We start from the raw sequence: 57,671 nt of genomic DNA, 5'->3' as shown, positions 1-57,671 counted from the left end.
GCACAACGGACTATCGCCAGCCGGCCATGGAGGTAATTCAGGAAAATGGAAGCCGAATCTCGGATTTTCAGTATCAAAGCCACCGGTTAGAGAAAGGAAAGCCGAAGCTTCCGGGACTTCCGGCCACTTATACGGAATCCGGCCAGGAAGCCGAGACCTTGACTGTCACTTTAAAGGATGAGCTGACAGGAGTGGAGCTGGAGCTGCTCTATACTATATTTACAAAGGGCGGTATTCTGACACGCAGCGCCCGGTTCTGCCATAAGGGGGTTAAGCCAATACGGTTGGGGCGGGCTATGAGCCTCTGTCTGGATCTTCCGGATCGGGATTATGTATGGCAGCAGCTTTCCGGCTGCTGGGCAAGAGAGTGTCACATCCATTGCAGGAATCTGGAGCCGGGAATTCAGGCAATCGGAAGCATGCGGGGCAATTCCTCCCATGAGCACAATCCTTTTCTGGTACTTAGGCGTCCTCATGCGGACGAACGGCAGGGGGAGGTTATCGGACTTTCTCTCATTTACAGCGGTAATTTCCGGATTCAGGCAGAGGTGGATGCCCATGATACCCTGCGCATTCTGGCAGGCATCGATCCGGAAACCTTTGAGTGGAAATTGGAAGCAGGGGAGAGTTTTCAGACCCCGGAAGCTGTTCTGGTTTATACGGATCAGGGAATGAACCACATGAGCCAGACTTTTCACAAGCTGTATCAAAAACGGCTGGCAAGAGGGTACTGGCGTGATAAAGCACGCCCTATTCTCAACAACAACTGGGAAGCTACTTACTTTGATTTTACAGAAGAGCGTCTGATTGAGATCGCATCCAAGGCAAAGGAGTGCGGTGTAGAGCTGTTTGTTCTGGATGACGGATGGTTTGGCGCCAGGAGCAGCGATCATGCCGGGCTGGGAGACTGGAAAGCGAACCGGGAACGCCTGCCGGGTGGGATCACGGGTCTGGCAGAGCGGATAGAGGAGCTTGGCATGAAGTTTGGTCTCTGGTTTGAGCCGGAGATGGTCAACAAGGATTCGGACCTTTACCGGCAGCATCCGGACTGGATTCTGGCAACGCCGGGGCGTAAGGTATCCTATGGAAGATACCAGTATGTATTGGACTTTTCCAGAAAGGAAGTGGTGGATGCCATCTATGAACAGATGGCAAAGATCCTTAAGAATGCAAAGGTCTCCTATATTAAATGGGACATGAACCGGAGTATTACGGAGTGTTTTTCAAAAGCGTGGCCTGCAGATCGGCAGGGGGAGATTTATCATCGGTATATTCTGGGTGTTTATGATTTATATGAACGTCTCACTTGGGAATTTCCTCATGTGCTCTTTGAATCCTGCTCCAGCGGCGGCGGACGGTTTGATCCGGGAATGCTTTACTATGCGCCCCAGGGATGGCTCAGTGATGACAGCGATGCCGTAGAGCGATTGAAGATTCAGTATGGCGCATCCATGTGCTATCCAATCAGCAGCATGGGAGCCCATGTATCCGTCACCCCCAATCATCAGGTCTTTCGGAACACGCCGCTTCACACAAGGGCGAATGTTGCCTGCTTTGGGACTTTTGGCTATGAGTTGGATCTGAATAAGCTCACAGCGAAAGAAACGGAAGAAGTAAAAGAACAGATTGCATTTATGAAGAAATATCGTCAGTTGCTGCAGTTTGGCACCTTTTACCGCCTGGAAAGTCCTTTTGAGGGAAATGAGGCCGCCTGGATGGTGGTTAGTGATGACCAGAAAACAGCATTGGTTGGCTGGTACCGGATCTTGAACAGGGTTAACGGTAACTATACCCGATTGCGCCTGGAGGGGCTGAATCCGGCATATTGCTATCGGAATAACAGAAGTGGTTTAAATAATTATGGTGACGAGCTTATGTATGCGGGATTGATTACAACAGATGAGACGGCGGGACAGGGAGCGGACGGCGAGATTGCCTGCTCAGATTTTGATTCCAGGATATATATTTTGGAGGCAGAGGAAGTTTAAAGGTTTAAAGTTTCATGACAGGAAAATGTGAAAACCCATTGACTTCTTTAAGAGATTGCACTATAATCAAAACCAGTTCAGAAATGATTGGGAAAAGGAGAAAGCCATGAGAAGGATCAGTAACAATATCGCTGCAATGTGTTCTATGGCCATGTACATGTACACCATGTGCATGTTTTGTGATGCTGATTTCCAACATGCTTTCTGTCTGTAAGGAGCGGCCTGATTGGCGGCGGCCGCAGCTCAAGTTTGATTGAGAAGGGAAGCTTTGTTGGAGGCTTCCCTTTTTAATATGTAAAAAATGCAGCAGCTCACAAAACTCTTACTGCTGCAAAAACACCAACCAAAAAAGGAGAACACATTATGAAAAAGCTAGTAAAGACACTTGTAACATCAGCCCTGGTGCTTACCCTTGCAGTATCTCTGACAGCCTGCAAAAAAAGCGGCGGCTTAACAATCGCAGTACCAAACGACACGACCAACGAGGCACGTGCTCTGCTGCTCTTACAGGAACAGGGATATATCACCTTAAAGGATGGAGCAGGAATCACCGCAACCATTCAGGACATTCAGGACAACCCCTATGACATTACGTTCAAAGAGGTAGAAGCAGCCCAGCTTCCCAATGTCCTCCAGGATGTAGACTATGCGGTTATCAATTCCAACTATGCAATTGAGGCCGATTTGAATCCCATGACAGACGCACTGGCTATTGAGGGGTCATCCTCCGCATACAGCAATATTCTGGCAGTAAAAGAGGGAAATGAGTCCTCTGATGCCGTCAAAGCTCTGGTAGCGGCGCTGGAAAGCCAGAAGGTAGCGGATTTCATTACCGAAAAATATGAGGGTGCCGTAGTCAGCACCGTGGATGCGCCCACAGACGGTTTTGACGCTTCCGTAGATTATGCGGCTTTAGCCGGAACCACCATTTCCGTGGCAGCTTCTCCCACACCTCATGCAGAGATTCTGAAGGTGGCTCAGGAAATCCTGGCTGAGAAAGATATTACTCTGGACATTATTGAGTATACCGACTATGTACAGCCCAACAACGTGGTAGAGAGCGGAGAGGTTGACGCAAACTATTTCCAGCATACGCCGTATCTGGATGACTTCAATACTGAGAACGGAACCCATATTGTATCCGCATCTGCCGTTCATGTAGAGCCCATCGGCCTTTACGGAGGAAAGCAGTCCAGCCTGGATGCTATTAAATAACCGGAGGTTTTATGATAGAGATAAAGAATCTTTCCAAAGAATTTGAGACAGCGGATGGAAAAGTGGAAGCTCTGAAAAACGTAAATCTTACCATTGGGGATGGGGATATCTACGGAATCATCGGCATGAGCGGTGCCGGAAAAAGTACGCTGGTTCGCTGCATCAATATGCTGGAACGTCCCACGGAGGGTACAGTACTCATTGACGGCTGTGACATGGGCGGCCTGTCAAAAGCGGAGCTTCGAAAAGTGCGCAGGGAAGTAACCATGATTTTTCAGGGCTTTAATCTGCTCATGCAGCGAACCTGCCTGAAAAATATCTGCTTCCCTCTGGAACTGGCGGGAGCAGATAAGGCAGAGGCGAAAAAACGTGCGCTGGAGCTTTTGGATATGGTAGGCTTACCGGACAAGGCCAATGCTTATCCGGCCCAGCTATCCGGCGGGCAGCAGCAGCGAATCGCCATTGCCCGGGCGCTGGCAACAGAGCCTAAGGTGCTGCTTTGTGATGAGGCAACCAGCGCCCTTGACCCTAAGACTACTCATTCCATTTTGGAGTTAATTCGTGATATTAATGCCCGTCTTGGCATAACGGTGATTATTATTACCCATCAAATGAGCGTTGTGGAGGAGATTTGCAGCCATGTAGCCATTTTGGACGACGGCGAAGTAGTGGAGGAGGGCGTAGTAAGCACCGTATTTTCCAGTCCAAAATCCGCTGCGGCAAAGCGTCTGGTCTTCCCGGACGGTGCGGACGAGATTATGACAGAGACTCCGGGAGAGCGGCGGATCCGTGTGGTATTTAGCGGAGCTCTTGCGGCAAAGACACCGTTGATTGCTCAGATGGCTATGGAAGAGAAGATTGCGGCAAGCATCTTAGGAGCTTCTACCCGGAGTATTGGGGACAAGGCCTATGGAAATATGCTGCTTGGAATCACAGGCGACGATGAGATGGTACATAGGGCTATGGAGTATCTTCGGGGCATAGAGGATGTACTGGTAGAGGAGGTGACGGATCATGTTTGATAAGCTGTTTTCGCCGGAGGTAATCGAAGAAACCCTCTGGATTCTGCAAAATGAAATCCCTCTGGCAGTTTGGGAGACCATCTATGTGACCGTGCTGGCTACGGCCTTTGCCATTATTCTTGGCCTGCCTTTGGGCGTGCTTTTGGTAGTGGGAGAGAAGGACGGCGTGCTGCCGCTTCCCAAAGGCGTTATGCATGTACTGAATATTTTTATCAATTTACTCAGGTCTGTGCCTTTCTTGATATTAATGATTATGGTATTTCCCATTACAAGGCTGATTGTGGGAACTGCAGTAGGAACCACGGCTTCCATCGTTCCGCTGGTAATTGCGGCCTTTCCCTTTGTGGCCCGTCTGGTGGAGAGCAGCCTTCGTGAAGTGAATCCCAATATTATTGAGATGGCTCAGAGTATGGGAGCATCCCCTTTTCAGATAATTGTAAAGGTGCTGATTCCGGAGAGCGTACCCTCTCTTATGTCTAATTTTACCATAGCTGTCACTACAATTCTGGGCTATTCTGCCATGAGCGGCATCATTGGCGGGGGCGGCCTTGGAAAGATAGCCATTAACTATGGCTATTATCGCTATAAATACTTGGTAATGCTGATTGCGGTAATTTTGCTGATTATTCTGGTACAGATTTTCCAGAGTGCAGGCACTCGGATTTCTGTGAAATCAGATAAGCGTTTGAAATAGAAAAGTAAGTACCAGCATATTCACTGGTTTTATTAACTGAGAGGATAAAGTTCATTCCTGTAAACAGTAACGAAAGTTCAAAGCTATTGATGATTTGTCGAACGAAAAGAGTAGACATAAAATGGAAAAGATGTTATATTTTCAAATAACAGCTTTTCCATTTTTGATCTATGCCCTACAGGTATTCGCAAATGCCTGCCGATTCAGCAGATCAAAATCAAATTTTAGCGAAAATCTGCACAAATCTGTGCTAATTATTCCAAAGAACAAGACAAAAAGAAAAGGAGGTACAAAAAATGATCGGCCTGGAGGCCATAAAAAGCTGTCTGATATTTTTTGTTCTGCTTGCGGCAGCATGGACGGATATCAGTAGGATGCGTATTCCAAACTGGCTCATAGGGACAGGATGGATTCTACGCATACCATTCTTTATAGCAGAATGGGGCCTGGGAGGGAAAGGAGCATTAATACAGGGAGGAAGAGAGCTGGCGGGAAGTGTATTTCTGATCCTCGGGCTTGCTCTTTTAGCCGTTCTTAGCCGGCATGGACTTGGCTTTGGGGATGTAAAGCTTTTGGGAACAGTTGCATTGTATGGAGGAATCGAACAAACCCTTGTATGCCTGCTGTATGGACTGTTTCTGTCTGCCGGTATTAGTCTGGCTTTATTAGCATTCAGAAAAATAAATCGCAAGGACAGGCTTCCTCTCGCACCCTTTTTTCTGGCAGGTTATCTGTTCCGGCTTTTTATACATTAAGGGATACCCAAGGGCAAGGACACAGCCCTAACACATACCCCGGAAGCATATTTGCAGAAGCCGTAAGGTATTGGGAGCAAAAAGGAAAAAGCTGTATATATTTCATAGAAAAGGAGATGGTTTGGACTGCTGAAAACAGGCACTTTGATTGATGGCAAATACAAAATTTTGTCCAGAATCGGTCAGGGCGGTATGAGCACAGTCTACCTGGCCATCAATGAAAAGGCTAATAAGACCTGGGCTGTCAAGGAGGTGCGCAGGGAAACGGGACTGGGGATAGAATTGGTCCGGGAGCGTCTGATGGCTGAGGCAGAGCTCTTAAAACATCTTCGTCATCCCAGACTTCCGGCTATTGTGGATGTAATAGACGAAGGAGAAAGACTTCTGATTGTGATGGATTACATTGAAGGCAGAACGCTTCAGGAAGTGTTGGACAATGAGGGAGCTCAATCCCAGAAGCAGGTGCTTGTCTGGGGAAGAGAGCTCTGTGAAGTATTGCTCTACCTTCATCAGCAGAATCCATCTGTCATTTACCGTGATCTTAAGCCTTCCAATATTATGCTTCAGCCGGACGGAAGCCTGAAACTGATTGATTTTGGAACGGCACGGGAAATCGGGGATTCTCATGTCAGGGACGATACCATTTGTCTGGGTACGCCAGGTTATGCAGCGCCGGAGCAGTGGGGCGGCTACGGACAGACAGATGTGCGTACAGACATTTATTGCCTGGGGACTGTTCTGCATCAACTTGTGACCGGGCAGGATCCAAGGAAGGAACCTTACGGGCTTTATCCAATCCGCCGCTTTCGTCCTGAACTGTCTGCCGGCTTGGAGGAAATATTAGAAAAATGTACCAGGAAGGATCCAAAAGAGAGGTTTCAAAGCTGTCAGGAGCTTATTTATGCTCTGGAACATTATGAGGAAATGGATATTCGCTGGCGAAGAAAACAAAAAAGGCGGCTGGGAATTTTTTTCTGTACTGTATTGGCAGCTTTTCTGTGCTTCTGCATTGGGATTTACGGATGGAACATGGAAAAACGTCTCATAACGGACACTTATCAGGCATGGCTGGAACAGGCCCTATCGGCCGCAGGACAGGAAGAAAAAATAGCTGCCTATGAGGAGGCGATTCGTTTGAATCCCTCCAGAGGGGAAGCATATTCGGAACTGTTAAATCGGGTGTTTCTGACGGCGGAAAAGAACGGCACTATCTCCTTTACCAGGCAGGAGGATGAGGAAATCCGGAGGATTTTAAATGAGAGGGCTTCTGACGGGAGAACCTTTGAGATGCATTTAAAAGAAAATCAGGAGGCTTATGAGCATCTGGCCTATGAGCTTGGGATTGCCTATTATTACGACTATGAGGGAGAAGGCAGCAAAGCCTATGCTGTGAAATGGCTGAATATTGCAGCAGAATCAGAGACATTGCCCCGAACTTTTCAGGAGCGGGCTCTGCGTTTGAGCGCTATCGGGACTTATTACAGTCAAATTGGACAGGTAAACCGGGCAGGAGATGTGAAGATTTCCTACGAAGATTACTGGAGGGATTTAACAGAACTGGCTTCCGGAAATCTGGTTCAGCTTGACAATGCTGTTACGGCTCTTCGTATGTATCAGGAATTGGCCTCTCAGATTCACGGAAGAGCTTTGGAATTTCGGCAGGCAGGAATTTTGAAGGAAGAACTGGAGGAACAGCTTTTGGAGATTCAAGAGCATTTGAGAGATGACTTTGCAGACACCAATTGGGATGAGCCTGGATTGGAAGAAATGCAAAGCAGGCTTGTCTATCTGCTGCGGGAGGCCAGACGCCAGATACAGATAGTTTATGAAGAACGGGTTTCCCTGCCGGATTATTAAAAGGCAGCAGGGAGGGGCATCCCTCTATGCACAAAAATATGTGCAGGAAAGGAGAGAAATATGGAGTATGCAGAACGACAGTTAGAGATATATCATAACATGTGGATTTTTTTCGGAATAGCGGCAATGGTATTATTGGCAGTGGCGGCAGTAATGTTTATCTGCTTTCGGATTCCTGCGCTTATTGGAAAAAGGCGTTGGATTCTGATAATGGCCTGTGTGCTTGTATTGCAGGGAGGACAAGTCAGCAGTCTGAATGTTCAGGCAAAGGAAGCGGCAGTACAGGAATGGGAAGAGGTAAAAGAGATAAGGGAATCAGACAGAACAGAGGAACCCGAGACGACGGAAGAACCAAAGGAAACGGAAGAACCAAAGGAACCAGAAGAACCAGAAGATATCACGGCACCGGAAATTCTGATTATATGGAAAGATTGGAATGGAAATGAATTGGAATCAGAGGATTATTACCAAACCGGAGAAGAATTGTTCATGGAATTGATGATACAGGAAGAAAATCTGGATCCGGAGAAAACGAGAATCTATCTGGAAGCGTCTAACGCTTCCGGAGAACCTCTGGATACCCCAGAGATTCAGCAAATCCACGGAAAAACCTGGAGCCAGTTAAAAGAATTGGCAGAACAAAAAGAAGCATGCTGCTGGACATTACAGGAGGAACCTGGCTTATTCAGTCTGAGGCTTCAACTGACAACAGAAGCTAATTACCATGTATCAGCACAAATACAAGACAAATCCGAAAATATTCCGGAGGACAGTGCGGAAGGTTATGTAAGCTTAGGAGACTTTTGCTTAGATCGAACTGCCCCCATGCTTTCCCGGCAGGATGGAATCACCTTAACGGCAGAAGAGCAGACCTTTTTGGAAAAACTAATAAATCAAGTTACCTTTGGATATTTCTGCCAGCCGGATTTGACAGTCAAAATTCAAGCCTCTGATCTCGTCAGTGGTGTGGGAGGAATTACATATGTTTGTGAGGGGATAGGAGGAGAGGAAGAACCGGAAGATTTTATGCTTACCGGAACGGCGGAGTATGCAGGAGAGCTTGCATATGAGGAAAAGGGAATGAAAGCATATACAGTTTTTTCCCTCCCTTCTTCCTTCCGGGGAATCATTCGAGCTAAAGCCTGGGATCGGGCAGGAACCGTACAGAACGACTGGACAGAGACAGAGGGATTGCTGATAGAATCGGAGCAGATGCACAAAAAAACATCTGATGCCAGAGTCTTTCTGGAGGACTCAAAAGGAGGCAGAGGCGGTTTCTACCGGGAGGATGTGAGTTTGCGGTTTGTGATGGAGGATACCTTTTCGGGAATTCGTTCGATACAGCTTCAAGCCGGAAATCAGGAGGCTGTGCTGAAATTTGAAGAAGCAGGCCAGGAGATTCAAAGAACAGCAGAGCACATTTTAACCATTCCGGCTTCTGAAAATAATCAGAACGAAATCTCCGTTTCCGGAAGCCTTACGGATTTTGCAGGCCATATTACGGAACTTGCAGAAATCCCAGTGATTCATATAGATACAAAACCGCCGGAGGTGAAGGTGGAATGGCTGAATCAAAATGTAAGAAATGAAAAGTACTATCAGGCAGATCAGACAGCCCGTATTACAGTAAAGGAGAGAAACTTTAATCCGGATTGGGTACAGCTTGAACTTACAGGAATGGAAGAGGCAGCCTTAACCTGGACACACCAGGCTGGAAAAGGATGCAGCGGTTCATCCGATCCTGAAAGTCTTTGCCACAGTGATAACTGTACTTGGACAGCAGAGCTTCTTTTTGATAAGGATGGAGAGTATTCCTTCAGCTTTTCCTGTCAGGATTCTGCTGGAAATAGAGGAAGCTATGAGAAAACGGATACCTTTATTATTGACAAGACACCGCCGGTTTTACAGGTACATTGGGATGACTCAGAGGCTGTTCATGATCATTATTATTCCAGGGAGCGCAGTGCAGTCCTGGAAGTAAAAGAACGAAATCTTTGCCCTGAGGATTTGAAAATTTCCATGGCCGCATCCCATAAAGGAGAAGCTGTTTCCGGTCCGGAGCCTGGGCTGCTGCGCCAGTGGGAGGAAGAAAGCTGGAGAGCCGGGATTACCTTTTGTGAGGACGGCAGGTTTCAATGGGAGATTCACTGTGCAGATTTGGCCGGAAATGAGGCTGTTCCGTATGTATCTGAGGAATTTGTGATTGATCAGACGCCTCCGGATATTGTCTTCGAAGGAGTGGCGGACTGCTCGGCCAATCGGGAAACGGCTGCTCCAAGGCTTAAGGTGACAGATGCAAATTTTGACCCGGAGCAGACAAGGGTAAGCCTCACAGGAAGCAATGGGACAGGAGAGCTTCCGGCCTGGGCACAGAGCAATGAGGAATACGGTTTTACTCTTCTCTGGGGAGATTTTGAACAGGTTCCGGAAAATGACGATCTGTACCGTATAAAGGCGAAAGCCGGTGATCTGGCAGGAAATGTCACAGAGACGGAGCTTTTCTTCTCTGTAAACCGTTTCGGATCGGTCTATGAACTGGAGGAAGCTACGGCACGTTTGGCCGGCCGGGGAGGAAGCCGCTATGTTTCCCAGGAGCCGGAGCTTGTGATTACTGAATATAATCCGGATTTTCTGGATTGCTATCGGGTGACCAGCAGCCGGGAAGGAGAGACGGCGGAGCTTAAGGAGGGCAGGGATTATCAGGTAGAAAAAGCAGGGAGAAAGGATACCTGGAAAACATATCGCTATCGGATTGGAAAAGAAAATTTTCAGAAAGAGGGTATTTATCTGGTAACATTATATTCTGAGGATCGGGCAAAAAACGCTTCCACCAATCGAATAAAAGGGAAAAGCCTGGAATTTATTGTAGACAAGACTGGTCCCAGTATAGTGGTGACAGGTGTAACAGATCGGGAACGTATTCGGGGAAAACACTTGGAGATACAGGCAGACGTTCGGGATGCTTTTGCTCTTGCAGGAGCACAGGTTTATCTGAATGGACAGTGCGTGGCAGCCTATGACAGAGAGACACTTCAGGAGTTGGATGGAATGCTTACATGTCCCGTTTCCGGTGCAAAGGCATGGCAGACTTTTGCTGTAAAAGCATGGGATGAGGCCGGCAACCTGACAGAGACAGAACCGATTCGCTTTTTGGTGACAGAACAGATTCGCTTCCGGTTTCCCGGGGATGATGAACCAGAGACTGTATACATAATATTTTCTGTGGGATTGCTGCTTTTAACAGTAGTCTGTCTGACAGCAGCCGGAAGGATTCGAAGAAGGCTTCGAATGTGAGGTTTAATGTCTTAAGAAGAAAGCTGCATAGAGCAGCAAAATAGAGTTTTCTTTTAAAATTGAATTATCCAGGTGCTTTTAGACATATTTTCCCCTTCTGTTACATTACAATTAGTAATCGTGAAAAATAGAAGGGGATTTTTATGAAGAAAATTTGTATCTTCCTCCTTGTTTTATGTCTTGGCCTGCATACTCCGGCGCTTTTGGCACAGGCATCCGGGGGAGAAGACATGGAAGAAACAGAGGGACAGGAGAGCATACAGCCAGAGGAAACGCAGGGAGAAAATGATGTGAACAGCTCTCCGGCGGAAACGCAGGAACAGACAAGGGAGAGCACTTCCTTGTCAGAGGAACAGGGACAGGAGAGCGAGACACCGGAGACAGAAACGGAAGCCCAGGTGCAAAGCACGGCTTATGAGTTACCGGAGAAAGCAGCACCGGGAGAAAAGCTGCCGGGAAAGGAAGTGGCGGAATCTATATTGGGAAGGCTGGCCCAGGCGGAACAGGCCGCAGGGGAAGGCGGAGGGGAAAATTCCCCAAATTTAGGGGATGAGACAACACCGACGACAGGGGACAGCATCGGAATCACCGCTCCCTCCGCAGTTCTTATGGAGGCTTCCACAGGAACCGTAGTATTGGAGAAAAATGCCCATGAAAAGCTTCCGCCGGCCAGCGTGACCAAGGTCATGACCCTGCTTTTGATTTTTGATGCCGTTTCCCAGGGGAAAATCAAGCTGGAGGATACGGTGACTACTTCCGCTTATGCGGCTTCCATGGGAGGTTCTCAGGTTTTTCTGGAGGAGGGTGAGACTCAGAGTGTGGATACTATGATCAAGTGCATTTCGGTGGCTTCGGCAAATGATGCATGTGTAGCCATGGCCGAGCACATAGCCGGAACCGAGGAGCTTTTTGTGGAAATGATGAACAATCGGGCGGCAGAGCTTGGAATGAAAGACACCCATTTTGTCAATTGCTGCGGATTAGACGTGGACGGCCATGTGACTACAGCCTACGACATTGCCCTTATGTCCCGGGAATTGATTACAAAATATCCGCAAATACATAACTACTCCACAATCTGGATGGAAAACATCACCCATACCACCAAGCGGGGTACGGAAGAGTTTGGATTGACCAATACCAACAAGCTGATTCGCCAATATCCCTATGCCACCGGCTTAAAGACTGGCTCAACCAGTCTGGCAAAGTACTGTGTATCCGCTACGGCAGAGAAAGACGGCATCGAGATGATTGCCGTAATTATGGCAGCACCGGATCCCACGGGACGGTTTGCGGATGCCACAGCCCTTTTAAATTATGGCTATGCCAAATGCAGTCTGTATCAGGATTTACAGGAGCAGCCGGAAGTGATAATTCCTGTCCGCTTTGGCGTACAAGACGAGGTACAGGGAAAATATGACGGCACTTTTTCCTATCTAAGCACTACAGGAGAGGATTTGACAAACATTGAGAAGAAATGGCTTTGCGTTGAGGAGCTGACCGCCCCTGTGGAGGAAGGGCAGGAAATTGGAAAGCTCACTTACATGTTAGGGGATAAGGAGTTGGGAAGTATTTCGATTCTGGCATCGGAGGCAGTAGAGAAAGCAGGATACAGCGAGTATCTTTTGAAGGCCTTTGATTTTATGCTTTTGTAAAGCAGATAAGCTTAAATACAAAATACCGTTCAGGTACCGGAATCCTGAACGGTATTGCTGTCTTAATAGAGCAACTGTAAATGCATTACATAAAGCAAAAAGGGGCTGAACTTAAAAAAGTAAAAGAGCTTTAATTGATGCAGCGGCTCTTTTTGACATCAGTGCTGCTTCATATTGACTATATTCCACTTATGGAATATAATGAGTACATAAAAAGAAACAGGATACGGAGGGAGCATCTTATGTTAAAGCATGGAATTTTGGGTCTGCTCAATTATGGGGAAATGACCGGATATGAGATCATGGAGGTTTTTCGAGATTCACTCAATTATTTCTGGGATGCAAAGACCAGTCAGATTTACAGAGAGCTGCAAGGTTTGGAACAAAAGGAGTGGGTCAGCAAAAGGGTTGTTCCGCAGAGTGGGAAACCTGACAAAAATATTTATTCCATCACGGAGCTTGGCCAAAGGGAGCTGCTGCGATGGCTGGCAGATGATGATCTGGGGCTTAGAATAAAAACGCCGGTTTTGATGAAGGTCTTTTTTCTTGGGGAGAGAAGTGCTGATGAAAATATCCGATATTTTGAACAAATAAAGGAAAAGTGTGAACTGTTTCTGAAGAGCTTGGAAGCTGTTCCCCGGCATATTGATACTTATAACAAGATGATTGGGCAGGAGGATAAAGCTCTCTACTGGCAGATGACAGTAGAATACGGACGGCGAAGTATGCAGATGCAAAGAGAGTGGGCACAGGACTGTATCCGGCGATTGGAGGGGAAATAAAGCCATGAATATTCTGGTGATAAACGGCAGCCCAAAAGGTGCCGGCAGCAACAGTTACCAATTGACAACGGCTTTTTTAGAGGGCATGAAGCAGGAGCTTCCGGATATTCAGACAAAGGAGCTTTTCATCAGCCGAATGGATATTAAGCCCTGCAAGGGCTGCTTTTCCTGCTGGAGCAGCACTCCTGGGCAATGCTGCATACAGGATGATATGGGGCAGAACATTCAAGATCTGCTTTGGGCGGATATAACAATATGGAGTTTTCCATTGTATTATTTTACGGTTCCAGGCCCTCTAAAAAGCCTGATTGATCGCCAGCTTCCCATGGTTCTGCCTTTTATGGAGGAAAAGGAGGGACAAGTTGGAAATGGAAACCATCCGTCTCGATACGACATGAGCGGGAAAAGAACAGTCGTAATCTCCACCTGCGGGTTTTATACTGCAGAGGGAAATTATGACGGCGTGTACAGCCTTTTTGATCATCTCTGCGGACGGGGAAATTATACGGCCATTTTCTGCGGCCAGGGCGAGCTGTTTCGGGTACCGGAGCTATCCGCACGCACCGATGAATATCTCTCGTATGTGAGGCAGGCGGGAAAGGAATATGGAAAGGGCGGCATTTCCATAGAAACACAGGAACTGCTTAACCAGCTTTTACTTCCAAGGGAAACCTTTGAAGCCTGCGCAGACGCAAGCTGGGGGATCGACAGGAAGGGCGCAGAATCAGGGAGAGAAAGCTTCGGTGCAACAAGAGAATCAGATACATTGATTTTCACCAGGCAGATGGCGGCGCTTTATCATAGGGAGAACTATCCTGGCAAAGACATTGTGCTGGAAATGTATTATACGGACGTGGATGAGAGCTGCCAAATTCTGTTGGGAAGGGACGGCAGCCATGTTTATACAGATGGGTCTTTAATAGCCACTACAAGGATTGAAACTCCGGCAGCCGTATGGCGCTCAATTGCGGCCGGGGAGATTCGTGGGGACGAGGCCATGATGCAGGGGCTTTACAGGGTAAAGGGTGATTTTACCCTGATGCTGAAATGGGACAGCTATTTTGGCAGCTCACATCCGCAAGTCAAAGGAGAGGAAGCAGCTCAGTCCCAGAAAAACACCAATATGAACATTTTGCTTATTCCTTGGGTTGTGTTATGGATAGTCCCTGCAATGCACAGGCAATGGGGCTGCCTTATGAGCATCGGCGTATGTGCGCTGGTACCTCTTATCTTTTATCGAAACAAAAAGACGGTGTATGACGTTTTGACAAATGTTTTGGTAACAGGCATTTCCATTGCAATGCTGGCCGGCTGCTCAGAAAAATGGATGGTGCCGCTATCGTACCTTTTCTTTGGCCTTATGTGGCTTTTGTCCTGTCCTGGAGGACAAGTGCCTCTTACGGCTCATTATTCCATGAACAGTTATGGCGGAGAGGATGCTTTACAAAATGTGCTCTTTCTAAAGACAAACCGCATTCTGACTATGCTGTGGGGCATTCTTTATCTGTTAACATCCGTTTTTACCTGGTTTATGATGCGCACTCCCATAAGCGGCCTTGTGGGGCTTATTAACTCTGCGGTTCCCATTTTTATGGGAGTTTTTACGGCGTGGTTTCAGAAATGGTATCCGGCGAAAGTGGCTGAAGGCAAGTGAAATTACTGCAACAGTTTAAGAAAAGCTATTGGTGGAAGTGCAGACCAAATACCTTGACATCATAAAAGATTATACTAAGCTTTCTTGCTGCCTTTGAACCATTTCCCCAAAATCCGCCAATTTCCAAGGTGTTTCGGGAAATTGGCCTGGCGGATGAATTGGGTTCTGGTATGAGAAATACATACAAGTATACAAGGCGGTATTCCGGTGCGGAACCGCAGTTTGTGGAGGGGGATGTGTTTCGGACAATTATTCCGTTGACAGAAGCTGCGACTGCGACAGTGGGACCGGCCATGATCATTCAAGATACCCCCCAAGATATTTCCCAAAGCAGGATGGAACGGCTGGTTAAGCTGATTAAATTTTGCTCATTCTCCTTTTGTTCGATACCAAAGGCATCCTTTCTTGGACAAAGCCCAGCCTATTTGGAAAAAATATGCATTAGGGAGAGAGCTTTTAGCAGCAGTTCTATGGAAAAAATAAAAAAATTGAGAAAACTGTAAGATTTCCCGTTCCAAAAACGAAGTATAAGTTGAAAGGGTTAAGAAAGCAAAAGCTTCCAACCCCAGTCAAATACCCTGCAGGGGTAAGGCGCAGCGGCCGGGCGCCACGTAAGCTTACGGAAATTATTTTTGAGGTAACCATTTATGAAAGCAAATGAACACAATTTTATAGATTTAATCAAAAAGCGAAAGGAAGAGGGAATTCTCTACGTGATCGAAACCTACGGTGGTCTTTTAAATGCTATTGTGCGAAAGCGGCTCTTTACCGCTCCGGATCGGGTGGAGGAATGCATGAATGACATTTTCCTTGGAATCTGGAAGAACATCGACAGCTTTGACGAAAGCAGGGGCAGCTTCGAGGGCTGGGCAGCAGGAGTGGCCCGCTTAGAAGCCATTGATACCCTGCGGAAGATGAAGCGGGAGCTTCAGACCGTATCTATCGAGGACATGGAGATTCCCCAGGAAGAGCCGTCTTTCCTTGAGCTGACCGAGCAGGAGCTTTCAAAGGAAACAGAGGAGATATTAGGATGCCTAAAGCCCAAAGACCAGGAGCTGTTCCGCCGGATTTTCCTAAACGAGGAGGAACCGGAGGAAGCCGGAGAGGCATTGGGAATCAGCAGAGACAACGTATATGTGCGGATATTTCGGGGAAAACAAAAAATCCGCAGCAAATTTGGAGAAAGGAAGAGGGCATGAGCATGAACAGGGAAGCCTATAAACTGGCAAATGAGATAAAGACGGAGCTGAAAGCACCCGGGGATTACCTGTCGGAATGCCCCAGTGATGTGGAAATGAAAAGATATAAGAATGCAGTTTTAAGTGAGATTAAAAAAGAAAAGCATACCGGAAAAAATACCTTTCGCAGGGCATCCGTGGCGGCCTGTGCAGCGCTGATGCTGATTGCAGGAACCGTGGCCTTTGGCGATGAGGTTCACGCAGCCATTAAGCAGATAGGCTGGAATATCAGCAGCGCCTTGGGCATTTCAGAGGATTTGGACGATTACAAGGAGATAGTAAATACCTCCGTAACAGATAAAGGCTATGTGATCACCCTGCAGGAAGCAGTAGTTTCAGAGGAAAAGCTGGTGGTCAATTACACCTTGCAGCGTGAAGACGGGCAGCCTATGGAAAATTATCTGACACCGGATGGAGGTCTCTATATCAATGGAAAACGCATGACAGGCGGCGCAGGCGGAAGCTCAGGGTTTCTGGATGAGGAACAGAAGATTTTGGGAATTGTAGCAGAATATGAGGCGCCCGGCGTGGATCTGTCCGGGGAAAATGAGTTTCGCCTTGCGTTTAATCAGCTTGGCTTTGAGGACGGCGTAAAGGGAAAATGGGAATTTGCATTCACGGCAGACGGAACCGATCTCATAGCAGATACAAAACGGACAGAGATCGGAAAAGCCTTTGAACTTCCGGACGGTGTGACCGTGACTTTAAAAGAGCTTGCGGTTAATGACTTAGAGCAGAGAATCCCTTACGATCTTTCCGGACCTACCAGCTATATTCTAATGGTGAGGGCGGAGGATGCTTTAGGCAACCAGGTAGAATTCGGAGTAAGAACCCAGGATACGAAATCCGGTTACATGCAGAATGAAGAAGTTATTGATGACGGAAGACTGGATGCAAATGGAGGAACCGTGACCATGACCCTCTATGTAGTGGAGCTTCCGGAGGAAGACGGGCAGATAAGCGATGATTATGTACAGATTGGGGAACCCTTTGAACTGGAAATCTGACAGCAGCTTTGACAAATAAAGTCTTTCTCTATTAAAATTTCATAAGAATCATACATTCTTCGGGAAAACAGGAATGCCGGAACAGCAGCCATGTGTGGATATGTTCCGGCATTTCCATTTGCTTTTACATTTAACGTGACATTTGCTGTATATGCATGGTAGAATAGAAACATATAGATTCAGATTTTAAATGAAGATAAATAAAAATCAGGAGGATGCTGCACAATGAGAACAGTAAAATGGGGAGTTTTAGGAACAGCGTATATATTTGAGCGTGATACGGCAGAGGGCATGAAACAGGCAGAAAATTGCGAACTGTATGCCATTGCAGGCCGCAGCATGGAAAAGGCGGAGGCGTTCAAGGAGAAATATGGTTTTCAAAAGGCATACGGAAGCTATGAGGATTTGCTTGCGGATCCCCAGGTGGAGGCAGTCTATATTCCCCTTCCCAATACCATGCACTATGAGTGGACAATCAAGGCATTAAAGGCAAAGAAACATGTTTTATGTGAAAAGCCCCTGGCGCCTACGGCAAAAGAAGCTAGGGAGATGTTTGAGACAGCCAGGGAGCAGGGCGTCCTTTTAATGGAGGCATTTGCCTATCAGCACAGTCCTTATATTGCGGAGATCCAAAAGGAGCTTGAGAGAGGAACCATCGGAGATGTCCGCTATATGGAAGCCGCTCTCATTACCTCTGATTATGTGGAGGGAAATATCCGCATGCGCAGGGAAACATTGGGCGGCAGCACCTATGATTTGGGCGTGTACTGCAGCAGTCTGATTCTTCGGATGCTTGGAAAGGAACCGGAGAGAGTGCAGGCAGTCAGTACCTTTTCCAAGGAAAAAGTAGACATGTATACGGCGGTTTTGATGGAGTATGAGAATGGCATGCGTGCTAACTTTGACTGCGGACTGGTTCTTGCCACAGAGAAAAATTCGGCCCTGGATCGTTTCCAGATTCACGGCACTAAGGGCTCCATTGAGGCGGTGAAGTTCGGCTTTAATGCGCCGGGCGAGCTGAGTTATGTGGTGAGAACTTTTGAGGGAATGGAAGAGGTAAAGACCGTGCAGGTGCCGCAGAATTACCGATTGGAAGTGGAGCAGCTGGGACGCTGCATCACAGAGGGCGAGACACCGGCCGTATCGGAAGCGTTTTCTGTTGCAAATGCCCGTATTATTGATCGGATTTTAGAGAGTATCGGATATTAAGGCTTTCCCTGTTCTTAATCCTAGGCAAATGATGGGGATATATGGATGCCTGCGCACCGATTTTTTTCAGGGGAGTAAGGTATATAAGATAGAAAAGAAAATAACAGGGGGCTTTTCCTATGTTTTATTCCATACATGAAAAGGAAATTAAGGAAGTGACGCTGGAGCAGATTGACAGCCATGATATCTGCGTGGGCTATTTAACCTTGGAGGAGCTTCGGAAATGCTATGAGCATCTTGGACTGTCTGAAGTTGCGGTAAAGGACTGCATGACGGATTTTACCCATTTTCGGACGAGTATTGACGTGTATGATGAGTTCAGCTTCGGCATGATCAACATTGTGGACATTCTGAATTTAAGCAGCAAGCGGAACCGCATTGGATTTTTTATTAAGAAGAATCTGTTCATTATTATAAAAATCATAGATAAGGATGACAGCATCCGACAGATGTTCCTGGATGCTATCGGCCGTTTTCGTCAGAATGCCACTATGGAAAAAGTGATCTATGGGGTGTTGGAACGGCTTTTATCCAGCGGCAACCGGGGACTTGTGATGACGGAACGGCAGATTATCGCCATGGAGCGTGAGGTGGTTAATGGCAAGATGGACGAGGATTTGAACAAGGAGATTTTTGATCTGCGGAACCGCCTGTCCACTTTGAAGAATTATTATGATCAGCTGATTGACATTGGAGAAGCTCTCCAGGAAAATGAAAATGATTTGTTTGAGGAAAGGGATCTGCGTTATTTCAAGATTTTTACGGATAAATCTGAACGCCTGAGCAATAATACCCAGCTTCTCTGCGACAATCTCATTCATCTTAGGGAGGCTCTGGATGCTACGCTGAATTATAATCTGAATAATACTATGAAGCTGTTCACTATTGTGACCATTATCTTTCAGCCTTTGACCCTGATCGTGGGATGGTACGGCATGAATTTTACCCATATGCCGGAGCTGGCGTGGAAGTTTGGCTATGTGTATGTGATTGTGCTGAGCATTGCGGTAGTGACAGGGATTTTGATTTATTTTAAGAAGAAAAAATACATGTAAGGAAGCTTTTGTATGAAGACGAGTGATTTTTATTATGATTTGCCGGAGGAATTGATTGCTCAGGATCCTCTGGAGGATCGAAGCAGCTCCAGATTACTGGTGCTTGACAGGAAAGCAGGAGAGAGGGAACATAGAGTTTTTCGGGAACTGGTGGAATTTCTGAGTCCGGGGGACTGCCTGGTGGTGAATAATACCCGGGTAATTCCGGCACGCCTGATGGGTGTGAAAGTGGGAACGGGGGCAGGCATTGAGGTACTGCTTTTGAAGCGGTGTGAGGACAATGTGTGGGAGACTCTGGTAAAGCCCGGAAAGAAAGCGCGGCCGGGAGCACGCATTTCCTTTGGAGACGGACTTCTTGTGGGAGAGGTGCTGGAGGTTGTGGATGAGGGGAACCGGCGGATTCGCTTTACCTATGAGGGAATTTTTGAGGAAATCCTGGATCGGCTTGGACAGATGCCCCTGCCGCCTTATATTACCCATCAGTTAAAGGACAAGAACCGCTATCAGACGGTCTATGCAAAGCATGAGGGATCGGCGGCAGCGCCCACAGCCGGGCTTCATTTTACGCCGGAGCTTATAAAGGAAATCGAGGATAAGGGTGTGAGACTGGCTCATGTGACCCTTCATGTGGGGCTTGGCACTTTTCGTCCGGTGAAGGTGGAGGATGTGACTCAGCATCATATGCATTCGGAATTCTATATGATAGAGGAAGAGCAGGCTAAGCTTATCAATGAGACAAGGGCAGCAGGAGGGCGTGTGATCTGCGTGGGGACTACAAGCTGTCGTACCCTGGAGTCTGCGGCGGATGAAAAGGGGATTCTTCATGCAGGAAGCGGCTGGACGGATATCTTTATCTATCCTGGCTATCGGTTTAAACTGATGGATGCTTTGATCACCAATTTTCATCTGCCGGAATCCACCTTGCTGATGCTGGTATCGGCTTTTGCAGAGAAAGAGCAGGTGATGGCGGCTTATAAGGAAGCGGTGGAGGAGAAATATCGATTTTTCTCTTTTGGCGATGCCATGTTAATCAAATAACAGCAGGGGGCAGTTGGAGTAATTTGGAAACTGTCCCCTTTTATATTACCCTTCAAATTCGGCAAACACAAGAATTACCCTCTGCTTATGCAGACGTTGACCGAATTTTCTCACATCCTTCACATTTTCCCTCTTTTGTGGTATACTTAAAAGAACTGTGAACAAATGCGCGAAGGGGATGATAGATCTATGGACGAAACCATAAGCTTTTCCATATTGGAAATTGAAAAAACAAAAGATAAACAGGTGATTCAGGATGCCTACCGCCGCCTTCTGGTAAAGGTAAACCCAGAGGACGATCCGGAAGGTTTTAAGCGGCTGCGTGAGGCATACGAGGCAGCCATTGCTTATGCAGACCGTCCGGAGGAATTCAAGAAAGCGCCGGAGACGCCGGTGGAGCATTGGATTGAGAGGGTGAGAGAGGTTTATTTTTCTCTTTCCAAGCGGATTGATCCCTCCTGTTGGGAGAAGCTTTTGAAAGAGGACATCTGTCTGGATTTGGACACCAGCGTAGAGGCCAGAGATGCGCTGTTAGATTTCTTGGCTGATAATTACCGGATCAAAACAGATATCTGGAAAATGCTGGACCAAACTTTTGACCTTCAGGAGGAACGGGCAGAGCTTTTGGAGCGGTTCCACCCAAACTTTATTGACTTTGTCATGCATCAGTGTCAGAGTGATGATGATTTCCCCTACGAGGAATTCAAAGGGGAGGATGATGCAGATTATGATACGTTTTTGTACCATTACTATGAGCTTTGTCGTAAAAATGACAGCGGAGATGTGGAAGGTGCAGGAGGAATTCTGGATACCTTGAAGCATCTTCCTGTTTCTCATCCTTATCTGATGCTGGAGGAAGCCCGACTGGAGCGAAATAGGCAGAATATTGAGGCGGCTTCCGGATGGATTCACGGGCTTCTGGCCCTTATGGGAGAGGATATGCGAAGCCTGGCTTATGGCGGCGAGATTTATTGGGAAAATGGAGAGAAAGAGGAAGCAAAGGAATGCTTTGAGAAAATCTTGAAAGACTGTCCCACTCACTATATGGCCAACAAATATCTGGCGAAATATTATCTGGAACAGGGCGATGCCGTAAAAGCGAAAGAGTACTGCGTAGAAGCTTTACGCATCAGTTCTCAGGAGGAAGCCCTCCTGGAAACGATGCACAATATTAACCAGAGCCTGATGAAGCTTTACGAGGAACGGATAGAGAAGAAAGAAGCATCCGATGAGGACGTGATGGAGCTTGGATGGTGTTACCTCCAAAATGATCTTTCGGGCAAGGGAGTAGAGCTTCTTGAGGGCCGCACCGTGGGAGAGAGCCGAAAGGCAGAATACTACAGTCTTCTTTCCAAATGCTATCTTATGGAGCAGCAGTATCAAAAGGCCGTAGATGCCGCAAGAGCCTGCATTCCCTGTATTGAGACGGAAGCAAAGGCCAGGGAAGAGGAAGCCAAAGAAGAAGACAAGGGAAAGCAGATGGAACGGATTCCCGGGCGGATCGCCGGGGCCTGCGAGATCATTGCAAAGGCACTCCATTCACTGGCAAGAGAGGGAAAGCTATCCAGGGAAGAGCAGGATGAGAGCTATGAGCAGGCACTTGAGGCTGTTGATGAAGCATTAAAGCAGGAGCCAAACTCCCGCAATTACCTGATTGAAAAGGCACAGATTTTCATGGATCAGGAAAAATACGAGAAAGCCCTGGATGTCTGTGATCAGATGATTGACACTGATCGGAATGACTTCTATGCATATGTCCTCCGGCAAAAATGCTGCTTTGAGATGCACAATGGACAGGGCGTTGTGGACAATTTCTACAGTGCCAAGGATATCTATGCAGGCTATCCCCAGATCTACGAGTTGGCAGCAGACGTATTTATCCGTTACAGCCAGTATGAGGATGCCAAAGGGATTCTGAAGCAGGCGGAGGATGCGGAGGTTGGAAGCCCGAAGCTTGACCTCCTCCGCCTGACCATTGCAAGGGAGACGGCGGAAAAGGATGAAGAATTCAAGGCGGCTTATGAGGAGTCCAAGAAGCTGGAAGAGAAATTCAAGGAATATAAGGACAGTGTAAGCGATGAGCAGATGGCAGAGCTCTATTATGAGATGGCCCGCTGCTGCCGGGGGCTTGACCGCCAGAGAGATGCCCTGAAGTACATAGAAAAAGCGTGCAATATCTACGAGGATAAACTTTACCACTGGATCCGTGCCAATACGCTGGCTGATTTGAAAGAGTACGACAGGGCCATGACCGATTATCAGCTCTGTGAGAAAGAGTACGGTGAAAATGAACTGGTCTATGAAAATATGGCCCGGTGTTTTAATAGTATGGGAAAGCGGAGCCAGGCACTGGAATATTATAAAAAGGTTTTGAAAGTAAATGGGGAGAACCCCAGGGCAAATAGCCGGATTGTGGATATCTATACGGATATTTTAAAGGATACGGGCGATCTGAAATATTATCAGGAGGCGGTTCCCTTTGCAACAAGGCAGTTGGAACTGGATCCCTGTGCTTACTATTATATAGAACGTGGACTCTTGTATCTGGAAGCCGGAGAGTGGAATTTGGCAGAAGCAGATTTCTTAAAAGCAGCGGAACTGGAACCAAACAATACCTATGCCTATAATAATCAGGGCTGCATCTACAAATATACGGAACGGTACGAGCGGGCCATCGAACTGTTTAAGAAGTCCATCGAGGTCATGGAGGAAAAAGAGACCATTATTGCCTACAGCAATCTTGGCGGAACCTATGAGCGAATGGCCGATTATACTAAGGCTTTGGAGTGGTACCAGAAAGGAAGCCGGGACTTCCCCCAGAACCGTGGTATCCGTAAGGACATTATCCGGGTGTATAAGAAGATGAATCTTCTGGAAAAGGCCATGGAGGAGATTAAGAGTTTTTATGGAGAGGATACGGTAGCCTATTATCTGGAAGCAGGCGGGATCTATGAGCAGATGAAGCGATTTGCAAAGGCCATTTCCCTGTATCAGACTGCCCGGAAGAAAGCGGAGAATGACAGGGACGCTTCGGATGCTTGGTACCACATTGCGGATGTGTACCTTTATTTTAAGAAAAACCCGAAAAAGGCATTGGAGATGTACCAAAAGGCTCTGGAGTTGAAGAATAAGAACGATTATGGTTATGATCGCTGCTGCCGCAGCATCATGGAATGCTATTACGAGCTTGGAACGCCGGACAAGGGCATTCCCTATCAGAAACTGGCCCTGGAATCCATCGGCAGGCGTTTCGGACATATTGACAAATATTTAAATGATTTTTATTATAGAAGAAGCCGCCTTTACAATATGGGTGCCATGTATTATTATATCGGCGATCTGGAAATGGCTAAAAAATATTTCAACCAAATCGAAAAGGCTGCCAAGTGCCGTCACTGTAACTTTAAGGAGTGCGAGGATTACTGGGAAGCCATGGGATTTTTGCGGGAAGAAGAGGGCAACCTTACGGAGGCTCTTAACTGCTACGAAAAAGCATGCAGGGAGTCGGTAGAAAATAATTTAAGCATTGCAAAGGTGGAGCTGCTTACGAAAAAACTGAGAAAGCGTTAAAAAGCCGCAGGATACAGGAATGAGTTTGCAAAATGCAGCAAAAAAGACAGAAATAATAGACTAGAGGAATACGGAATGATTATTGGAATTGATTTAGGAACAACAAACAGTCTGGCCGCTTACTTTACGGAGGATGGCCCTAAGATTATTCCCAACCGTCTGGGAAAGAATCTGACCCCCTCCATTGTAAGCGTGGATGAAAATGACCAGATTTATGTAGGTGAGACTGCAAGAGAACGGGGGCTTTTGTATCCGGGAACCACGGCTTCGGTCTTTAAGCGGAGCATGGGAAGCACCAAAAAGTTTGACCTGGGGCACAAGCAGTTTACGGCGGAGGAATTGTCCTCCTTTGTGCTTCGCTCTCTGAAAGAGGATGCGGAAGCCTATCTGAAAGAAGAGGTGACAGAAGCTGTTATCAGTGTTCCGGCTTATTTTGATGACAAGAGAAGAAAGGCAACCAAGCGTGCCGGGGAGCTGGCAGGCTTAAAGGTGGAGCGTATCATCAGCGAGCCTACGGCGGCGGCCATTGCCTACGGTCTTTACGAGAAGACAAAGAACACCAAGTTTCTTGTTTTCGACCTGGGCGGCGGTACCTTTGACGTGTCCATTTTGGAACTGTTTCAGAATATTCTGGAGGTTCGTGCCGTGGCCGGGGATAATTATCTGGGCGGCGAGGACTTTACAGATGTGCTGGAGAAGCTGTTTCTGCAGAAAAAGAAGATTGATTTGGATTCTCTGGATGCCAAGACTAGAGGAATGGTCCACAAGGCAGCGGAGGAATGCAAGCTTGGCTTTGCGGACAGTGTGAAATCCCGGTTTGCCTGCACCATTGACGGCAAACTGGAGGAGCTGGAGATCACCCAGAAAGACTATGAGGAACAGTGTGAGGTTCTCCTTGATAAGATTCGAAAGCCGGTTCAGAGAAGTCTGGCGGATGCTCATATTAAGCTGTCAGATATTGATGTGGTGGTGCTGGTGGGCGGTGCCACCAGGCTCCAGGTGGTAAAGAACTTTATCATTAAGCTGTTTCGGAAGTTCCCGGATACGTCCGTGCATCCCGATGAAGCGGTAGCCTTGGGGGCAGCCATTCAGGCGGCCATGAAAGAGCGTAATCAGGCAGTAAAGGAAGTGATCCTCACGGATGTCTGCTCCTTTACTTTGGGAACGGAAGTGACGGTAAACCGTGGAAACGGACGTTACGAGTCCGGGCATTACTGTCCCATTATTGAACGTAATACGGTCATTCCGGCCAGCCGGACGGAGCGTTTTTATACGCTTCACGACGATCAGAGCAAGATTACCATCAATATTCTTCAGGGGGAGAGCCGCTTTGCGGCAAATAACCTGCTGCTTGGGGAACTGACGGTCAACGTACCCAAGAACCGGGCAGGTGAGGAGTCCGTGGATGTGACCTACACCTATGACATCAACTCCATTCTGGAGGTAGAGGTTAAGGTGATTTCCACAGGCGAGGTGCGTAAACAGATCATCAAGAGCCAGGAAAATGAGATGACCGATGAAGAGATTCAGGAGCGTATGGAGGAATTGTCCTACCTGAAGATTCACCCCAGGGATCAGGAGGAAAACAAGCTTCTGCTTCTCAGATGCGAACGGCTCTATGAGGAGAGTATGGGAGATACCAGACGGATCATTGACATGGAGATCCGGAAGTTTGAAGAAGTCTTAAATACCCGGGACAGAGGGAAGATCGAAGAGGCCCGGGAAGAGTTAAAGCAGGCACTGAAAGAGATTGAAGAAGAATTATAGAACAGCAGTATCTCGTACAGCACCAGAACAATTTACAGACACGTTTCCTTGTGGCTGGGAATTGTTCTGGATAAGGGGTGCTGTAGAGATACTGTGGAACTGGAATGGAGTTATAAATGTCAATAGAGATTGTACGAAAGTATTTTTCTTCCTTTGGAATGGAAGATCGGATTCTGGAATTTCAGGTGTCCAGTGCTACGGTAGAGTTGGCGGCACAGGCGGTGGGCTGTATTCCGGCCCGGATTGCCAAGACCCTGTCCTTTAAGATAGGTGAGGAGCCGATTCTGATTGTAGCGGCGGGAGATGCCAAGATTGATAATCGCAAGTATAAGGATAAGTTTGGAAAGAAAGCAGTGATGCTGTCCCAGGAAGAGGTATCGGAGAAAGTCGGCCATGCCGTGGGAGGTGTGTGTCCCTTTGGCATTCCGGAGACTGTGCGTGTCTATCTGGATGAGTCCCTGAGACGGTTTGAGACTGTATTTCCGGCGGCGGGAAGCTCCAACAGTGCCATTGAGCTTAATATGGAGGAGTTGGAGCGTTATTCCACGGCAAAAGAGTGGATTGATGTGTGCAAGGGCTGGCAGGAGCAGGAAGTATGAGCCGGTATTTTCCCTTGTTTGTGAGCTTAGAAGGAAAGAAGGTTCTTGTGTACGGGGCAGGAGCTATTGGGTCCCGTAGAGTTTTGGCTCTCCTGGAATTTGGCTGTGAGCTTACAGTGGTTGCACCAAAGGCTTCGAGTGAAATACAGAGGCTTTCAAAGGGAGGATTGCTTGCTTGGAGACAGGAAGAATATCACCCTGGCGAGATACTAAGAGATACGTATCTTGTTTTGGCAGCAACGAATAACAGAGAGATCAATGAACAGATTGGGTTGGAGTGCAAAAAAAAGCAAATTCCGGTGAATGTGAGCAGTGATAAAGAGTTGTGCGATTTTTACTTTCCAGGACTTGCCACCAAGGATGAACTAGTAGTAGGAGTGACAGCCAGTGGGCGGAATCACAAACAGGTGCGTGCTGCTTCGGAGGAAATTCGGAGAGTGGTGGAAAGGTTGTATATTGGGGAAAATGAAAGTAGGAAAGGGAGCTGGAATGACATTAGAGGAAAAGAAAGATTTAATGGTTGCGATGGGGTTAAGTGAGAAAACAGCAGACTGGTATTTGCAGTATGAATCAGATGTATGGGCAGTGCTTCCTACTTTCCGATTTTTGAAACCACTGAGCGACGATTTAGAGTTTTATAAAGGCGGTTATCGAAAGATGCTTGAAAAGCGGATAGAGGATGGCACACTGGATAAACGTTTCCCGATAGTTGCTGCTTTGAGGAAGGAGGGGGCTTCCTTGGAGACAATTGAAAAATTTGCCTATGATTTGATGTTCGAGGCATATGAAAGCCTTTTATATCACCTAGACGATCCGGAAGGAGCCGAGGTGGATGACTGCTTTTTAGGTGAGGGATTCTCACGGTGCAACCATGGTCAGCTTGCAGAAATGGGACCAGACGGATACCCTACAGGACGTTTTTTAATGGAGGTACATGGAAAAATTCCTTTTTCTGAGCTTAATGAGATTAATGAGGATTGAAAGGGCTGCTCCCAGGCTGATTGGCATAACTTTCCGGGGCCTGGCCATCCAGGAGGACCTGGTGGCAGGTGTGACGGCGGGAGGAGATGAGCACAGGAAGGCAAGAAAAGCTGCGGAGGGGATCCGGTATATGTTTAAAAAGAAGATTTGAGAATATGGTTTGGCAGAGCAGCCTCCGTATAAAACGATTTTATCAAGGCATTGCTGTTAGATGATGTAAAAGCAATGAATGTATTTATAAATAAAGTTGCTTTGGCCACATTCAGCTATTTTGATACGGGAAAAAATCCATAAGGGCAGGAACCGGAGCTTATGGATACTGTGGGGGCGGCGGTAAGGCAGATAGAACAAAAGAACTATGAAGCCGTACTGATAGAGAAAGGGATTGCAAAGGACAGAATACGAAAATATGGGTTTGCTTTTTCAAGAAAAACCGTCCTGATTGGAAAATGAGGTAAGAATTAAGTAAAATGGTACCCTTGTACATGAGGGTATACACATACAAGGAAAAGAGGTTTTCATATTATGGACATGAAGATAAGGCCCCGCCGTCTGCGGACAAGTGCCGTTTTGCGGAAAATGGTCCGTGAGACACGGATGGACAAGAGTTCCCTTATCTACCCCATGTTTATCAAGGAGGGGACAGGGATCGAGGAAGAGATTCCCACCATGCCGGGGCAGTACCGCTATAGTGTGGATCGCATGCCCTTTGCATTGGAGAAGTTAATGAATGCCGGCGTGGGAAGCGTGATGTTCTTTGGAATTCCGGAACACAAGGATACTTGCGGCAGCGGCGCCTATGCGGAGGACGGCATTGTGCAGAAAGCATTTCGGGAGGCGAAGCGGCAGTTTCCGGAGCTTTACTGCATCGGTGATGTATGTATGTGCGAGTACACCTCCCACGGACATTGCGGAATTTTAAAGGGAGAATATGTGGACAATGACAAGACTCTGGATTATTTGGCCAGAATCGCTCTTTCCCAGGTGCAGTCCGGTGCGGACATGGTAGCGCCCTCAGATATGATGGACGGCCGTGTGGGAGCGATTCGAAATCTCTTGGATGCCAACGGCTATCAGGAAGTCCCCATCATGTCTTATGCGGTAAAATATGCTTCCGCCTTTTATGGTCCTTTCCGGGATGCCGCAGGCAGCGCCCCGGCTTTCGGAGACCGCAAGTCCTATCAGATGGATTACCACAACAGCAGGGAGGCCATGAAAGAAGCATTGCTGGATGTGGAAGAGGGTGCGGACATTATTATGGTAAAGCCTGCCATGACCTATCTGGACATTATTGCAGGAGTAAAGGAGAGGATTCAGCTTCCGACAGCGGCCTACAGTGTCAGCGGAGAATATGCCATGATAAAAGCGGCGGCTTCCCTGGGCTATGTGGATGAGGCGGCAATCATCTGCGAGACGGCAGTGAGCGCATACCGGGCAGGCGTAGATCTGTATCTGACCTATTTTGCGCCGGAGATTGCGGGATTTATGGACGAGGGGAGAATCGGATAATGACAAAATCAGAAATGCTCTTTGAACGTGGGGTAAAAAGGATTCCGGGAGGCGTTAACTCCCCGGTTCGGGCCTTCGGCTCCGTAGGAGAGACCCCTCGGTTTATCGCCTCCGCAAAGGGAGCTTATTTAACTGATGCGGACGGGAACCAATATCTTGACTATGTAGGCTCCTGGGGTCCAATGATTCTGGGCCACAGCCATCCGGCCGTATTAGAAGCGGTGGAGCAGGCATGCAGGAAAGGCTTAAGCTTTGGCGCAGCTACGGAGGCGGAAGTAGAGATGGCGGAGCTTATCTCTGACATCATACCCTCCATCCAAATGGTGCGCATGGTCAATTCCGGAACAGAAGCCGTTATGAGCGCAGTCCGGGCGGCCAGAGGCTATACCGGCCGGAATAAGATTGTGAAATTTGCCGGATGCTATCATGGACATTCCGATGCCATGCTTGTAAAAGCGGGCTCGGGCGTTATGACGGCAGGAGTGCCGGACAGTGCGGGTGTTCCGGTTGGATGTACCCAGGATACCCTGACAGCCGTCTACAATGATATAAAAAATGTGGAAGAGATTTTTGATGCCTGGGGTCAGGAGATTGCCGCAGTTATCGTGGAGCCTGTGGGAGCAAATATGGGTGTCGTACTGCCAGAGGAGGGGTTCCTTGAGGGCCTGCGCCGGATTTGTACGGACCATGGAAGCCTATTGATCTTTGACGAGGTGATTACCGGATTTCGTTTAAGCCTTTCCGGAGCACAGGGCTATTATGGAATAGAACCGGATCTGACCACCTTTGGCAAGATTATCGGCGGAGGTATGCCGGTGGGGGCCTATGGGGGACGAAAGGATGTTATGGAAATGGTTGCGCCGGCAGGGCCGGTTTATCAGGCAGGAACCTTAAGCGGCAATCCGGCAGCTATGGCGGCAGGTCTGGCACAGATCCGCCTGCTCAGAGACACGCCTGATTTTTATGAGGAGCTTCACCGGAAATCGGAACGGCTGTTTACAGGCATGGAAGAGATTTTGAAAGAGGCCAAAAGCTCCTATCAGTTAAATCATGTGGGCTCCCTTGGCTGTCTGTTCTTTACGGATCAGCCTGTTCGGGATTATGCGTCTGCCAAAACCTCAGATACAAAAGCCTTTGCGGGGTATTTTTCTCATATGCTGAAAGAGGGCATTTATCTGGCTCCCTCTCAGTTTGAGGCCATGTTTGTGTCAGCGGCTGTGACGGAGGAAGAGATAGAGAAGACCCTTAAAGCGGTTCGGAAATACTTTTTGTAATAACCGTACCCTGAGGAATTTTTAAGTATAACATGCATGGAGGAGAGCATCATGGATAAGAAAAAATATGTAGCCTATGTCGGAACCTACACCCACGGGAGCAGCGAGGGAATCCATCTGTTTGATATGGATGTGGAAGAGGGAAAAATGGTTGAGAGAAAGGTAATTCCCATCAACAATCCCTCCTATATTAAGCTGTCCCACAACGGAAAGCAGCTGTATTCCATTTCCGACGAGGGTGTCCGTTCTTTTAACATTCTTCCGGATGGGGATCTGGAGCCTTTAAACTGCGCCAGTGTGGACGGAATGAGAGGGTGCTACATTTCCACAGATCAGGAGGACGCTTATCTGTTTGTAGGAGGCTGGCATGATGGAAAGGTAACGGTGCTCCGCTTAAATGAAGACGGAAGTGTAGGAGAGATCGCCGACGGCATTTTCCATAAGGGCCTTGGAAGTGTTGCGGAACGAAACTTCCGCCCGCATGTAAACTGCGTAAACCTGACACCGGACGGAAAATATCTCTGTGCCGTAGATCTGGGAACGGACCAGATTAAAATTTATAAATTTAATGAGCGGAACGGCAAAATTTCTCTGGTGGATCTTCTGATGTGCGAACTCAACTCCGCTCCCCGGATTATCAAATTCAGCCGTGACGGGCGGTATGCTTACGTTATCAGTGAGCTGAAAAATTACATTACCGTATATAAATACGACGGAAGCGGAAAAAATCCGTCCTTTGAGCTTATCCAGACGGTTTCCACCCTGAATGACTATCATTCCGCAACCAGTGCGGCCTCTGCGCTGCGCTTTTCAAAAGACGGCAGCAAGGTACTCTGCACCAATGCCGGTGATAATACGGCGGGAATTTTCCATGTGGACAAAGAAACGGGACTTCTGGAAAAGATCTGTATTCTTCCTATCAGCGGAGACTACCCAAAGGCCGGTGACTTCTTCCCGGATAACCGTCACATTATATCTCTGAACCATGAAAGCAACAGCATCACTATTTTTGAAATCAACTATGAAAAGAAATACTTCAGTATGAAAGGAAAGCCGATCCCCATTGAGACGCCCAACTGCATTCTGGTGTCAGAACTGTAGCCGGAAAATGGATTTCACATAGAACAGTTCAATAACTGTCTTTAGCATCCAAGGAGCACATATCCTCCCTGTCCGGAGAGACTATGGCAGCCCCAAGCTTTTTAGGGAACGATGAACTATATATCATCAGCCGCCGGACAGAAAATATTTTTCCTGACAGGCGTGTTAGCACAGCAAAGCTGTGCGGAGCATGGAGGGAAAAATATTTTCTGTCCGGCGGCGTCCGTATATCCAGCATTGTACCATGAAAAGTACAAATATTTATAGGACAGGACTTGAAAAAACTTCCCAAAACACATAAAATAGAACTTAGAATCGCATATTGCGATATGGGTGATGAAAAGGGCAAAATCCCAAGCCGCATCACTGCGAACACATACATAGAAAAGGAGAATGGATTATGAATTTCGTTGTTGAAACATCGGCACGCCACGTACACGTAACACAGGAGGATCTGGAGACCTTATTTGGAAAAGGCTATGAGCTGACCAAGAAAAAAGATCTGTCCCAGCCGGGCCAGTTTGCCTGCAATGAGAAAGTAACCATTGTAGGACCGAAAAAAGAGATGGCAGCTTCCATCTTAGGGCCGGTAAGACCTGAGACACAGATCGAGCTTTCCCTGACAGATGCCCGTTCCATCGGCGTAACGGCTCCCATCCGTGAGTCCGGCGACGTGGCAGGAAGCGGCGCATGTAAGCTGGTAGGACCTGCAGGAGAGGTAGAGCTGAAAGAGGGCGTAATCGCAGCAAAGCGTCATATTCATGCAACTCCCGAGGATGCCGAGAAGCTTGGCGTAAAGGACAAGGATGTAGTATCCGTTAAGATTGATACCGACGGCAGAAGCCTGGTATTCGGCGATGTAATCGTGCGTGTAAGCCCTAAGTATGCCCTGGCTATGCACATTGACACCGACGAGTCCAACGCAGCAGGCTGTGCGGGAACCGTATACGGCGAGATTGTTAAATAATCACGAAAGCAATGAGCAGTGCCGTATGACAGGGCGAATGCCCATGTGCTTGTAACTTTTTGTCACGAGCCGCACTGCGGAATATCGAGTAGAAAAATAAGGGAGAAGACATCATCATGAAAATTTTAGTTTTGAACTGCGGAAGCTCTTCATTAAAGTATCAGCTTATTGACATGGAAAATGAGAGCGTAATGGCAAAGGGACTCTGTGAGAGAATCGGAATCGACGGCTCTAAGCTGACCCACAAGGCAAATGACAAGGAGATGGTTGTAGAGCAGCCTATGCCCAAGCATACGGAGGCTATTTCTCTGGTAATGAAAGCATTGGTAGATCCCGAATACGGCGTATTAAAGGATACCAGCGAGATCTCCGCAGTAGGACATCGCGTGCTTCATGGCGGAATGAAGTTCACCGAATCCATCGTAGTAAACGAGGATGTAAAGAACGTTATCCGTGAGTGCTTTGATTTAGGACCTCTCCACAATCCGGCAAACCTGATGGGAATCGAGGCATGTGAGGAAGCTATGCCCGGCGTACCCAACGTGGCAGTATTCGACACTACCTTTGGTATGGCTATGGAAGAGAAAGCTTATCTTTACGCTATTCCTCATGAGTATTTTGAGAAATACAGCATCCGCCGTTACGGCTTCCACGGAACCAGCCATATGTTCGTATCCGGTGAGGCAATTAAGTTTGCAGGGCTTGATCCGGAAAAGGGCAAGGTTATCGTATGCCATTTAGGCAACGGCGCCAGCATTTCTGCTTCCATCGGCGGTAAGTGTGTGGATACTTCCATGGGTCTCACTCCATTAGAGGGTCTGATCATGGGAACCAGAAGCGGTGACGTAGATCCTGCGGTTCTGCAGTTTATTTGCAACAAAGAGGGCAAGGATGTAAACGAGATGTTGAACATCCTGAACAAGAAGTCCGGTGTACTTGGCATGAGCGGCGGCGTGTCCAGCGATTTCCGTGATATTGAGAAAGCGAAATCCGAAGGAAACCATCTGGCAGAGGTGGCTCTGGAAGCATTCATCTACCGTGTAGTAAAATACATCGGAGCTTACACCGCAGCTATGAACGGCGTGGACGCTATCGCATTCACCGCAGGTGTAGGTGAGAACGATATGAAGACACGGAAGGCTATCTGCAGCTATCTGGGATATCTGGGGGTAGAGATTGACGACGAGGCCAACAACTGCCGTGGAAAGAACCAGATGATCTCCACAGCGGATTCCAAGGTAAAGGTTATGATTCTGCCTACGAATGAAGAACTGGCAATCGCAAGAGAGACTCTGCGTCTTACAAAATAGTGAAGATTTTACAGTTATAGAGTTTCAGCTAAAAAATATTTAAAGAACTACTTGCTTATCCACAGTTAAGGAAAGGATATCTTATCTGTGGATAAGTTGTGTAAAAATACAAATGATTATTAAAAGGAACAGGAAATGTCATTTTACGGGATTTTACTATTGATAAGCCTCATCTTAATAGGAATACTTCCGGAAGTAATTACTCTGGGTATCTTATATAATATACAATGTAAGAGGAAAAGCAGGTATGTGAAAGCCAGTATTTTTCTGTTGCTTTTTATTGTCAGCAGCGGATTTAATTTTTTGGTATATTCTTTATTTCATTACAGGAATTTCCATAGCTGGAATTTGGTAGAGACCGCTTTAAACATTGGGAAAGGGAATATATTCTATCAAAATTTCACCTATTTTTCAAAGTCTATTTTGCTGTGTATGACAGCAGCGATTATAATTGGAATTGTATTAAGGCAATTATTGAAGAAATTCTTTGGGGGGGGGGGTATACGTTCAAAACGGCTTCCCTGTTCATTGCAAAGCAGCAGTCTTACTGTTAGCATCTATAATGATAGTGGCATCTATTGCCTGCTATGCTGTACAATCTTCTGGTGTTTCTAAGTTAGTAATCAATGAGGTATGCAGTAAAAACGTAAGCGTCTTTTTGGATGAGGATGGTACTGTAAGCGATTACGTAGAATTGTATAATGATGGCTGGCTTCCTTATTTAGTTTCAGAAATTTATTTGTCAGATGACGAGGATGATTTAGAAAAATTTGAGGTTCCGTTAAATGCTCTGGGTCCAGGGGAGTACCAGACGATAATGCTGGATGAAAATACGCCCTTTCAGATATCAGATTCCGGAGAAACTCTCTATTTGTCTTGGGAAGGAAAAGTTATTGATCAAATTGAATGTGTGGCATTGAAGAAGGATAGTTCTTATTGTAGGCTTTCCGATGGCGGACAGGAGTGGACAATCAGGACATGTACCCCAGGTGGAAAGAATACGGATTCCTATCCTATTCTGTCTGCCCCCACATTTTCTTGTGAAAGCGGATTTTATAAAGATGAATTTGATTTAGAGCTATTCTGTGAAGATGGACAGTCTATTTTTTATACTTTGGATGGAAGTATCCCATCTAAAGAATCAAACCTTTATCAAGGGCCAATTCATATTTGCGATAAAAGTAAGCAGAAAAATGTCTGGAGTATGCGAGAGGATGTGTCTGTGGGATTTATGGCTGATGAAATCTATGAGCCCCCAGGATATTGTGCACCAGATTACTTAATTGACAAATGTACCATTATTCGTGCTGTTTGTGTAGATGAAGAAGACAATGAGAGTGAAGTGATTTCTTCGTCTTATTTTGTGGGATTCCAGGAAAAGAAAGGTTATGAGGGTATGAATGTGTTGTCTGTTATTACAGATCCGAATAATCTTTTTGATTATGAAAGTGGTATCTATGTAAAGGGATGGTTCTATGATAATAGCCGGGAATATGATGCGGAACAGTGGTATTCCCATCTTTGGTGGTGGCAAAGTTCTAACTATACACAGAGAGGCGCGGCATGGGAACGGGAAGCCTGCCTGCAGTTTTTTGATCAGGATGGTATTTTGATTTTGACAAAAGAATGCGGAATGCGGATTCAGGGGGCAGGGAGCAGAGGGAAAATTCCCAGAAGCTTTAATCTATATGCAAGAAATGAATATGATGGAAGCAGCAGGTTTGAGGCAGAGTTTTTCGGAACATCTTACGAGCCTCAGAGAATGACATTTTTTGCAGGTGGTGACGATAATCTGGTGAAAGTAAAAGATGCTTTAGTTATGAGCATCCTTCCAGAACGGAATTTTTCTACCATGGACTTTGAGCCGTATGTATTATTTTTGGATGGAGAGTATTGGGGTTGTTACTGGCTTACAGAAAAATATGATGATGAATACTTTGCTTATCACTATAATGTGGACAAAAATAATGTAGTTTTGATAAAACATGGGAAGGATGGCATTGTTGTAAGTGAAGAAGAGTTTGCCCTTTATGAAGACATGTTCTCTTACATTGTGAGTACGGATCTTTCTGTGGATGAAAATTATCAGAAGGTATGTGAACTTATAGATATTGACAGCTTTCTGGAATATTATGCAGCCGAGATTTATATTGCCAGATGGAATGATTGGCCTAGCAGCAATTTTGCTTTGTGGAGGACCAAAGAGGTTCGGGAGGATGCATATTCTGATGGAAAATGGAGATGGATTCTTTTTGATGTAAATAGCCCTTCAATGGAAGTAGGAAATATAGAAAAGGATTCCTTTAAAGAAGTGATAGAGCGAGATGCTTTGTTTTCAAGTATAATGAAAAATGAGCAGTGCCGTAAAAAATTTGCAGATGTAATTTTAAATATGGCAGAAACAGAATTCCGTCCGGAAAAAATAAATGTTTTTTTGGATGAATTTGAAAGTCAAATGAAAGCTCCTTTAGAAAAAGAATATGCTCGTTTTTATGGAAAAAATAATGATAAATCTTTAACCTTTGAGAACACACTAAATGATTTACGGACATTTTTTGAAGGAAGATATGTCTATATCAAAGACTATTTTGATAAGGATATTGAAGTGGAAGAGTAAAAACAAGAGCGTGTAGAAGGAGAGGATTCCATCATTATGAGGCATACAAATCAAATAAATAATGTGACAAGAAAAAAAATGAGTTCAGAAAGGATATATCTGTATTTCTTATGCGCATTATCCATAGGAACCTGCTTCTTATTTGTAAAGCTTTCTTTGCCTGATTTGGCCGATCCAAGTAAAACAGAGGTAATGAATACAATAAAAGCGGAAGAGTATGTGGAAGTGTATGCATGTACAAAGGCTGATTTAAATACAAATCCGGAGAATGCAGTGGAAATAAATTTATCCCAAATGGATGTTGAATATACAATTACAGATGCAGGCGATTATTTATTATACGGAGATTATGAGGGACGAATATGTATTGATGCAGAAGAGCAGATCGTGCATTTGTTTTTGAACAATGTGAATATTATGTCACCGTCTGGTCCGGCCATTGATATTCAAGCAGCCGGAAAGGTTATTATTACTGTAATGGATAACACATCAAATGCCATTCAGGATAAAGCATATTATCGCAAACAGGATGAGGAAGATGCGGCAATATACAGCAACTGCGATTTGTCCTTTAATGGAAATGGAGTTCTTAGTGTATATGGCCTTTACAATAAGGGAATTCACTCAAAAGACATTATAAAAATCCTGGGAGGGGATATTTCGATTCAGGCAAAGGGAGATGGAATACAGGGAAACGATGGCATATGCCTCAGTCCAACAACTCTTTCTATCGAAAGCGAAGGCCATGGCCTGTATACAAAGAAAACAGGAAATGAGAACAAGGGAACCATTGAGATTCAAGGCGGCGATATTCAGATTATTGCAGGAGAAAATGCTGTATCTTCATCCAAAGATCTTTATGTAAGTAATTGCTCGCTTTGGATCAATTCTGTGCTTGACGCTTTTCATGTATCAGGCAGCGCATATTTGATGGAGGGCTGCATAGAAAATGAATAGGTATCGGCATGAATACAAATATATGATTAACAAAATGGAGGAGGAGATTCTCATTTTACAGGCTGCAGGGCTTTTGGAAAGGGACTGCCATACAGCTCCGGGCGGCGCTTATATGGTCAGAAGCTTGTATTTTGATGATTATGATGACAGCTGCCTCTTTGATAATGAGAATGGTTCAGACCTGCGTTCTAAGTTCCGAATGAGATATTATAATAATGATCAGGAATACGTGCGGCTGGAGAAGAAAAGCAAAGTTCATGGTATGACTAAAAAGGAATCCTGCCTGTTAGATCAAGAAGAATGCAGGCAGCTTGTAAATGGCACGATCCCAACAATAGCCTCCGGACTTTCGGCAAAAAAGAAAAGACTGTTTCTTGAAATGCAGTTCCGCAATATGATTCCAAAGGCGATAGTTTCTTATGAAAGAATTCCTTTTGTATATGCGGCCGGAAATGTCCGCATTACCTTTGACAGAAAGATCACATCCTCCAATGACACAGCCTATTTCTTAGAGGGAGGGTATTCGGAAAGGCCGATTTTGTCCCAGGGATTCAGCATTTTAGAGGTAAAATGGGATGAACTGCTGCCGCCATTGATTAAGGAGGTCATGCAGATGGATAGTCTGCAATGGACTGCATTTTCAAAATATTATATGTGCAGGATATATCATTTGTAATTAAGTCAAGGCTCTGACAGGCTAAAGGAGCATGAAGCCTTGCAGCAATTGCCACATACAGGGACAAGGGCCTGTGTCCGGATCATTGCCTGCAAGAGTAAAAATAGGGAGTATGTTTGTTATGGGAATAAGAGAAATCATCAAAGAAAGCTTTATTGAGGGATATGCATCGGGAAATTTGGAGATTAGCAGTATCTTTATCTGCATCTTATCTACAACCGTAATTGCCGCTTATATTTACATGATATATAAGAATATAAATAAGAATTCTTTTTACAACCGCAATTTTAATTTGTCTCTGGTAACAATTGCGATTGTCACAGCGGCAATTATTTTGACCATTCAATCTAATATTGTTGTATCTTTGGGAATGGTCGGAGCATTGTCCATTGTGCGTTTTCGAACAGCAATCAAGGATCCCATGGATTTGGCCTTTCTGTTTTGGTCAATCAGCGTGGGAATTATCTGCGGAGCCGGCTTTACAATGATTGCAGTTATCACATCAGCGATGCTGACCATAGTGCTTGTGATTTTTTCCATGCTGCCGGAATCAAGAAGAGCATTAATTTTGGTTGTGAATGCAGCATCCTATAAAGAGGAGGAAGAGATTATGCAGATTGTAAATAAAAGCTGTCAATACGCAAGAACCAGAGCCAGGAATATATCGAAAACAAATCTGAATCTTGCAATTGAAGTCCGCGTGCAGGATCAGAAGGGCTTAATTGAAAAGCTGATGGATTTGGAAAGCATTACAACGGCATCCCTGGTAGAGCAGAGTGGAGATACCACTGTTTAGAAAAGAAATGGGAGAAAATAATTATAGTTTTTATATTTTTTCGGTGGAATTTTCCGGAAAATAGCTTGACAAAATTCTCAGTGCTAGCTATACTATTCTAGTATGTGTTAGGAGAGTACTATGCTCATTCATTTAAATGATGTTTTATCCTGTGATGTGAAGACGGTTTCCAAAAAGGTAAATTTGGAAATGAACTCCTTTGATTCCAGCCTGGGAAGCTTTCCTTTTATCCAAAAGGATCCGGCAGAGCTTACTATCACCAATCTTGGGGAGGAAAAGCTCAGGATTGAGGGAAAGGCAGAGATTGTTGCAGCAATTCCCTGTGATCGCTGTCTTATGGAGGTGGAGACACCCTTAAAGCTTACTTTTCATAAGGAAGTGGATATGAAGCAGACAGCCGAGGGCAGAATCGAGGACTTGGATGAAACAGACTTTATCATTGGATACAACCTGGATGTAGACAAGCTTGTCTACGGTGAGATTTTGGTGAACTGGCCTATGAAGACCTTATGCAGAGAAGACTGTAAGGGGATCTGCCGGAAATGCGGAACCAATCTCAACCACGGCGCCTGCAGCTGTGATACGGTGGAACTGGATCCAAGAATGGCCGTAATAGCCGAGATATTTAAGAACAGTAATTAGAGGAGGTGTAACCCATGTCTATTTGTCCCAAGAATAAATCTTCCAAAGGAAGAAGAGATAAGAGAAGAGCAAACTGGAAGATGAGCGCAGTGAATCTGGTAAAGTGCAGCAAATGCGGCGAGCTGATGATGCCTCACAGAGTTTGCAAGTCTTGCGGCTCTTACAACAAGAAAGAGATCATTTCCGTAGATTAATTTTTAGGGAAATGGGCCAGACCTATATCTGGCGCTAAATATTGGAATGCAGAGAAAGGCTTCCCGAATCAATCGGGAGGTCTTTTTTTGGAACGATATTCGAACATATGATTGATTTTGCAAAAATACTGTGATATGATAGCAGAAGACAACGGAGGAAACGGGTATGATTTCATATATCAGAGGAACCCTTGTTTATCTGGAACCGGAGGAGAGCCTTGTGGTTGTAGAGACAGGGGGAGTAGGTTACGGGATTCTGATTTCCGGAAAGGATCTGGATCTGCTGCCGAGTCATGGGGAAGAGATTCGGCTTTATACCTATCTGCAGGTGAAGGAGGACGGCTTGCAGCTCTATGGTTTTCTGACCAGAGAGGATCAAAAGCTGTTCAGGATGTTGATTGGCGTCAGCGGAATCGGGCCAAAGGGAGCTCTTGGAATTCTGTCGGCTCTTTCTGCGGATGATCTGCGCTTTGCAGTTCTGGCAGACGATGCCAGGGCCATTGCCAAGGCCCCGGGTATCGGTCATAAGACGGCGCAGAAACTGATTCTGGAGCTGAAGGACAAGCTGAAGCTGGAGGATGCTTTTGAGGCGAAGCTTGCAAAAGCAGATTTGCAGACGGGAGCTGCCGCCGGATTGACAGAGGCTAAGAACGAGGCAGTGGAAGCGCTTACAGCTCTGGGGTATTCTGCATCCGATGCACTGAAAGCAGTCCGTCAGGCAGAGCTTAAAGAAGAGATGGGTGTGGAAGAGATTCTGAAAGCGGCATTGAAGCATATGTCCTTTTAGGGGAAATTTGCAGGATTGCCTGTGCTTGAAAAATCGCGAATCAGGGAAAGTGTTATAAAGAAAAGAATTATAATATTTTCGATTAGATGTAGTTTGAGGAAGATGCAGATGGGAAAACGGATTATCACAACAGAGGCCATAGAGGAGGATGTGCGCACAGAATACAGTCTGAGGCCCCAAAGGCTGAATGAGTACATCGGACAGGAAAGGGCAAAGGGGAATCTGAAAATCTATATTCAGGCGGCCAGGGAGCGGGGAGAGGCTTTGGATCATGTGCTGTTTTATGGGCCGCCGGGACTTGGCAAGACGACTCTGGCCGGAATAATAGCCAATGAGATGGGGGTAAATATGAAGGTTACTTCCGGGCCGGCTATTGAGAAGCCGGGGGAGATGGCAGCGATTTTAAACAACCTGTCAGAGGGAGATGTGCTGTTCGTAGATGAGATCCATCGCCTGAACCGACAGGTGGAGGAGGTGCTTTATCCGGCCATGGAGGACTTTGCCATTGATATTGTCATTGGCAAGGGAGCAACGGCCCGTTCCATTCGCCTGGATCTGCCTCATTTTACTCTGATTGGAGCAACTACACGGGCAGGGCTTCTCACGGCCCCTCTTCGGGATCGGTTTGGAGTGGTGCACCATCTGGAATTTTATACGGAGCAGGAGCTTCAGACCATTGTAATGCGTTCAGCGCAGGTGCTGGATGTGGAGATGGAACCGAAAGGCGCTTTGGAGCTGGCCAGACGTTCCAGAGGAACGCCGCGTCTTGCCAACCGTCTGTTAAAGCGGGTGCGTGATTTTGCCCAAGTGAAGTATGATGGGCGGATAACGGAGGAAATTGCGAATTTTGCATTGGATCTGCTGGAGGTGGATCGCTGCGGCCTGGATCAGACAGACCGCCTGATTTTAAATACTATGATTGAGAAGTTTACGGGAGGGCCTGTGGGACTGGATACCTTGGCGGCGGCTATCGGAGAGGATGCGGGAACCATTGAGGATGTCTATGAGCCATATTTGATCAAACGGGGATTTATTAACCGAACACCCAGAGGACGTGTTGTGACAGAGTTGGGATACGGTTACTGTTCACACCCATGGTGTTCACAGTAACGAATCCGGCCTATTTAAAGTTGCCTTACGGCAAGAGGCCGGATTCCGGCCCCAGTACTGTACTGGCCTGTGACCGTGTAGCGCAGTGCACGGTCCAGGAGTGAACAGTAACGGGATACGAGCATTTAGGTCTATTTCAGCCATGATTTGCTTGCTTTTTTGTCTGTATCCGATATAATATACATATCGGACGAAGTCCGTCTAATCCGAAAGGATATGTATTTTGACAGGCAAAAGCCCGCAGATGAGGAAAATATGGGGATTTCCGAATGTGCACTGTGGGCTGTAGAATTACAAGCATTATAGATGGGGAAAAGGAAGTGAGTGCTATGGCTACGAAGAATACAGTAGAGGTTGTAATTGCCGGGAAGGTATTTCGAATCAGCGGCTATGAGACTCCGGAATATCTGCATCAGGTTTCTGTATATATCAATGAGAAGCTGGCCCAGTTCCAGCAGATGGATGGATATCGCAAGCAGAATACAGATCAGAAGCAGATGATGCTGAATATGAATCTGGCAGATGATTTCTTCAAGGCCAAGCATCAGGCAGATAAGCTTTCAGCCGAGTTGGAGAAGAAAGAGAGAGAGATGTACGGAATCCGTCACGATCTCATTGAAGCCCAGATGGCCAATGAAAAGCTGGAGTCAGAGAAGAAAGAACTGAAGGAATTGCAGATTGCTCAGAAAAAAGAATGGGAGACAAAACTGGCTTCTGAGAAAAAGGAACTGACAGCAAAGCTAAATGCCGAGAAGAAAGAGCTTGAGGAATCGCTGGAAGCGCAGAAAAAGGAATTGGAGAGCCGAAAGCAGGAGAGTGCAGAGAAGCTGGAATCCAGAAAGCAGGAGGCAGATCGGGAACGGCAGGAGCTGAAGCGGACCATAGCGGCACAGGAACGGAATCTGGAGAACCAGAAAAAGGCTATGGAAGCCCAAAGGCAAAGCTCACATAAGAAGCTCGAAGATCAGAATCAGGCAGCTCAGAAGCGTCTGACTGAACAGAAGCGGAGCTTTGAGGCAGAGATTGAGCGTCTTCAGCGGGAGAATAGAGAGCTTCAAAGAAGACTTGGACAGCGGTCATATACATAAGAGACATAATGGGAAGTACAGCAGTGTATATCGGGGGGTGCTGCAAAATACGGCAGTGAGGATTTTGTAAGATAGGAGATCCGAAGGTCTTATTTGCAGAACCCCTTTCATTTCCTATTATAGAAGCCATTTTTCCCGTGATTTCTTAGCCTTATATCAGATATGAAGCAGGCAGCACACTGACAGTGCATTAGAATTAGGAGAGAATGATGAGACATACAACAGAACTTCTGGCTCCGGCAGGTTCCTACGACAGTCTGAAGGCGGCGGTAGGAGCAGGAGCAGACGCAGTGTATCTTGGGGGCGCCAGATTTGGCGCCAGAGCCTATGCAGACAATTTCGGAGAGAAGGAGCTCTGCGAGGCTATTGGCTATGCCCACCTTCACGGCTGCGATTTGTATCTGACTGTGAATACCCTTCTAAAGGACAGAGAGTTGGAAGAATTGGGTGTTTATTTAAGACCCTATTACGAGAGTGGTCTGGATGGAGTGATTGTGCAGGACTTTGGAGTGCTGTCCTATATCCGGGAGTATTTTCCGGATCTTCCTATCCATGCAAGTACACAGATGACAATTTTGGGGCCGGGAGGTGCCGCCTTTCTGAAAGAACAAGGTGCAGCACGGATTGTTACGGCAAGAGAGCTTTCGCTGGAGGAAATTCGTGAGATTGGGGCTTTGGTAGACATTGAGATAGAGAGCTTTATCCATGGTGCCCTCTGCTATTGTTATTCCGGCCAATGTCTTCTCAGCAGCATGCTGGGAGGAAGAAGCGGAAACCGGGGGCGTTGTGCTCAGCCCTGCCGTCTGCCCTATCAGGTGAAGGCTGAGGGAAGCGTGAAGAGCCGTCAGGAAGAGGCATACCTTTTGAGCCCAAAGGACATGTGTACGATTGAACTGCTTCCGGAGATTTTGGAGGCCGGCGTCTGTTCCCTGAAAATTGAGGGGCGGATGAAGCGGCCGGAGTACACGGCAGGCGTGGTGGCTATTTACCGAAAATATCTGGATTACTATTTGGAGCATGGGAAGGAAGGATATCAGGTTTCGGGGGAGGACTTGGGTAAGTTAAGACGTCTTTATAATCGGGGCGGATTTTCCAGGGGGTATTATCAAGTGAGAAACGGCCGGGAGCTGATGTCCCTTACCAGGCCGGGACACTTTGAAGGCAGCAGCCAAAAGGGGAAGCAGGGAAGCCAAAAGAACAGGCAGGAGCTTCGGGAAAAGCAGGCCTATGAGGAGCTTCTGACAGAGCTTAGGCGGCAATATCTGGACACAGAGAAGAAAGAAAAAATTAAGGGAAGCTTCCGGATTTCTACGGAATTTTCCACGGAATTTCTGGTAACATGTAGAGGGACTGGTATAACCGTTCTGGGTGAACCGGCCCAAGTGCCGAAGAATCAACCCATGGAGCCGGAAGCTATTCTCAGGCCGCTCCGAAAGACAGGGGACACACCCTTTATTTTTGAGGAATTGAGGCTTGAAGGGGAGCAGAAAGTATTCCTTCCGGTTCGCCAGTTGAATTCCATGCGCAGAGAGGCACTTGACAAGCTGGAGGCTGAGCTTAGAACAAAAGGAAGAAGAGAAAAACCGGAAAAACTTTTAGAATTGACGGAAGCAGAGAAGAGCCCGCTGCCGATATGTTCTGACACAGAGTCTGGCCATATGGGAAAAATGCAGAAAAAAAGAAATGCGTATGCAATTCATGTGCAGCTGGAGCAGCTGGACGCTCTTTCGGCAGTATTGGAGATTCCGGAAGTTACCAGAGTCTCTCTTTTTGCCAGTCAGGCGGATTTTGCAGGATTGAAGGTCTATGCAGATGCCTGCCATAAGGCAGGAAAGTCCTGGGGACTTGTGCTTCCGGCTATATTCCGGACAGATGAACGGCATTATTTTGAGAAACGGCTGGAGCAGCTAAAGAGCTCCGGACTGGATTTCCTTGTGGTAAAGAATCTGGAAGAGCTGGCATTCTTAAAAGAATCCGACTGGAACCTTCCAGTGATCCTGGATCACAATCTCTATACTTTTAATCAAAGAGCCCGCAGCTTTTGGAGGGAACAGGGAATCCTTATGGATACTCTTCCTCTGGAATTGAATGAAAAGGAACTGCGTGTCCGGGGCTGTGAGGACAGTGAGATGGTGGTGTACGGTTATCTTCCTCTGATGGTAACGGCAAACTGCCTTCATAAAACCTTGGGTTCCTGCAGGAAACAGCAGGAGATCTTTAGACTTTCTGACCGATATAAGAAAGAGTTTCCTGTGGTGAATGAATGTCGCTGGTGCTATAATGTCATCTATAATTGTGAACCTCTGTCACTTCTTGGAAATGCAAGAGAAGTGGGGAGAATCTCTCCCAAAAGCCTTCGATTGAGCTTTATATTGGAGGATAGACATCAAATTCAGAGGATTTTGAGACAATATGTGGAGGTGTTCTGCCATAACAAGGAAGCAGGAACCATGGAGGGAGCATTTACCAGAGGTCACTTAAAACGGGGAGTGGAGTAGCCCATATTATGACAAATCTCATTGTAGAATTATCCAAATTTGCATTTATCATTCTAATTGCCTTATATACACTTCTGAGTTTTTCTGTACTTAAAAAGAAAAATCAGGGTGAGATTAATTATGGCTGGAAAATGCAGAATCTTCTGATGTTTTTTATACATCTTCTGGCCTATGTGGTTATGTATTTGCAGACTGAGGAGATTAAGCTTCTGATTTTCTACCTGTTCCAGCTGTTTTTGCTGCAGGCAGTAATCGTTATGACGCAAATGATTTATCCCAAAATCAACCGTCTGGTACTTAACAATATGTGTCTGCTTCTGGCAATCGGATTTATTATGCTGACCCGCCTGTCTTATGACAGAGCAGTGCGGCAGTTTCAGATTGCTGCTGTATCCCTGATTCTGGCTATGGTAATTCCGGTGCTTATCCGGAAATGCGGATTTTTACAAAGGCTTCCTTGGATCTATGGCATAGCCGGGCTTCTGCTTTTGACAGCCGTGGCAGTCTTTGGAGAGAGCAGCTATGGGGCAAAGCTGTCCCTGAAAATCGGTTCCTTTGCTCTGCAGCCGTCGGAATTTGTTAAAATTACTTTTGTATTTTTTGGAGCAGCCCGGCTTAGTAAGAGTACGGCGTTTAAGGATGTGTTTTTTACATCGCTAATGGCAGCAGCCCATGTGCTGGTGCTGGTGCTGTCCCGGGATTTGGGAGGGGCGCTGCTCTTTTTTGTCACGTATCTGGTGATGCTTTATGTGGCCGCTAAAAAACCCCTCTATTTTATAAGCGGACTTGGGGCAGGCTGTGCGGCAGCCTATGCAGGCTACCATTTATTTTCTCATGTGCGTGTAAGAGTGATGGCGTGGAGTGATCCCTTCCAGTATATTGACAATGAGGGATATCAGATTGCCCAGTCCCTCTTTGCCATTGGCACAGGGGGATGGCTTGGGACAGGCCTGTACCAGGGTGAGCCCAATAAGATTCCGGTGGTGGTGGAGGATTTTATGTTTTCTGCCATTGCAGAGGAATTTGGAGGAGCCTTTGCCATCTGCCTGATACTCATCTGCGTAAGCTGTTTTATGATGTTTGTGAATATTGCCATGCAGATTAAAAATGATTTCTATAAATATACAGCTCTGGGACTTGGAACTCTCTACGGATTTCAGGTGTTTCTGACCATCGGCGGTGCTGTAAAGTTTATTCCTTCCACAGGTGTGACACTGCCGCTTATCAGCAGCGGAGGAAGCTCCATGGTTGTGACCATTGCCATGTTTGCCATTATTCAGGGAATGTATCTCTTGAAAGAAGATGAGGAGTTAAAGATTGAAAAAGAACGGAAACGAAACGCAAAAGCCAAAGCAAAAAAAGCAAGGGCAGCCAAGGCAGCAAAGGAAAAAGAAAGATCATGAGCTTGCTATGATTACCTATCTCTTTACGGGGCTGTTTGCGCTGCTTATTGGCTATTTTGTCTATTTTAATGTGGCATTGAGTCCGGAAGTAGTCAACAACCCTTACAACTCCAGACAGGAGAATTTTGCAAAACGGGTAGTGAGGGGCAGTATTCTTTCCTCTGACGGCATGGTACTGGCAGAGACCAGCACAACAGAGGACGGGACAGAGAAGCGCAGCTATCCTTATGGAAATGTATTTGCCCATGTAGTGGGCTATTCTACCAGAGGACGGTCAGGAATCGAGTCTCTGGCCAATTTTGAGCTCCTTACTTCCAATGCATTTTTGGGAGAGAGGATTATAAAGGAGATTCAGGAAGAAAAGAATATTGGCGACAATGTGGTTACTACACTGAATGCAAAGCTTCAGCAGACAGCGTATAATGCCCTGGGAAACCATCGGGGGGCTGTGGTAGCGCTTGAGGTGGAGACGGGAAAGATTCTGGCTATGGTGTCCAAGCCGGATTTTGATCCCAACCGGGTCAATGAGGACTGGGAAGCATTGAACCAGGCTGAGAACACAGAGAGTGTTTTTTATAACCGGTCCCTGCAGGGGCTTTATCCGCCCGGCTCAACTTTTAAGATTGTGACTTTATTGGACTATATGAGGGAAAATCCAGATTATGAGGATTTTCATTTCCATTGCAGCGGCAGTCTTACGGAGGGAAATTATACGATCAGCTGTTATGGAAAGACGGCACATGGGGACGAGGACCTGCGAAAAGCCTTTGCAAAGTCCTGCAATACGGCCTTTTCTTCTATAGGATTGTCTTTGGATGAGAGTACGTTTAAAAACAATTGTGAAAGCCTTCTGTTTAACAGTGAGCTTCCGCTGGAGCTGCCCTACAGTAAAAGTGCTTTTTCCCTAAAAGCCGGAACCACGCCTGCAGAGCAGATGATGACAGCCATCGGCCAGGGGGAAACGCTGGTGACGCCTATGCACATGGCAATGATTGTAAGCGCTATTGCAAATGAGGGTATTCTTATGAAGCCATATCTTCTGGATCGGGTAGAGACTTACACAGGGGATTTGGTTAAGACCTTCCGTCCGTCTGCCTATGGCAGCCTGATGACAACAGAGGAAGCGGATATTTTGACAGAATATATGAAGGCTGTTATTACAGAGGGAACAGGAAGCAAGCTGGATAATATGGGCTTTTTTATAGCAGGAAAGACGGGGACTGCGGAATATTCCAGCGATAAGAGCAAGAGCCATGCATGGTTTGCGGGATTTTCGGATTCGGGAGAATCGGATATTGCAGTCTGTGTGATTGTGGAGGAAGCCGGATCCGGCAGCGAATATGCAGTTCCCATTGCCAGAGAGATTTTTCGGGCATGGAATGAGGAAAGGGAGTAAGGGGGACGGAGATGCTGCAAAATAAGGCAGCAGACGATAGTGGAAAAGCCTGTCGCCTTATTTTGCAGCATCTCCTGACAGCGGGTGTCTGTAGTATTTAAAATTTTACCTGAAAATTTTAGAAGTTTTCGGTGATTTACTTTTTTTCAGAAAAATGGTATAATGTTGACTAATGAGCAAAAATTTTGCTGTATGTCCATTTGACTTATGATAGATTTTTTGAGTGGGAGGGACTGGGGATTATGGCATCAGGCACGTCAGGCAGAGGTCGAACCAGTACAAAAAAGAAAACAACAGCCGCTTCCAGAAAGGCGGCTCAGAAGAAACGGGAAGATACCGCATTTATCAGGGATGAGGTTCAGATACTCATCCTTTTCGCCGTGTCCGTTTTGCTGCTTATCAGCAATTTTGGCATCGGTGGAGCCGCAGGCGGTTTTGTGAGCAGCGTGATGTTCGGACTTTTTGGAATTTTTGCATACATATTGCCGATTGGCCTGTTTTTGATAACGGCGTTTTCTATTTCGAATCGGGAGAATACCATTGCAGTAGTAAAGGCAGCGGCTATGGGGATTGCTTTCTTTCTTTTATGCGGAATTGCTCAGTTGGTCACCGGAGAGAAAAATGGAGCCGGAACAGCGAAGGCTTTTTATGCATACAGCGTGGAGCATAAGACGGGCGGCGGCTTCTTTGGAGGAATGCTGAGCAAGGGGCTTGCGGGAGCCTTTGGAACTATCGGCGCATGGCTGGTGCTGTTGGTGCTTCTGATTATCTGTGTGGTTGTGATTACAGAGCGTTCCTTTATCAGCGGCGTTAAGACCGGAGGCAGAAAGGTTTACCATACGGCCAGGGAGGATGCAAGGCGTCACAAGGCTTTAGCAGACGAGCGCAGAGAGGCCCGGAGAAAGGCTATGGAGGAACAGGCCAGAGAGGAAGAAGAGCAGAAAAAGAGCCGTATGGAGCGGAAGATTTCCGGTGTGGCTTTAGAAGGCACTACCATAAAAAAGGAAACCTATACAGATGAGATGCGGGAGATCACTTTGCCAGACGAGCCGGATCTGAAGGATTTGGATGAGATGTTTGAGATTCCCATTCAGCGGCAGAGAAATGCAGCGGAGCCGGAATTTGAGGAAGAGGTGAAGCAGGAACCTGTGGAAATGGCAGGTGAAGCAGAGTGGGAGCCGGAGCCGGAACCAGAGGATACGGCAGAACTTCAGGATGCCTGGGAGGAAGAAGAACCGGTGGAAATAATACCCAAAGCTATCCGGCAGGAGCCGGAACCTGTGGAAAAGGAGAGCTTTCGTCCGGCAACTTCTAAAGATACGGTACGTCGTGTAGAGCCTGTCGCTCAGGCGTCCAGACAGAATGAAGCACCCCGGCAGGGTATGGCATCCAGAGCTTCGCAGAACTCCGGCCAAGGAAACGGCATTTTCAAAAAGCGGCCCTATCAGTATCCGCCTCTGAATCTGCTGCGGCAGGTTAAGAATGCGGAGAACAGGGATGCAGATCGGATTCTTCATGAGACGGCCATGCATCTTCAGCAGATCCTGCGTGATTTTGGTGTCGGAGTAACAGTGACGAATGTGAGCCAGGGTCCTTCTGTGACTCGTTATGAGATTCAGCCGGATCAGGGTGTGAAGGTGAGCAAGATTGTCTCCCTTGCAGATGATATCAAGCTGAATCTGGCAGTGGCCGATGTGCGGATTGAGGCGCCGATTCCGGGAAAAGCGGCAGTGGGAATTGAGGTACCCAATGCTGAAAATGCTATTGTATCCTTCCGGGAACTGGTGGCTTCTTCCGAATTTAAGAATCACAAATCCCGAATTGCTTTTGCAGTAGGAAAAGATATTGCCGGAAAAATCATGGTGACGGACATTGCAAAGATGCCTCACCTTCTGATTGCAGGAGCTACAGGTTCCGGTAAATCTGTCTGTATTAATACGTTGATTATGAGCATTCTCTATAAAGCCGATCCGGAGGAAGTCAAGCTGATTATGGTTGACCCCAAGGTGGTAGAGCTGAGTGTCTATAATGGTATCCCCCATCTCTATATTCCGGTGGTGACGGATCCCAAGAAAGCGGCCGGGGCCTTAAACTGGGCGGTGGCAGAGATGACCAACCGTTACAAGCTTTTCGCAGACTATAATGTAAGAAATCTGCAGGGCTATAATGAAAAGATAAAGGCAATTGAAAATATTGAAGATGAGAATAAGCCTAAGAAGCTGCCGCAGATTGTCATTGTGGTGGACGAGCTGGCAGATCTGATGATGGTGGCTCCCGGAGAAGTGGAGGATGCCATTTGCCGTCTGGCACAGCTTGCCAGGGCAGCGGGGATACATTTGATTATAGCAACTCAGCGCCCTTCTGTGAATGTTATTACAGGGCTGATTAAGGCAAATATGCCCTCACGAATTGCCTTTGCCGTATCCTCCGGCGTGGATTCCCGGACGATTCTGGATATGAACGGAGCGGAGAAGCTTCTTGGAAAGGGTGATATGCTCTTTTATCCGTATGGCTATCCCAAGCCGGTTCGTGTCCAGGGTGCTTTTGTGTCAGATGAAGAAGTGGGAGATGTGGTAGAGTTTTTGAAAAATAATAATCAGGAGGCTTCCTACAGCAGTGAGGTGGAGGAGCATATGAATACAGTTCAGACGGCTTTCGGCGAAAGTGCGTCGTCAGGAGAAGGGCCGGAACGGGATGCTCTGTTTGTGGAAGCAGGAAAGTTTATTATTGAGAAGGATAAGGCTTCTATTGGTATGCTGCAGCGGTGGTTCAAGGTAGGCTTTAACCGTGCTGCCAGAATTATGGATCAGCTTGCAGAGGCAGGAGTGGTTGGAGAAGAAGCAGGTACCAAGCCCAGAGAGATTCTTATGACTATGGAGGAATTTGAACAGTACATAGAGGAATGTGTATAATACCAGAGCTTTAAACATGCAGAGTAATTGGCAGATATGAGCTGCCCAGAGTAAAGGAAGGTGCCAGAATGCAGTGTCCCCAATGCGGAACGGAATTGGAAGCAGGCAGTATTTATTGTACTTCCTGCGGACAGGAACTGCAGATTGTTCCCGATTATGATCCTTTGGAAGAACTGGTGATTGGTCAGGAGCAGGAGCAGCCGCCCCAAGATACAAAAGAACAACAAAATAAAGAACGAATACAGGAAGAAAAACCACGCAAAAGCCTGTGGCACTCAAAAACATTTCGAAATATTTTGATTTTGTCAGTGGCGATTATTGCGGGTTTTACAGTCTTTTTACTGGGATATTATTCTATGGGACGCCAGAGTGATTATTCTTATCAGCTGAAAAAGGGAACAGAGCTGGCAGAAGCAGGACAGTACGAGGAGGCGCTGACCTATTTGAAACAGGCCCAGAGCCTTCAGGCAGAAGCGGAGGGGGCTGATACGGAGCCTTTACGTATGTTGGCAAAGGCTTATGGAGCTCTGGGTGCAAAGGAGCTGGCTGTAGAATGTATGAAGAATGCTATTTCTATAGAAGCTTCAGCCAGAGCTGCTAATTATGAGCTGGAGGAGCTTTATCTGGAAATGATGGATCTCCTAAATGAGACGAAGCAGACCTATCTTATCAATGAAATGATTGAAGGCTGTGAATATGATGAGATCAAGGAGAAGCTTTTGCCTTACCGTGTGGAAAAGCCTACTTGTGATATGGCTGAAGGAACCTACAATTATTATGTGATGCTGGAATTGGAGGCTGAATATGGAGCCATTTATTATACATTGGATGGTACAGAGCCTACAAAAGACAGTACACGCTATGAGAAGCCTATTGAGTTGACAGAGGGAGAGAATCTGCTGTGTGCAGTAGCAATTAATAAAAAGGGCATGGTAAGCGAGCCGCTGGTACGGGTGTATCGGCTGGAATTTAAATATGATCCCAATATGGACAAGGAGGACTAGGTTTATGGTAAAGCATTTGGTAATGTGGAATTTCAAGGAGGATTTTCCGGAAGAAAAGAAGGAAGCTATGGCAAAAGAAGCAGATGCCCGCCTGAAAGCTTTAGTAGGACAGATAAAGGGGCTTACCTTTGCAGAGATGCGGCTGAATCAGCTTCACGGAAGCAACAGGGAGCTTCTCTTAGTGTCAGAGCTTGAGACGCCGGAGGATCTGGATGCCTATCAGGTACATCCCCTTCATGTGGCAGTGGCAGAGGAAGTAATTAAGCCTGCGGCCTGTGATCGTGTGTGCTTTGATTATGAAGTGTGATTACGATGACAGGCTTTAGAGTGAAGAATGGCATAATTTTTTATTGAAATCTTTATAGATTTGCATTATGATGTTATAGATGAGTAATTCTAAAAAATACTCCAGGAGGAAGCTTATGTTCAAGATTGTGAAAGCAGAGCAGCTCTCTGCAAATGTCTACATGAAAGTGGTCCATGCTCCAAGAGTGGCAAAGTCTTGTGAGCCGGGACAGTTTATTATCGTAAGAGTGGACGAGACGGCAGAACGAATTCCGCTGACCATCTGTGATTACGACAGAGAGGCCGGAACCGTAACCATCGTATTCCAGCCCATCGGCGTTTCCACCCATAAGATGGTGGATCTGAAGGAAGGGGATTTCTTTGAAGACTTCGTAGGTCCGTTAGGCAAGCCTTCCGATCTGGTGACGGATGATATTGAAGAAGTAAAGAAAAAGAAGATTGTCTTTATTGCAGGCGGTGTGGGAACGGCTCCCGTATATCCGCAGGCAAAATGGCTTCATGATCACGGTATTGAGTGTGATATTATCGTAGGTGCAAGAACCAAGGATCTTTTGATCCTGGAAAAGGAAATGAGCGAGGTCGGCAATCTGCATCTGTGCACGGATGACGGCAGCTATGGCTTCCACGGCGTGGGAACCGCTATGCTGGAGAAGCTGGTAAGCGAGGGCCGGGAGTTTAATCACTGTGTAGCCATCGGGCCCATGATTATGATGAAGTTTGCCTGTCTGACCACAAAGAAGCTGGGAATTCCCACGGTTGTCAGCATGAATCCGATTATGGTGGACGGTACCGGTATGTGCGGCGCCTGCCGTGTACTGGTAGGTGACGAAGTAAAGTTCGCCTGTGTGGACGGACCGGAGTTTGACGGCCATCTGATTGATTTTGATCAGGCTATGAAGCGTGCGGCTATGTATAAGACGGAGGAGGGACGGCGTCTCTTGGCATATCAGGAGGGTGATACCCATCACGGCGGTTGCGGAAATTGCGGAGGTGACAAATAATGGGAGACGTATTAAAGAAAGTACCGGTAAGAGAGCAAGAGCCTAAGGTTCGTGCAACGAATTTTGACGAGGTATGTCTTGGTTATAATAAGGATGAGGCTGTGGAAGAAGCACAGCGCTGCATCGGTTGTAAGAATGCAAAGTGTATGGAGGGGTGCCCCGTTCAGATACATATTCCGGATTTCATCAAAGAGGTAAAAGAGGGCAATATTGAGGCCGCATATCAGGTAATCAGCAAGTCTTCTGCGCTTCCGGCTATCTGCGGACGTGTATGTCCTCAGGAGAGCCAGTGCGAGGGACGCTGCATTCGGGGAATCAAGGGGGAACCGGTTTCCATCGGCAAGTTGGAGCGTTTTGTAGCTGACTGGGCAAGAGAGCAGGGCATTAAGCCGGAAGCTTCTAAAGAGAAGAACGGCAAGAAGGTTGCTGTTATCGGTTCCGGCCCCGCAGGTCTTACCTGTGCAGGCGATTTGGCAAAGCTTGGCTATGATGTAACCATTTTCGAGGCGCTTCATAAGGCAGGCGGCGTGTTGGTATATGGTATTCCGGAGTTCCGTCTTCCCAAGGATGGCGTTGTGCTTCCCGAGGTGGAGAATGTAAAGTCTCTGGGCGTTAAGATTGAGACGGATGTTATTATCGGCAAGTCCGTAACCATTGACGAGCTGATGGAGGAGGAAGGCTTTGATGCGGTATTTATCGGATCCGGCGCCGGACTTCCCAAGTTCATGGGCATTCCGGGAGAGACAGCCTGCGGCGTGTTCTCTGCCAATGAGTATCTGACAAGAAATAACCTGATGAAAGCTTTTGATTCCAGCTATGATACTCCCATTGCCACCGGCAAAAAGGTTGCCGTAGTAGGCGGCGGAAATGTGGCTATGGATGCCGCCCGTACAGCGCTTCGTCTGGGCGCTGAGGTACATATTGTATACCGCCGTTCCGAGGAAGAGCTTCCGGCCCGTGTGGAGGAAGTGCATCATGCAAAGGAAGAGGGCATTATCTTTGATCTGCTGACCAATCCTACGGAAATCCTGGTAGGCGAGGACGGATGGGTGAACGGAATCCGCTGCATTCGCATGGAGCTTGGCGAGCCGGATGCATCCGGAAGAAGACGTCCTGTGGAAGTACCGGGATCTGAGTTTGATATTGAGGTGGATACGGTAATTATGTCTCTGGGAACCTCTCCGAACCCCTTGATTTCTTCTACTACTAAGGGTCTGGAGATCAATAAGAGAAAATGTATCGTTGCCAGTGAGGATGTGGGTGCCACCTCCAAGGAGGGCGTATTTGCCGGCGGCGATGCCGTAACTGGAGCTGCAACCGTAATCCTGGCCATGGGTGCAGGTAAGGATGCAGCCAGAGGAATTCATGAGTATCTAAGTAACAAATAGTCAAATACCTGGCAGCAAGCTGACGGGGGATGAAAGAAGATAAAAGGCTTTGGAATGTAGAAAGTATATTCCAAAGTCTTTTTTTATATCTGGCAGTCCGGATTCGAAATTCCTTTTGCAAATTTTTGCCTGTTTTCCTGTAATGGGCTTTGATGGATTTCAATGCATGATAAAATGTCAGATACAAATTGTTTGATTATTCAAAAAAAATAGAAAAATATATATAATATTTACAAAAAAATATATTTAAAGAAAAATTTTCAGAAAAAGCTTGTCAAAATATTGACAAAGTACTGCTTAAGTGCTAACATAAAAGAAAAGCTAAGAGGAGGAAAGGCAATGATGAAAAATAACAATTGGAAAAGAAAATTTGCTTTTTGTATGATCTTGGTTTTAAGTTTAACAGGTACAGCAGGGTGCGGTTCCAATGCAAAAGAGGAAGAGATATTGGAGATGGTGGAGCTGACCGATACCATTCGGTGGTTCAATGCTTCTTATGCCATACTGACAGCCACAAACGATTGGGACTACAATCTGTTTGGAGGTCTTCAGAATACGGAGACCAATCAAAAAACGGTTCGCAAGCTTTTGGACGAAAAGTGGGGAGTTACGGATTGGAATTCCGCAGACAGTACTTTGGAGCGGATTAGGGACAAAGGACAGCGTTCTGATTTTGCACGAATTGTAAAGTCTTTAGAGAAGGATGGCATGAGTGATATTCCGGAAGAGGAACGGGAAGCTTTTTTGCTGGAGCGCTATGATATTGGCAAAGAGGGACGTGCTCATCTTTATGTGGAATGGTACAAGATGTACGAGCAGTATGGAATTGATGCCATTACAGCCTGGGATTACTGCCGTGCCATGAATTTTCTGGGGTATTATTATATCGCCGGTTATTACAGCCAGGAGGAGGCGCTGGATATGTCTTTGGAGATTGCAGAAAAGATTCAGCCTATGTTCAATTCCTGGGATGAGCTGATGGACAGCTATCTGCGTGGTTATGAGTACTGGTCCGAGGAGAGCAGTTCTGCCCGGAAAGCTCTCTATGAGAAGATAAAGGCCCGGGATGACAGTCCTTATCAGGTTGATTTCCATACGGAATTAATGAAAACATGGTGACAAATATGAAAATTGACCTTGAAGATTAAGATTGCCTGTGGGAAAGGTGCTCTAAGGGAATGGCGATGGAGTACAACAGGGAATATCCTATGGGCAGTGCATAAACAAAATATTGGAGACTTGAACGTTAGTGTAAAAAGCCGGTTCAAGTCTCCTTTTTATGGATTTCTTTGCACGATAAGGAAAGGCTTCTTTTACAGGACGGAAAAAGGGTGTAATTTATCCCAGCTATTCTTCACAAAAATCCGATGCCAGCTTATTCAGCAAATCCTCCCGGATGTCAGGGAAATGTTCCTGAAGGATCCGGCAGACTGCATCGTATTTTTGGAGATAGAAAAGTTCTTCCGAAAGAGAAGCATCCAAAGAGGTGACAGCTTCTGACTGCATCCCCTCAGAATGATACCAGGCTGTGATTTCCTCAATCAGAGCATGTTCGGAAGCGGCTATATCCTTAAGCTTTCCGGCATTTTTGAAAGAAACAATTCCAATAACCAGAAAGGCCGCAAAGAGCAGCAGCATGACAACTAGGGCAAAATCATGAAAGGGGAGACTGTAAACGCCAATAAGCGCCAGAATTATAATTATAAATCCTGCTCCGCCCACGAATAAAAAGGTCCAGGCAGAGGAACGCATATCGGCATAGCGCTCCTCGGGGCTTTTATAGGGCTTAATATGGGCAGGTTTTTCTCTTGGCCCCTCTAAGACAACGCCAGGATCAAAATCTTCCGGAAATTCGTAATCCTCCGGAATCTCTATGGTTTGTTCCGGCAAAAGCTCCAGTTCTTCTACCAAATCCATATTACAGTCCGGACAGTGGGTAATTCCTTTTCGATATTCATTTTTACATTTGGGACACCAAGCCATGAGTCTGTTCTCCTGTTACAATTCGCAATATTATAAAATAAAAACTTTATAAAATCTGGTATAGGTGTGAATTTTAACAAATTTATTGCTTTATGTCAAGAAAAACCTGCAGGAACAATTGAAATTTCAGAATAAAAATTTTATAATAGAAACAGATTCAAACAGTTACATTTTAAGTTACAATTCCCATTTATGGGAAAAGGGGTGTTACCATGCAAAAGATACTGGTAGTAGATGATGCAAAGATAAACAGGGAGCTGCTGTTGGATATGCTGAAAGATGATTATCAGGTGGAAACGGCTGAGGATGGCAGGGAGGCAATGAAGTGCCTTGACAGGCATCCGGAGGAAATGGCAGCAGTTCTTTTGGATCTGCATATGCCGCAGATGGATGGATTTGCGGTAATGGCGAAGATGAGTGAGAAAGAGTGGCTGAGAAAAATTCCGGTGTTGATTATCAGCAGTGAGCTTGCAGTTGAGGCGGAAAGCCGCTGTCTGGAGCTTGGAGCTACGGATTTCATTCACAAGCCATTTGAAGGTTCCATTGTAAAAAACCGTATCCGAAATGCTCTGTGTCTCTATGCCAGGAAGAACCAGTTAGAGCAGAAAGTGGAAGAGCAGGCGGTGATGCTTAGAAAGCAGGATGAGATCATTCGGATTCAGGCTGAGAAGCTTCGGGAGACAGAGCCTTTCCGGCGTTTGATGATGGAGTATCAGGCGGCGATTATGGAGATCGAGACAAGGCTTAAGGTTCTAAATGCGGAATTTTCTCAGGAATATAATCGAAATCCTTTTGAATCCATCAAAAGCAGGCTGAAATCTCCGGAGAGTATTTATGAAAAGCTGGAGCGAAAAGGGTATCCGGTCACAACGGAGGGGATTTGTGAAAATATAAAGGATGTAGCCGGAATCCGGGTTATATGTTCTTTCCCGGATGATATTTACCGTCTGGCAGATCTTTTGATTAAGCAGGATGATATTATTTTACAGAGGAAGAAAGACTATATCAAGAATCCTAAGACCAATGGATACCGGAGTCTGCATTTGATTATCAGTGTACCGATTTTTCTGTCTAAAGAAAAGAAATATATGATGGCGGAGGTGCAGTTCCGCACTATTGCTATGGATTTTTGGGCGAGCTTGGAGCATAAGCTGAAATATAAAAAGGCAGTGGATAATACGGATGAGATTGTGCGGCAGCTGAAGGTTTGCGCAGATTCTATCGAGGAATTGGATTATCAGATGCAGAAGATTCGGAATCAGATTGATCATTCCAGAGAATAATTTTAGACAGTATCCTGCAAAGCTGGAATAAAAACAGCAGGATACAGACTGTGCATAGAAGGAATTACGGACGCAGGCTTTTGCGGACG

The 57,671-nt window shown here is 46.5% G+C and carries 46 protein-coding genes and 2 pseudogenes (1 of these 48 running past the window's edge); 47 read left to right on the top strand and 1 reads right to left on the bottom strand.

Translation table 11 applies throughout. The annotated features are described in order from the left end of the window. The 46 genes and pseudogenes from VSQ61_RS14600 to VSQ61_RS14370 all read left to right on the top strand — a co-directional run. Positions 1-1,988 carry the 3' portion of an alpha-galactosidase gene (locus tag VSQ61_RS14600; protein ID WP_334345163.1) on the top strand. Its footprint begins 241 nt before the window's first position, so the window shows 1,988 of its 2,229 coding nt (coding positions 242-2,229); its start codon lies off the left edge, out of view; its stop codon occupies positions 1,986-1,988. 447 nt (positions 1,989-2,435) lie between these two features. Further along, positions 2,436-2,846, top strand: a pseudogene (locus VSQ61_RS14595) (MetQ/NlpA family ABC transporter substrate-binding protein); the annotation flags it as partial. Positions 2,847-2,852: 6 nt separating this feature from the next. Continuing rightward, entirely contained in the window at positions 2,853-3,203 is a 351-nt protein-coding gene (locus tag VSQ61_RS14590; protein ID WP_502877044.1) for a MetQ/NlpA family ABC transporter substrate-binding protein, read from the top strand. Between the two features lie 11 nt (positions 3,204-3,214). Further along, a complete protein-coding gene (locus tag VSQ61_RS14585) occupies positions 3,215-4,225 on the top strand; it encodes a methionine ABC transporter ATP-binding protein (RefSeq protein ID WP_334345127.1) in 1,011 nt (336 codons plus the stop codon). Next, positions 4,218-4,919 (top strand): methionine ABC transporter permease, encoded by a 702-nt coding sequence (locus VSQ61_RS14580; RefSeq protein WP_334345126.1) that lies wholly within the window; start codon positions 4,218-4,220, stop codon positions 4,917-4,919. Before VSQ61_RS14585 ends, VSQ61_RS14580 begins: the two co-directional genes overlap by 8 nt. A 296-nt stretch (positions 4,920-5,215) precedes the next feature. Next, positions 5,216-5,674 carry a prepilin peptidase gene (locus VSQ61_RS14575; RefSeq protein WP_334345125.1) on the top strand — a complete coding sequence of 153 codons (459 nt, stop codon included), beginning with the start codon at positions 5,216-5,218 and terminating at the stop codon, positions 5,672-5,674. A 144-nt stretch (positions 5,675-5,818) separates the two neighbouring features. Continuing rightward, a complete protein-coding gene (locus VSQ61_RS14570) occupies positions 5,819-7,531 on the top strand; it encodes a serine/threonine protein kinase (protein ID WP_334345124.1) in 1,713 nt (570 codons plus the stop codon). 60 nt (positions 7,532-7,591) lie between these two features. Next, positions 7,592-10,825: a hypothetical protein gene (locus VSQ61_RS14565; RefSeq protein ID WP_334345123.1), complete on the top strand. Its 3,234-nt coding sequence runs from the start codon at positions 7,592-7,594 to the stop codon at positions 10,823-10,825. A 143-nt stretch (positions 10,826-10,968) separates the two neighbouring features. Further along, positions 10,969-12,480: a D-alanyl-D-alanine carboxypeptidase family protein gene (locus VSQ61_RS14560; protein ID WP_334345122.1), complete on the top strand. Its 1,512-nt coding sequence runs from the start codon at positions 10,969-10,971 to the stop codon at positions 12,478-12,480. Between the two features lie 242 nt (positions 12,481-12,722). Beyond that, complete coding sequence (locus VSQ61_RS14555; RefSeq protein WP_334345121.1) at positions 12,723-13,262, top strand: PadR family transcriptional regulator; 540 nt, start codon at positions 12,723-12,725, stop codon at positions 13,260-13,262. A 4-nt stretch (positions 13,263-13,266) separates the two neighbouring features. Then, a complete protein-coding gene (locus VSQ61_RS14550; protein ID WP_334345120.1) occupies positions 13,267-14,916 on the top strand; it encodes an NAD(P)H-dependent oxidoreductase in 1,650 nt (549 codons plus the stop codon). Positions 14,917-15,563: 647 nt separating this feature from the next. Then, on the top strand, positions 15,564-16,115 hold the full coding sequence (locus VSQ61_RS14540; protein WP_334345119.1) for a sigma-70 family RNA polymerase sigma factor: 552 nt from the start codon (positions 15,564-15,566) through the stop codon (positions 16,113-16,115). Next, the gene (locus VSQ61_RS14535) at positions 16,112-17,161 is read left to right on the top strand and encodes a DUF4179 domain-containing protein (RefSeq protein WP_334345118.1); all 1,050 of its coding nucleotides are present in this window, start codon (positions 16,112-16,114) and stop codon (positions 17,159-17,161) included. Before VSQ61_RS14540 ends, VSQ61_RS14535 begins: the two co-directional genes overlap by 4 nt. Before the next feature lie 225 nt (positions 17,162-17,386). Then, complete coding sequence (locus tag VSQ61_RS14530; RefSeq protein WP_334345117.1) at positions 17,387-18,370, top strand: Gfo/Idh/MocA family protein; 984 nt, start codon at positions 17,387-17,389, stop codon at positions 18,368-18,370. 119 nt (positions 18,371-18,489) lie between these two features. After that, positions 18,490-19,425, top strand: a complete 936-nt coding sequence (locus VSQ61_RS14525) for a magnesium transporter CorA family protein (RefSeq protein WP_334345116.1) — start codon at positions 18,490-18,492, stop codon at positions 19,423-19,425. A 12-nt stretch (positions 19,426-19,437) separates the two neighbouring features. Next, positions 19,438-20,463: a tRNA preQ1(34) S-adenosylmethionine ribosyltransferase-isomerase QueA gene (queA, locus tag VSQ61_RS14520; protein WP_334345115.1), complete on the top strand. Its 1,026-nt coding sequence runs from the start codon at positions 19,438-19,440 to the stop codon at positions 20,461-20,463. 189 nt (positions 20,464-20,652) lie between these two features. Then, on the top strand, positions 20,653-24,033 hold the full coding sequence (locus VSQ61_RS14515; protein ID WP_334345114.1) for a tetratricopeptide repeat protein: 3,381 nt from the start codon (positions 20,653-20,655) through the stop codon (positions 24,031-24,033). 75 nt (positions 24,034-24,108) lie between these two features. Next, positions 24,109-25,800, top strand: a complete 1,692-nt coding sequence (locus VSQ61_RS14510; RefSeq protein WP_334345113.1) for an Hsp70 family protein — start codon at positions 24,109-24,111, stop codon at positions 25,798-25,800. 116 nt (positions 25,801-25,916) lie between these two features. Next, the gene (locus tag VSQ61_RS14505) at positions 25,917-26,399 is read left to right on the top strand and encodes a YbaK/EbsC family protein (protein WP_334345112.1); all 483 of its coding nucleotides are present in this window, start codon (positions 25,917-25,919) and stop codon (positions 26,397-26,399) included. Beyond that, entirely contained in the window at positions 26,396-26,938 is a 543-nt protein-coding gene (locus VSQ61_RS14500) for a precorrin-2 dehydrogenase/sirohydrochlorin ferrochelatase family protein (RefSeq protein ID WP_334345111.1), read from the top strand. The genes VSQ61_RS14505 and VSQ61_RS14500 overlap by 4 nt, the downstream gene beginning before the upstream one ends. Next, positions 26,889-27,380, top strand: coding sequence for a hypothetical protein (locus tag VSQ61_RS14495; RefSeq protein WP_334345110.1), 492 nt, complete (start codon positions 26,889-26,891; stop codon positions 27,378-27,380). The genes VSQ61_RS14500 and VSQ61_RS14495 overlap by 50 nt, the downstream gene beginning before the upstream one ends. Beyond that, complete coding sequence (locus tag VSQ61_RS14490) at positions 27,370-27,531, top strand: hypothetical protein (protein ID WP_334345109.1); 162 nt, start codon at positions 27,370-27,372, stop codon at positions 27,529-27,531. The genes VSQ61_RS14495 and VSQ61_RS14490 overlap by 11 nt, the downstream gene beginning before the upstream one ends. Positions 27,532-27,563: 32 nt before the next feature. Next, positions 27,564-27,833, top strand: a pseudogene (locus tag VSQ61_RS22960) (hypothetical protein); the annotation flags it as partial. Positions 27,834-27,905: 72 nt separating this feature from the next. Beyond that, positions 27,906-28,889 (top strand): porphobilinogen synthase, encoded by a 984-nt coding sequence (gene hemB / locus VSQ61_RS14480; RefSeq protein ID WP_334345107.1) that lies wholly within the window; start codon positions 27,906-27,908, stop codon positions 28,887-28,889. Then, positions 28,889-30,163, top strand: a complete 1,275-nt coding sequence (hemL, locus tag VSQ61_RS14475) for a glutamate-1-semialdehyde 2,1-aminomutase (protein WP_334345106.1) — start codon at positions 28,889-28,891, stop codon at positions 30,161-30,163. Before hemB ends, hemL begins: the two co-directional genes overlap by 1 nt. Before the next feature lie 51 nt (positions 30,164-30,214). Next, a complete protein-coding gene (locus VSQ61_RS14470) occupies positions 30,215-31,264 on the top strand; it encodes a lactonase family protein (protein ID WP_334345105.1) in 1,050 nt (349 codons plus the stop codon). A gap of 400 nt (positions 31,265-31,664) precedes the next feature. Next, positions 31,665-32,231: a phosphate propanoyltransferase gene (pduL, locus tag VSQ61_RS14465; RefSeq protein ID WP_334345104.1), complete on the top strand. Its 567-nt coding sequence runs from the start codon at positions 31,665-31,667 to the stop codon at positions 32,229-32,231. A 116-nt stretch (positions 32,232-32,347) separates the two neighbouring features. Continuing rightward, positions 32,348-33,541: an acetate/propionate family kinase gene (locus VSQ61_RS14460; RefSeq protein WP_334345103.1), complete on the top strand. Its 1,194-nt coding sequence runs from the start codon at positions 32,348-32,350 to the stop codon at positions 33,539-33,541. 562 nt (positions 33,542-34,103) lie between these two features. Further along, entirely contained in the window at positions 34,104-36,158 is a 2,055-nt protein-coding gene (locus VSQ61_RS14455) for a CotH kinase family protein (protein ID WP_334345102.1), read from the top strand. A gap of 192 nt (positions 36,159-36,350) precedes the next feature. Further along, complete coding sequence (locus tag VSQ61_RS14450) at positions 36,351-37,115, top strand: carbohydrate-binding domain-containing protein (RefSeq protein ID WP_334345101.1); 765 nt, start codon at positions 36,351-36,353, stop codon at positions 37,113-37,115. Further along, a complete protein-coding gene (locus VSQ61_RS14445) occupies positions 37,108-37,791 on the top strand; it encodes a polyphosphate polymerase domain-containing protein (RefSeq protein ID WP_334345100.1) in 684 nt (227 codons plus the stop codon). Before VSQ61_RS14450 ends, VSQ61_RS14445 begins: the two co-directional genes overlap by 8 nt. A gap of 121 nt (positions 37,792-37,912) precedes the next feature. Then, entirely contained in the window at positions 37,913-38,587 is a 675-nt protein-coding gene (locus tag VSQ61_RS14440) for a DUF4956 domain-containing protein (RefSeq protein ID WP_334345099.1), read from the top strand. 120 nt (positions 38,588-38,707) lie between these two features. Then, positions 38,708-39,229: a YceD family protein gene (locus VSQ61_RS14435; protein ID WP_334345098.1), complete on the top strand. Its 522-nt coding sequence runs from the start codon at positions 38,708-38,710 to the stop codon at positions 39,227-39,229. 14 nt (positions 39,230-39,243) lie between these two features. Continuing rightward, complete coding sequence (gene rpmF, locus VSQ61_RS14430; RefSeq protein WP_334345097.1) at positions 39,244-39,423, top strand: 50S ribosomal protein L32; 180 nt, start codon at positions 39,244-39,246, stop codon at positions 39,421-39,423. A gap of 166 nt (positions 39,424-39,589) precedes the next feature. After that, on the top strand, positions 39,590-40,210 hold the full coding sequence (gene ruvA / locus VSQ61_RS14425; RefSeq protein ID WP_334345096.1) for a Holliday junction branch migration protein RuvA: 621 nt from the start codon (positions 39,590-39,592) through the stop codon (positions 40,208-40,210). 108 nt (positions 40,211-40,318) lie between these two features. Then, positions 40,319-41,320 carry a Holliday junction branch migration DNA helicase RuvB gene (ruvB, locus tag VSQ61_RS14420; RefSeq protein ID WP_334345095.1) on the top strand — a complete coding sequence of 334 codons (1,002 nt, stop codon included), beginning with the start codon at positions 40,319-40,321 and terminating at the stop codon, positions 41,318-41,320. A gap of 329 nt (positions 41,321-41,649) precedes the next feature. After that, the gene (locus VSQ61_RS14415; RefSeq protein WP_334345094.1) at positions 41,650-42,408 is read left to right on the top strand and encodes a cell division protein ZapA; all 759 of its coding nucleotides are present in this window, start codon (positions 41,650-41,652) and stop codon (positions 42,406-42,408) included. Positions 42,409-42,617: 209 nt separating this feature from the next. Further along, entirely contained in the window at positions 42,618-44,906 is a 2,289-nt protein-coding gene (locus VSQ61_RS14410; RefSeq protein WP_334345093.1) for a U32 family peptidase, read from the top strand. 8 nt (positions 44,907-44,914) lie between these two features. Continuing rightward, positions 44,915-46,309, top strand: a complete 1,395-nt coding sequence (locus tag VSQ61_RS14405; protein ID WP_334345092.1) for an FtsW/RodA/SpoVE family cell cycle protein — start codon at positions 44,915-44,917, stop codon at positions 46,307-46,309. Next, entirely contained in the window at positions 46,224-47,705 is a 1,482-nt protein-coding gene (locus VSQ61_RS14400; protein ID WP_334345091.1) for a peptidoglycan D,D-transpeptidase FtsI family protein, read from the top strand. Before VSQ61_RS14405 ends, VSQ61_RS14400 begins: the two co-directional genes overlap by 86 nt. Positions 47,706-47,947: 242 nt before the next feature. Beyond that, a complete protein-coding gene (locus VSQ61_RS14395; protein WP_334345090.1) occupies positions 47,948-50,617 on the top strand; it encodes an FtsK/SpoIIIE family DNA translocase in 2,670 nt (889 codons plus the stop codon). Positions 50,618-50,685: 68 nt separating this feature from the next. After that, positions 50,686-51,621, top strand: coding sequence for a chitobiase/beta-hexosaminidase C-terminal domain-containing protein (locus VSQ61_RS14390; RefSeq protein ID WP_334345089.1), 936 nt, complete (start codon positions 50,686-50,688; stop codon positions 51,619-51,621). A 4-nt stretch (positions 51,622-51,625) separates the two neighbouring features. Continuing rightward, a complete protein-coding gene (locus tag VSQ61_RS14385; protein ID WP_334345088.1) occupies positions 51,626-51,928 on the top strand; it encodes a Dabb family protein in 303 nt (100 codons plus the stop codon). 115 nt (positions 51,929-52,043) lie between these two features. Next, positions 52,044-52,928 carry a sulfide/dihydroorotate dehydrogenase-like FAD/NAD-binding protein gene (locus VSQ61_RS14380; protein ID WP_334345087.1) on the top strand — a complete coding sequence of 295 codons (885 nt, stop codon included), beginning with the start codon at positions 52,044-52,046 and terminating at the stop codon, positions 52,926-52,928. After that, positions 52,928-54,316 (top strand): NADPH-dependent glutamate synthase, encoded by a 1,389-nt coding sequence (gene gltA / locus VSQ61_RS14375; protein ID WP_334345086.1) that lies wholly within the window; start codon positions 52,928-52,930, stop codon positions 54,314-54,316. Before VSQ61_RS14380 ends, gltA begins: the two co-directional genes overlap by 1 nt. A gap of 339 nt (positions 54,317-54,655) precedes the next feature. Further along, entirely contained in the window at positions 54,656-55,435 is a 780-nt protein-coding gene (locus VSQ61_RS14370; RefSeq protein ID WP_334345085.1) for a DUF1266 domain-containing protein, read from the top strand. A gap of 228 nt (positions 55,436-55,663) precedes the next feature. On the opposite strand, the gene VSQ61_RS14365 is transcribed toward VSQ61_RS14370, so the two are convergent. Beyond that, entirely contained in the window at positions 55,664-56,299 is a 636-nt protein-coding gene (locus tag VSQ61_RS14365) for a hypothetical protein (protein WP_334345084.1), read from the bottom strand. 212 nt (positions 56,300-56,511) lie between these two features. On the opposite strand from VSQ61_RS14365, the gene VSQ61_RS14360 reads away from it, so the two are divergent. After that, on the top strand, positions 56,512-57,582 hold the full coding sequence (locus VSQ61_RS14360) for a RelA/SpoT-related domain-containing protein (RefSeq protein ID WP_334345083.1): 1,071 nt from the start codon (positions 56,512-56,514) through the stop codon (positions 57,580-57,582). Positions 57,583-57,671: the final 89 nt, after the last annotated feature.

Origin of the sequence: Candidatus Merdisoma sp. JLR.KK006 (genome assembly GCF_036941035.1) — a bacterium.
In the GTDB taxonomy this organism is placed as follows: domain Bacteria; phylum Bacillota; class Clostridia; order Lachnospirales; family Lachnospiraceae; genus Laedolimicola.
This window is presented reverse-complemented; position numbering and strand designations above follow the sequence as displayed.

Excerpts from the sequence above, each read along its gene's own strand:
- VSQ61_RS14585 (WP_334345127.1), top strand. The coding sequence starts at position 3,215 with ATGATAGAGATAAAGAATCTTTCCAAAGAATTTGAGACAGCGGATGGA.
- VSQ61_RS14580 (WP_334345126.1), top strand. The coding sequence starts at position 4,218 with ATGTTTGATAAGCTGTTTTCGCCGGAGGTAATCGAAGAAACCCTCTGG.
- VSQ61_RS14575 (WP_334345125.1), top strand. The coding sequence starts at position 5,216 with ATGATCGGCCTGGAGGCCATAAAAAGCTGTCTGATATTTTTTGTTCTG.
- VSQ61_RS14565 (WP_334345123.1), top strand. The coding sequence starts at position 7,592 with ATGGAGTATGCAGAACGACAGTTAGAGATATATCATAACATGTGGATT.
- VSQ61_RS14560 (WP_334345122.1), top strand. The coding sequence starts at position 10,969 with ATGAAGAAAATTTGTATCTTCCTCCTTGTTTTATGTCTTGGCCTGCAT.
- VSQ61_RS14555 (WP_334345121.1), top strand. The coding sequence starts at position 12,723 with ATGTTAAAGCATGGAATTTTGGGTCTGCTCAATTATGGGGAAATGACC.
- VSQ61_RS14550 (WP_334345120.1), top strand. The coding sequence starts at position 13,267 with ATGAATATTCTGGTGATAAACGGCAGCCCAAAAGGTGCCGGCAGCAAC.
- VSQ61_RS14540 (WP_334345119.1), top strand. The coding sequence starts at position 15,564 with ATGAAAGCAAATGAACACAATTTTATAGATTTAATCAAAAAGCGAAAG.
- VSQ61_RS14535 (WP_334345118.1), top strand. The coding sequence starts at position 16,112 with ATGAGCATGAACAGGGAAGCCTATAAACTGGCAAATGAGATAAAGACG.
- VSQ61_RS14530 (WP_334345117.1), top strand. The coding sequence starts at position 17,387 with ATGAGAACAGTAAAATGGGGAGTTTTAGGAACAGCGTATATATTTGAG.
- VSQ61_RS14525 (WP_334345116.1), top strand. The coding sequence starts at position 18,490 with ATGTTTTATTCCATACATGAAAAGGAAATTAAGGAAGTGACGCTGGAG.
- queA (WP_334345115.1), top strand. The coding sequence starts at position 19,438 with ATGAAGACGAGTGATTTTTATTATGATTTGCCGGAGGAATTGATTGCT.
- VSQ61_RS14515 (WP_334345114.1), top strand. The coding sequence starts at position 20,653 with ATGGACGAAACCATAAGCTTTTCCATATTGGAAATTGAAAAAACAAAA.
- VSQ61_RS14510 (WP_334345113.1), top strand. The coding sequence starts at position 24,109 with ATGATTATTGGAATTGATTTAGGAACAACAAACAGTCTGGCCGCTTAC.
- VSQ61_RS14505 (WP_334345112.1), top strand. The coding sequence starts at position 25,917 with ATGTCAATAGAGATTGTACGAAAGTATTTTTCTTCCTTTGGAATGGAA.
- VSQ61_RS14500 (WP_334345111.1), top strand. The coding sequence starts at position 26,396 with ATGAGCCGGTATTTTCCCTTGTTTGTGAGCTTAGAAGGAAAGAAGGTT.
- VSQ61_RS14495 (WP_334345110.1), top strand. The coding sequence starts at position 26,889 with ATGACATTAGAGGAAAAGAAAGATTTAATGGTTGCGATGGGGTTAAGT.
- VSQ61_RS14490 (WP_334345109.1), top strand. The coding sequence starts at position 27,370 with ATGAGGATTGAAAGGGCTGCTCCCAGGCTGATTGGCATAACTTTCCGG.
- hemB (WP_334345107.1), top strand. The coding sequence starts at position 27,906 with ATGGACATGAAGATAAGGCCCCGCCGTCTGCGGACAAGTGCCGTTTTG.
- hemL (WP_334345106.1), top strand. The coding sequence starts at position 28,889 with ATGACAAAATCAGAAATGCTCTTTGAACGTGGGGTAAAAAGGATTCCG.
- VSQ61_RS14470 (WP_334345105.1), top strand. The coding sequence starts at position 30,215 with ATGGATAAGAAAAAATATGTAGCCTATGTCGGAACCTACACCCACGGG.
- pduL (WP_334345104.1), top strand. The coding sequence starts at position 31,665 with ATGAATTTCGTTGTTGAAACATCGGCACGCCACGTACACGTAACACAG.
- VSQ61_RS14460 (WP_334345103.1), top strand. The coding sequence starts at position 32,348 with ATGAAAATTTTAGTTTTGAACTGCGGAAGCTCTTCATTAAAGTATCAG.
- VSQ61_RS14455 (WP_334345102.1), top strand. The coding sequence starts at position 34,104 with ATGATAGTGGCATCTATTGCCTGCTATGCTGTACAATCTTCTGGTGTT.
- VSQ61_RS14450 (WP_334345101.1), top strand. The coding sequence starts at position 36,351 with ATGAATACAATAAAAGCGGAAGAGTATGTGGAAGTGTATGCATGTACA.
- VSQ61_RS14445 (WP_334345100.1), top strand. The coding sequence starts at position 37,108 with ATGAATAGGTATCGGCATGAATACAAATATATGATTAACAAAATGGAG.
- VSQ61_RS14440 (WP_334345099.1), top strand. The coding sequence starts at position 37,913 with ATGGGAATAAGAGAAATCATCAAAGAAAGCTTTATTGAGGGATATGCA.
- VSQ61_RS14435 (WP_334345098.1), top strand. The coding sequence starts at position 38,708 with ATGCTCATTCATTTAAATGATGTTTTATCCTGTGATGTGAAGACGGTT.
- rpmF (WP_334345097.1), top strand. The coding sequence starts at position 39,244 with ATGTCTATTTGTCCCAAGAATAAATCTTCCAAAGGAAGAAGAGATAAG.
- ruvA (WP_334345096.1), top strand. The coding sequence starts at position 39,590 with ATGATTTCATATATCAGAGGAACCCTTGTTTATCTGGAACCGGAGGAG.
- ruvB (WP_334345095.1), top strand. The coding sequence starts at position 40,319 with ATGGGAAAACGGATTATCACAACAGAGGCCATAGAGGAGGATGTGCGC.
- VSQ61_RS14415 (WP_334345094.1), top strand. The coding sequence starts at position 41,650 with ATGGCTACGAAGAATACAGTAGAGGTTGTAATTGCCGGGAAGGTATTT.
- VSQ61_RS14410 (WP_334345093.1), top strand. The coding sequence starts at position 42,618 with ATGAGACATACAACAGAACTTCTGGCTCCGGCAGGTTCCTACGACAGT.
- VSQ61_RS14405 (WP_334345092.1), top strand. The coding sequence starts at position 44,915 with ATGACAAATCTCATTGTAGAATTATCCAAATTTGCATTTATCATTCTA.
- VSQ61_RS14395 (WP_334345090.1), top strand. The coding sequence starts at position 47,948 with ATGGCATCAGGCACGTCAGGCAGAGGTCGAACCAGTACAAAAAAGAAA.
- VSQ61_RS14390 (WP_334345089.1), top strand. The coding sequence starts at position 50,686 with ATGCAGTGTCCCCAATGCGGAACGGAATTGGAAGCAGGCAGTATTTAT.
- VSQ61_RS14385 (WP_334345088.1), top strand. The coding sequence starts at position 51,626 with ATGGTAAAGCATTTGGTAATGTGGAATTTCAAGGAGGATTTTCCGGAA.
- VSQ61_RS14380 (WP_334345087.1), top strand. The coding sequence starts at position 52,044 with ATGTTCAAGATTGTGAAAGCAGAGCAGCTCTCTGCAAATGTCTACATG.
- gltA (WP_334345086.1), top strand. The coding sequence starts at position 52,928 with ATGGGAGACGTATTAAAGAAAGTACCGGTAAGAGAGCAAGAGCCTAAG.
- VSQ61_RS14370 (WP_334345085.1), top strand. The coding sequence starts at position 54,656 with ATGATGAAAAATAACAATTGGAAAAGAAAATTTGCTTTTTGTATGATC.
- VSQ61_RS14365 (WP_334345084.1), bottom strand. The coding sequence starts at position 56,299 with ATGGCTTGGTGTCCCAAATGTAAAAATGAATATCGAAAAGGAATTACC.
- VSQ61_RS14360 (WP_334345083.1), top strand. The coding sequence starts at position 56,512 with ATGCAAAAGATACTGGTAGTAGATGATGCAAAGATAAACAGGGAGCTG.